This window comes from Flavobacterium cryoconiti (assembly GCF_048158645.1).
GTDB lineage: Bacteria > Bacteroidota > Bacteroidia > Flavobacteriales > Flavobacteriaceae > Flavobacterium > Flavobacterium cryoconiti.
In genome coordinates this window covers 346029-403699 of sequence record NZ_JBLNKW010000001.1, presented here as the reverse complement: position 1 = coordinate 403699, position 57671 = coordinate 346029, and the positions used below count along the sequence as shown (strand labels likewise).

The following is a 57671-nucleotide window of genomic DNA, read 5'->3' as shown; positions in this document are numbered from 1 at the left end:
CTTTACCTGGAAAGGAGAAAGAGACACTATCATGACGCCATTGGATTCCATTCGTTATTACAAACATTTTTTACAATCTGGATTAATGGCCATGGAGCCACAAACGGGTAATATCAAAGCTTGGGTTGGCGGTATCAACTACAAATATTTTCAATACGATCACGTAGGACAAGGGGCGAGACAAGTAGGTTCTACCTTCAAACCATTTGTTTATGCCACTGCCATAGAACAATTGAATATGTCTCCTTGTGACTCAATTATTGATGGTCCGTTTATGATTCACAAAGGACGCCATCACGTTACCGAAGACTGGGAACCAAAAAACTCTGACAACAGATACCGCGGAATGGTAACTTTAAAACAAGGTTTAGCAAACTCTATAAATACAGTATCAGCAAAACTAATGGACAAAGTAGGTCCTGAAGCTGTTGTTGATTTAGCCCATAAATTAGGTATAAAATCCGAAATTCCGGTACAACCGTCAATTGCTCTTGGAGCTGTAGAGATTACCGTTCAAGATATGGTTGCCGCTTACAGCACATTTGCCAATCAAGGTGTTTACATGAAACCGCAATTTATAACTAGAATTGAAGACAAAAGTGGCGTAGTAATCTATGAACCAATACCTGAGTCACATGATGTCTTGAATAAAGATATTGCTTTTGCAGTAATTAAATTACTGGAAGGAGTAACCGAAGGTGGTTCTGGAGAGCGTTTACGAACAACTGGTGGAGGAAACGGAGACAATCGTTGGACAGGTTATCCATACTCATTCAGAAACCCAATAGCAGGCAAAACGGGTACGACTCAAAATCAATCTGATGGTTGGTTCATGGGAATGGTTCCTAATCTTGTAACTGGAGTTTGGGTAGGATGTGAAGACCGTTCGGCCAGATTCAAAACCATAACTTACGGTCAAGGAGCGACTGCGGCATTACCGGTTTGGGGTTATTTTATGAAACTTTGCTATGATGACCCAGGTCTTCATGTATCTAAAAGTGATTTTGACAGACCCGCAAATCTTTCTATAAAAGTAGATTGTTACACGCCAAGAGCTGTAGTAAAAGACACTACAAATATCCAACAAGATACCGAAGAATTCGAATTGTAAATTTTTTATTAGGAGCTATTTCCAGCTGTACACTGTATCTTTCTAGTCCTGAATTTATTTCAGAATACTGAAACAAATTCAGGACTAGAAAGGATGCCGTTCCCATCTGGGCTAAAAAACACACTATGATCAACAAAAAAGTAAATACCGTTCAAGATGCACTTCAAGGCATTGAAAACGGAATGACAATAATGTTAGGCGGTTTTGGACTATGTGGAATCCCAGAAAACTCCATAGCCGAATTAGTAAAAAAAGAAAACAAGGACTTAACCTGTATTTCCAATAATGCGGGTGTAGATGATTTTGGTCTTGGATTGCTTTTACAAAAACGTCAAATCAAAAAAATGATTTCTTCCTATGTAGGAGAAAATGCCGAATTTGAACGTCAAATGCTTTCTGGAGAACTTGAAGTGGATCTTATTCCTCAAGGAACTTTAGCAGAACGTTGTCGTGCTGCACAAGCAGGAATTCCAGCTTTTTTCACACCTGCCGGTTATGGAACTGAAGTAGCCGAAGGTAAAGAAACACGTGAATTCAATGGAAAAATGCACGTTATGGAACATGCTTTCAAAGCTGATTTTGCCATTGTAAAAGCGTGGAAAGGTGACGAAGCCGGAAACTTAATATTCAGAGGAACTGCAAGAAACTTCAATCCTTGTATGGCTGGAGCAGCAAAAATCACCATTGCCGAAGTAGAAGAATTATTGCCTGCAGGAAGTTTAGATCCAAATGAAATTCATATTCCAGGGATACTTGTAAATAGAATTTTTCAAGGTGTAAATTATGAAAAAAGAATTGAACAAAGAACCGTGAGAAAAATTTTCTAATTATGGCTTTAGATAAAAATCAAATTGCAAAACGCATTGCCAAAGAATTAAAACACAACTATTACGTGAATCTCGGAATCGGAATTCCAACATTAGTGGCTAATTATATTCCAGAAGGAATTGACGTTGAATTTCAAAGTGAAAATGGCGTTCTGGGAATGGGTCCATTCCCTTTCGAAGGCGATGAAGATGCTGATTTAATCAATGCAGGAAAACAAACCATAACTACTTTGCCCGGAGCAAGTTTCTTCGACTCAGCATTCAGTTTTGGAATGATTCGTGGACAACATGTTGACTTAACTATTCTTGGTGCAATGGAAGTTGCCGAAAATGGTGATATTGCTAACTGGAAGATTCCGGGTAAAATGGTCAAAGGAATGGGTGGTGCAATGGATTTAGTGGCTTCTGCCGAAAATATTATTGTTGCTATGATGCATGTCAACAAAGCCGGAGAATCAAAAATTCTTAAAAGATGTACCTTGCCATTAACTGGTGTAGGTTGCGTTAAAAAAGTGGTTACTGAACTAGCCGTTCTTGAAATAACACCACAAGGTTTCAAACTATTGGAACGCGCACCAGGTGTAACAGTAGAACATATTGTCGCTTCCACTGAAGCCGATTTGATTATTGAAGGTGATGTTCCTGAAATGGTGATTGATTAATATATCAAATTCTTTTTCCTTCCATTAATCTGTAATTTACAGCTAATATTTTTCTAATTTCTACTTTTTGCGAAGGCTTACCAAATAAGCCTTCGCAAAGATTTTATGCACTAATTTCCTTTTATTTTGATGAAATTAGATAAAATTATATGTTTTTTATAACATATTACGTGTTTTTTGTTAATTTTGAACAACCCTAAAATTCTTTTTTAATACCTAAAAAAGAAAATTAACAACTAACCAAATCACAAATGGAAAAAAAATTACTTGGAAAAATTGCGTTATTTATGACCGTTTCTTTATTAGCATTAGAAACTAACGCACAGGATGCATCAAAGAATGTAAAACAAAAATTCAATGACGAAAGAGGAAAACCCTCTCTAATTGTATTTAATGAGAAATCAACTTATAAAAACACCGATTCTCAAAAAGCATTCAAAGAACAGTTAGAATTAAAAGACAATTCCAACTTTACTAAAACAAAAACTGAAACAGACAAATTAGGATTTTCGCATGAAAAATTCCAATTGTTTCACCAAGGAGTCAAAGTAGAATTCTCAACCTACACATTACACTCCAAATCTGGAAAATTAGAGTCCATGAGCGGTGAATTTTATCAATTAGACAACGTAAATACACTACCAGTTTTATCAAAAGAACAAGCTTTTAGTAGTGCCTTAAGACAAATTGGTGCTTCTAAATATCTTTGGGAAACTCCTGCTGAAGCAAAAATCAATGAGTATCAAAAACCAACAGGTGAGTTAGTCTTATTGCCTCTTGTTGATGAAGATAATAATGGTAAGAAAACTGAGCAACTTCGTTTAGCTTACAAATTTGACATCTATGCAACAAGCCCAGTAAGTCGTGGTGATATCTATATTGATGCAGTAACCGGCGTTACTTTATTTTACAATGCAACAATCAAACATTTAGGTGAATATAGCAATGGTAACCAAAATCCGGTAAACAAAAAAGCTGAAAAACAAAATACAGCTGCATCGTTTGTTATTGCTAATGCTGACACTCGTTATAGCGGTTCTCAATCGATCCAATCTACATTAAGTGGAACATCTTATATATTAGCTGATGCTACCCGCGGAAGTGGAATCATGACGTATAACATGAAAAAAGGAACAAGTTATACTGCAGCTGTCAATTTTACAGATGTAGACAATAATTGGACAGCAGCTGAATACAATAATGTAAATAAAGACAACGGAGCCTTGGATGCGCACTGGGGAGCTGAAAAAACATATGATTATTGGTCTACTGTTCACGGAAGAAACAGTTACAATAATGCGGGAGCAGCCATTAAAAGCTACGTACATTACAGTAGTGCTTATAATAACGCCTATTGGAATGGAAGTGTAATGACCTATGGTGATGGTTCAGGAACAGGTGGTTTTGATATATTAACTTCAATAGATGTGGCAGGACATGAAATAGGACATGCTGTTTGTTCAAGTACCTCAAATTTAGCCTACCAAAAAGAATCTGGAGCCATGAATGAAGGCCTTTCAGATATTTGGGGAGCTTGTATCGAATATTATGCTGCACCAAACAAACAACGTTGGTTAATTGGTGAAGACATAGAAAGAAGAACGGGACATTTGTCTTTACGTTCTATGAGCAATCCAAAAACAGAAGGACAACCTGATACTTATGGAGGAACAAATTGGGTAAACATTACAAAATGTCGTCCAACTAATAATAATGATCAATGTGGAGTTCACACAAATAGCGGAGTTTTAAACCATTGGTTTTATATCCTTACTGAAGGAAAAACAGGAACAAATGACAAAGGAAGTTCGTACAGTGTAACCGGTATTGGAATTGATAAAGCAGCCAAAATTACCTACCGAATGGAAAGTATTTATATGACATCAAGCTCAACTTATGCTAATGCCAGAATATATGCAATACAAGCTGCTGCTGACCTTTATGGAGCAGGTTCTCCTGAGGTAATAGCAACTACTAATGCGTTCTATGCTGTAGGCGTGGGAGCTGTTTATGCAAGTGGAGTTGCTAAAACCAGCCTTACTAAAACAACTACTGTAGCAACTGCAAGTGATGCTTTTGTATTGTATCCAAATCCTGCAGTTGATGTTTTGACTGTTACCGTAAAAGAAAATAAAGAAGGTTCTTATAAAATTTACAACTCTCTTGGATTTGAAATTCAATCCGGAAAAACATCAGGAGGGCAAATTAATGTTAGCAGCCTAACCAAAGGAATCTATTTCTTCGAATTAAATAATGGTGAAAAAGCTACTGTTAAAACATTCATCAAGAAGTAACATACCAGATTAAGTCAAAAGAAAAGCCTCACAATGTTGTGGGGCTTTTTTTTATAATCATTTATTATTGAAAATTGAAAAAAGAATAAATCCTGCAACAATTATAATTATCAATCCTAAAATCGAATTGTCTTCTTTTGCAACTTCATCAATAGATTTTTTACCTAGATAATATATCCACATAGCAATATTCCCAACTAAATGATTTATTAGTTTATGGAATAAATTCATTTTTTATACTTTTTAAAAAAACCAGGTTGCTACAAAAATAGCCGTAATCACACAAATCAAATCGACTATAAGCATTGTTCCAAGGGCATAACGAGTGTTTTTAATATTTACGGAACCAAAATAAACTGCTATCACATAAAAAGTACTTTCGGCACTACATTGAAAAATACTACTCAATCTTGCCGTTAAGGAATCGGCTCCAAAAGTATTCATTGAGTCAATCAAAAAGCCTCTTGATCCAGCAGAACTAAAAGGTCTAAGCAATGCTACTGGCAAGGCATCGGTAATTTGTTTACTTACTCCCATATTCGAAAAAATGAAGGCAATCCAATTGCTAATAATTTCAAACAAGCCACTGTTTCTAAATAAAGAAATGGCAACTAACATTCCCAATACATAAGGAAAAATAGTCACTCCAGTTTTCACACCATTATTGGCTCCCACTACAAAACTTTCAAAAACTGTAGTAGATGCTTCAGTAAATTTCTTCTCATTTATAAATGAAAAAATCAAGGTAAAAGCAATAATTCCAATTAAGATTAAAGCAGAAAGATTAGAAGTGAAATAGTTTTTACCAATTAAATCCAAATGATTTACATACATCAACAGACCAACAATTCCAGCTATTAATGTCATCAATACGATAACCAAAGAAGCACTTTTGAAATTAATTTTTTGTTTGATTCCAACGATAAGAAAAGCAGCAATTGTACCAATAAAAGAAGTGATAATACAAGGCAACATGACATCAGCAGGATTGCTGGCATTAGCCGCAGCACGGTATCCTATAATAGAAGTAGCAATCAAAGTAAGACCCGAAGCATGCAAACACAGGAACATAATCTGTGCATCACTGGCCTTATCTTTTTCGGGGTTTAATTCTTGTAAACTTTCCATGGCTTTCAAACCAAATGGTGTGGCAGCAGAATCTAACCCTAAGAAATTAGCAGCAAAATTCAAAGTCATGTATGAAATAGAAGGATGATTTTCAGGAATACTTGGAAACACTTTTACAAAAACAGGACTCAATGCTTTAGCCAATTTTCCAGAGGCTCCAGAAATGATTAAAAGTTCCATCAATCCACAGAAAAAAGCCAAATAAGCAATAAGCGGAAGGATTAAATCTAGCAAACTACTTTTACACGTTGGCAATAAACCATCTGATTTTTGAACACCGCTGTAAATTTTTACAGTTTTGTTTTTATAAACATAAGTCGTATCCGCATTTAGCGTATCACGATTGATAATCATGGTTTGTTCTGGTGCTTTTTTGATGCTGTCTTTAATAAAGGTAGGAAGTTGTTCTGCGAATTTCTCCGAGACCAGAATCGGATCATCTTTCTTTCCGTTCAAAACGTGGTCAATGGTATAACTGTCTCCAGAAAACAAACTAAACACTACAAATACAATTGAAGAAATAAAAATGACCAACCAAAATCTACTCAATACCATAATCTATAATTTTTGTAAATGTAATTATTTATTAACAAATCAAATCAGGATTGCGAAACCTGATTGGGTTTCGACAATTTAAACATGAATAATTTCCTCCTCAATCAACAATTCTTCTCTACGTAATCGGAGGAAAATTTGCGCTACGGCAATGGTATCTTTTTCACAATACGTTACAATGCGGTCAATGTCTTTATCTACATAAAAAACATGTCCCACCTGACTGCCGTCGATATCACCTTTTGGAGAAGGAATTCCGAGTACTTTACACATTAACTTTAAAGAAGTGTAATGTTTATAATCTCCAAATTTCCATAATTCCAACGTATCCAAATGTGGAATTTCCCAAGGTTTTTTTCCAAATAGATTCAGTTTGTTGGGAATGGCAATTTGGTTGATAATCATGCGTCGGGCAATGAAAGGAATATCGAATTCTTTAGCATTATGACCACACAAAACGTGCTGCGGCTGATTGAAATGATTGTTTAGCAGATTGATAAAATCGTTTAGAATTTTCTTCTCTTCACCAAAAAAAGAAGTTACCCTAAAATTCCGAATGTCGCCTTTAATCGTAAAAAAGCCGACTGAAATACAGACAATTTTGCCAAACTCTGCCCAAATTCCGGCGCGGTCGTAAAAATCTTCCGGAGTGTATTCGTCTTTGCGCTGGTATTGGGTTTTGTGTTCCCAAAGATCTTTCATTTCGGCATCCAATTCGTTGAAGTCCGCAGCTTCTGGAACAGTTTCAATATCAAGAAATAAAATATTATTAAGGTGAATTTTATCTATCATAATTTAGATTTTGTTAGACTTCTCAGATTTTCAGACGTTTTAGATTATTAACTTATTAGACTTTCTTGACCTTTAAAATCTAAGAGGTCTATTTTAAAACAAACTTTGTTGCGTCGTTGGATTCTCATGTTCCAATAGCCATTTCTTTCGCCACAATCCGCCTGCATAGCCCGTTAATGAGCCATCAGTTCCAATAACTCTGTGGCACGGAACGACAATCCAAAGCGGATTTTTCCCGTTAGCAGAAGCCACAGCACGAATGGCTTTGACATCGCCTAACCTTTTAGATAAATCCATATAAGACATGGTTTTCCCAAATGGAATTTCCAATAGGCCTTTCCACACTTTTTGTTGAAAATCAGTTCCTTTTGGATTCAGTGCAAAATCAAAATCGGTTCTTTTCCCCTCGAAATAATCATTGAGTTGTGAGACTGCTTCTTGTAAAACAGTTGGGATTATTGCTGAAACAGTTCCTTCGTCAGTAACTGAAATTACCGAAATACCATTTTCATCGCCAATGATTGTTGCCATTCCTAAAGGAGTTTTGATGTAAGCTGTTTCCATATTTTAAAGATAAAAAATTTAACCACAATGTTCATGAAGAAGACACAAAGTTCGCAAAGAAATAAAAATTGAATCGTATTAGAAATAAAAAAACCATTCGATTACACGAATGGTTCTTGTTTTATAGCCCCGATTACTTCACTTAAAGTTTATATTCATTGGAGTTCAGTGAACTTCGTTTGAAGGGAAAATCCTTTCTAGTCCTGAACTTGTTTCAGGATCCTGAAATAAATTCAGGACTAGAAAGATTGGAATGATAGCGGGATTAGCTTCATATTTTAGACTAAATCTATTTCAGATTTGAATATACATAAGCTTCTAATCCTTTTAACTCTTCGTCAGTCATTGTTTTTGTAAGGACGATATTTGGTTGCATTAATGCATATTGAGCTGGATCAACAATAGGTTTGCTCTCCCCTTTCAAGAAAGTGATGATATTGCCATTTTTCTCTTTGTACATTTTAGCAATGTCTTGTAAACTTGGTCCTATTAATTTCGAATCCGTTTTATGGCAAGAAACGCAAGTTCCTTTTCCTTTAAAAATTGATTCTCCTAATTGTTCCGGTGTTTGAACCTCTACTGGCATTCCTTCAGAAGGTGCAGCTTCTGTTGTAGTTGGTTCCGCTTGTTTTTCAGCTGGTACAGCTTCTTGCTTTTTACAAGAGAAAGCTAAAAATGCGATTGCAATTATTAATACTCTTTTCATTTTAGTTTTTTTAGTTTTCTCAAAAATAATTTATTTTTTGAAATTAAAATCAAAAAAAAGAATTAAAATTGTTAGAATAAAAAAAATCTAAATTTATTTGTTCAAAAGTATGGCTGCTTCTTTAGCAAAATAGGTCGAAATCAAGCTTGCTCCTGCTCTTTTGATACACATTAATTGTTCCATCATAATTTTATCATGATCTAGCCAACCTCTTTCGGCAGCGGCTTTAATCATCGCATATTCGCCCGAAACATGATAGACCGTTACGGGAACATTTACCGCATTTTTGACCTCGCGAACGATGTCTAAATAGGCAATTCCAGGTTTTACCATAACCATATCAGCACCTTCTTCTACATCCCACAACGCTTCTTTGATGGCTTCAATGCGATTGGCATAATCCATTTGGTATGTTTTTTTATCTTTTGGGATTTCAGTGGCATCAACAGGAGCGCTGTCTAATGCATCACGAAATGGTCCGTAAAAAGCTGATGCGTATTTTGCTGAATAACTCATGATGCCTACATTATGGAAACCGGCAGCGTCAAGACCTTCGCGCAAACGCAGCACGCGTCCGTCCATCATATCGGAGGGTGCAACAAAATCGGCACCCGCTTGTGCATGAGAGACCGCCATTTTAACCAAGGCATCCACAGTCGAATCATTTTCTACATCGCCATCTGCAATAATCCCGTCATGACCATAAATAGAATAAGGATCCAAAGCCACATCAGGCATTACAATCATTTCCGGACAAGCGGCTTTAATGGCACGAATGGCATTTTGCATTAATCCGTTTGGATTCCACGCTTCCAGTCCCGTATTGTCTTTTAAATTTTCACTGACTTTTACATAAATATTGACCGCACGAATGCCTAAATCGAATAATTCACGGATTTCTTTTACCGTTAAATCGATAGAACGACGAAATATACCTGGCATGGACGCAATTTCCACTTGTACATTTTCGCCTTCAGCAACAAACATGGGAAACATAAAATCCGCTGGACTTAAACTGGTTTCACGAACTAAACTTCTAATGGATTCGTTCGTTCTTAATCTTCTGCCTCTGTGTAATGGGAACATATGATTTATGATTTTAGATTAGCGATTGCTGATTTATGATTTAAAACTAATTGGTGATGACAGAAAATCTGCAATCAAAAATCGTTAATCATCAATCTGCAATCCAACTTTTTGGATTTTCTAATACGTTTACTAATTTTTCTTCTTCGCTTCCGGCTTCTGCGTGATGGTCATACACCCATTGCACATGTGGTGGCAAACTCATCAGGATACTTTCGATTCTTCCGTTGGTTTTTAAACCAAATAAAGTGCCTTTGTCGTGTACCAAATTAAACTCTACATAACGACCACGGCGAATTTCCTGCCACGTTCTTTGTTCAGGAGTATACGGTAAGTCTTTTCTTTTTTCTACAATTGGAACATACGCTTCGAGGAAACTATTTCCAACTTCGGTTACAAAATTGTACCAATCTTGCATCGACATTGCATCTGTTGCTTTGCAATAATCGAAAAACAACCCGCCAATTCCTCGGGCTTCATTTCTGTGAGCATTCCAGAAATAGGCATCACATTGTTTCTTATATTTTGGATAAAAATCCGGATTGTGTTTGTCACAAGCGGTTTTACAAGTTTGATGAAAATGAATGGCATCTTCTTCAAACAGATAATACGGTGTTAGATCTTGTCCTCCGCCAAACCATTGCTGAATCACATTTCCGTTATCATCGTACATTTCGAAATAACGCCAATTGGCGTGAACTGTAGGTACCATCGGACTTTTTGGGTGCAAAACCAAACTCAATCCACAGGCAAAAAAATCAGCTTCACCCACATTGAACATCTTTTGCATGGCTTCCGGTAATTTCCCGTGAACTGCCGAAATATTGACACCGCCTTTTTCAAAAACGGATCCGTTTTCAATCACGCGGGTTCTTCCGCCGCCACCTTCCGGACGTTCCCAAAGGTCTTCACGAAATTTGGCCTGACCTTCAACTGCTTCCAAACCTTTGCAGATTTGGTCTTGAAGGGTTTGTATGTATTGGTAAAATTGTTGTTTCATTATCTAAAGAAAAGCATAATAAATAAAAAAATGACTGGAATAAAAACATAATACATATCCGTATATATTTTATGTTTAATATAAATATTGGCTATTAAAATATAAATCAGTGAAATGAAAAAAATGAAAAAAGATACTACCACTGCTCCAAAAATAAGTGTACTAGCTCCTTCTGGTTTGTAATTTCCATATTCGGGCACTTGATGAAAAAATATATAACACAAAAAGACCAACCAAATTGCATTGAAAAAAATTGGAAGAAAATTTATCTTATTTATAATTTTTATTCTCATTTATAAATTTGCTTTTGCAGCAGCTATTTTACTATTGATTCCAAACGAAAACATTTTGCTTTCCTGCTGAATATAATTATAAATGGCAATCGCTTTTTCAGAAAAATCAAACGGATTGTCTTTCGAAGCAATCACTAAAAAATCAGCAAATTGCTCTAACTGATTCCAATCCAAATGACAACGTAACAAATGCGTAATTAAGTCCTTTTCACTACAATCGATCAGACTTTGAATGTTTAATCCAAAGTCTTTCAATTGATCTTCTATGTTTATTTTATCTTCTAAATTCCAAAATTTAGGCACAAAAACTATAGAAAGCAACGTCTTTAGCACATTGTCTATTCGAATACTTTCCTGGTCTCGTAATCCTTTGTTTAGCATTGTTTAAATTATTTATTATTCAACGGATTAAAATCCGTTGCTACAAGACACGCCGTTCCTATGGAACTTTTACGTACTTCTGAGAGCCATCGGCTCGGTACATTTTGTAAGGCTGGACTTTAGTCCAGTTTTCTGAACACTGTAAACTATTTTCCGTACTCCTTCACTGCATCAATAAAAGCTTTCGCGTGATCCACAGGAATATTTGGTAAAATACCATGACCTAAATTCACGATGTATTTGTCTTTTCCGAATTCGTCAATCATTTCATGAACCATTTTTTTGATGGTTGGAATCGGTGACAACAATCTTGACGGATCAAAATTTCCTTGCAAAGTGATGTTTCCTCCTGACAAGTATCTTGCATTTCTTGGAGAACAAGTCCAGTCAACACCTAATGCCGAAGCTCTACTTTTACCCATTTCGCCTAATGCAAACCAACATCCTTTTCCGAAAACAATTACCGGTGCATCATCAGCTAAAGCTTCAATAATTTGGTTGATATATTTCCAAGAGAATTCCTGATAATCAACAGGTGAAAGCATTCCGCCCCAAGAGTCAAAAATTTGTACAGCGTTTACTCCTGCTTTTACTTTTTCTTTTAGGTATAAAATAGTGGTGTCCGTGATTTTTTGCAATAAAACATGCGCTGCTTCTGGATGTTGGAAACAAAATCCTTTGGCCATATCAAAATTTTTAGAACCTTTCCCTTCCACAGCATAACACATAATTGTCCAAGGAGAACCTGCAAAACCAATTAATGGCACCTCATCATTCAACATTTCTTTGGTTAATTTGATAGCTTCAAAAACGTATCCTAATGTTTCATTTACATCCGGAACGATTACTTTTTCCACATCTTGAATGGTACGAATAGGATTTGGTAAAAACGGACCAAAATTTTCTTTCATCAACACCTCAATTCCCATGGCCTGTGGAATTACCAAAATATCCGAAAATAAAATCGCAGCATCCGGAGCAATTCTTCGTATTGGTTGTACGGTTATTTCAGCAGCTAATTCTGGAGTTTGACAACGGGTGAAAAAATCATATTTATCACGCAAAGCGATGAATTCCGGCAAATATCTTCCCGCTTGACGCATCATCCAAACTGGTGGACGTTGTACTGTTTCTCCTTTTAGTGCTCTTAAAAATAGGTCGTTCTTAATCATGTATTTAAATTTTAGCAGATTGCTAGATGCTTTCCGTTTTATAATATTCAATAACTTCCAAAATCACCTCTTCGATAGTTGGTGTTTCGGCAATTACTATGTTTTTAATTTTCTTTGTTTCTAATGCTGATGCAGTAGTAGTGCCTACGCAAAAACAAACTTCATTCTTGATTTTATTATTTGTCAAATAACTTTCAACAGCAGATGGGCTAAAAAATAGAATTCCGTCAAAATTTTCTTGGTCTGATATTTTAAAAGGCGCAAGTGTTGTTTGATAAACTTCGATTTCGTTAAAAATTATTCCTGCGTTTTTTAATGCTTCAGGCAACGTTTCTTTACGCAAATTTCCGCTCAAAAAAGTATAGCTTTCCTTATTGTAAATTAAAGTGATTATTTCGGCTAATTCAGATGCGTAATCCAAATAAACATCAACTGTAAAGCCATGCAATTCAAGTAATTCCTTGGTTTTAATACCTACACAAAAGACAGGTTTAGTCTTTAAAACTTCCCAACCGTTTTGTTCTATCAAACTTAAAACAGCATTTTGGCTACTAAAAATTAAGTTGTTGTTGATTGTATTCAGTTCAAAAAGGTTGTTTTTAATTTCGATGAAATCTTGTTCTAAAAGATCAAAATTAGCATCAATAAATACTTGCCTTTGTTCTGCCGACAATGTTTTGGTGGATAAAATGCTTGTTTGGCTCATTATTTCTTCAAATTAATTTTAATTTCTGTCATCAATTCTATCCCGCCATTCTCTAAAATTTCTTTGGCACAATAAAAACCTAATTTTTTCCATTCTTGCATCGGTACCGTTTTTTCGATTTCTATTTTTTGTTTACCATCGATAGAAAAAAGGACTCCTTTAAACCAAATATCATCTTCAACAAAAGTAGCTAAAGCACCGATTGGTGCAGTACATCCACCTTCGAGTGTTTTTAGGAATTGTCTTTCGATATGCGTACATACTTCGGTATCAATATCATTCAATTCAGAAACGGCTTCTCTACAAAAATCATCATTTGCCATAGCAACAACAACCATAGCACCTTGAGCCGGCGCTGGAATCATCCAATCCAAATCAATATAATTGGAAGGTTTCAAGTTGATTCTTTCCAATCCAGCAGCTGCAAAAACAGCTCCATTCCAATCGCTTTCCTGTAATTTTTGCATTCTGGTATTGACGTTTCCACGTAAATCAACTACGTTGTGATTTGGATATTTATTTAACCATTGTGCCTGACGGCGCAAACTTCCTGTTGCAATTGTTCCTTCTCCGTTAAGAAAATCTAAGTTTCCTTTGTGTACCAAAATATCCAAAGTATTCGCTCTTTCCAGAACAGCCGCTTGCACAATTCCTATTGGCAAAGCCGTAGGAACATCTTTCATGGAATGCACAGCAATATCGACCTGACCATTAATCATAGCGATATCTAGCGTTTTGGTGAAAATTCCTGTGATTCCTAATTCGTAAAGTGGTTTGTCGAGAAGAATATCTCCTTGTGATTTTACCGCTACAATTTCGGTTTTATACCCTAAATCGTTTAGTTTTTTTTCGACTGTGTGGGCTTGCCAAAGCGCGAGTTCACTATCGCGGGTTCCTATTCGTATCGTTTTATTCATTATTTTGTATTCGCTCCAATTTTAAAAACTTTTTCAATCCATTCGATACTTTCGTCTACCATGGTATCGTCATCTTTTAAATGGTTGGCAAAATGTGTGGTTATTTTTTGGATAATTCTGTTACTGATAATCTCTGCTTGTTCTTCATTGAAATTTGAAATTTTCTTACTTTGAAAATCCAATTCGGATGTTTTTATCGCATTCAATTTTGCTTTCAAAGCATTGATTGTTGGAGCAAATTTTCTGCCTTTGGTCCAAGTAATAAATTCTTCTTTTATTTCTTCAATGATAGCTTCGGCAGCAGGAATGTGTTTTTTTCTATTTTCTAAAGTCTCGTCTGTAATTTGAGACAAATAATCCATATGAATTAGCGTAACGCCTTCCATTTCTTCCACATCTTCATTCACGTTTTTAGGAATGGATAAATCCAAAATCAATAACGGTTTCTTCAGATTTAGAATGGCTTTGTCAACCGTAGGATTTTGAGCGCCGGTGGCGACCACAACAACATCCGCTTTTTGAAGTTCAAGATGCAATTCAGAATAATCTTTTACGATTAAATTCAATTTTCCGGCTAGCTCCTCTGCTTTCGCTTTCGTTCTGTTGATTAAAGTAATATGCTCATTTTTAGTATGTTTTACTAAATTTTCACAAGTGTTTCTACCAATTTTTCCTGTACCAAATAATAGGATATTTTTGTTCCCAATGTCTTCTACATTCTTAATAATATATTGAACAGCGGCAAATGAAACCGAAGTAGCGCCAGAGCTAATCTCCGTATCGGTTTTTATCTTTTTACTGGCTTGTATAACAGCATTTACCAATCTTTCCATAAAAGTATTGGCTAAACCAAAAACTTTTGATTGTGAAAAACTGGATTTTATTTGAGCAATAATTTCGAAATCTCCAAGTATTTGACTGTCCAAACCAGTTCCTACACGAAACAAATGACTTATTGCTTCTTGGTTTTTATAAACAAAACCAACTTTTTGAAATGCTTCGACTGAACCTTGACTGTTTTCGCAAATTAATTTGATTAATTGAAAAGGGTGCTCTGCGAAACCATAAATTTCTGTACGATTGCAGGTTGAAGTAACTATCAAACTCTCTATTCCTTCCGTTTTGGCTTGTTCCAGTAAACGCGTTTTTGCAGCGGCATCTAAACTAAACTTACCTCTAATCTCAGCATCTGCTTTTTTATAACTCAGTCCAACGGAGTAAAAATAGTGATGCTTTGATGTGTTATTGTTTTCCATATTTGCACTTTTCAAGAAAGTGAAACAAAATTATGACTATAGTATTTATAAAAGTAACGCTAGAAGTTCTTTTTGTATCGTTAAATGTTTTTTTGATTCTATTTGCTTATTTTATTGTAAAAAATTCTATTTTTGTAGTGAAATCAAGTAGTTTTAAATCACTTATTTAGAGTAGTTCTAAACAAATTCTACTGATAAATATCATATTTTTAATTTAAAAATGTCGCTATGGGGTCACAAGAAATTATTAAAATTGAAGATGATTTCACGCTTATTCGTTTTCAAAATGACAGTTCTGAGGCTTTTAATGCCCAACGCGAAGTCAGTAGTGGGCTGATTCAGTTTCATTTTGGATTAAAAGGAAGTGCCAAGTTCATCTTCAATCAAGGGAATTATGCTTTGGAATTAAAAGAAGAAAAATCGTTGCTCTTATACAATCCTCAGAAAGAATTGCCTTTGAATCTGGAGTTAGCGCCAAATTCCTGGGTGATTTCTGTGATTATTTCCATCAAAAAGTTCCACGCTTTGTTTTCGACAGAAGCTGATTATATCACCTTTTTAAGTGCGGATAATAAGGACAAAAAATATTATAACGAAGGAAATATCAGTCCGTCGATGGCAATTGTTTTATCTCAATTGTTTCATTACAGTTTGCATCCATCTATAAAAAACCTCTATTATAAAGGAAAAGGATATGAATTATTGAGTTTGTATTTTAACAGAACCGAAGATCCAAATGCGGAACAATGTCCGTTTTTAATAGATGAGGATAATGTAATGAAAATTAAAAAAGCCAAAGAAATCATCATTGCAAATATGGCCGAACCACCCGGATTACAGGAATTGGCAGATGAAATAGGTTTGAATCTAAAGAAACTAAAAATGGGTTTCAAACAAATTTATGGCGATACCGTTTATGGATTTCTATTTGACTACAAAATGGATTTTGCCCGAAAATTACTGGACAGTGGTTCCTATAATGTAAACGAAGTAGGATTGAAAATTGGCTACAGCACCGGAAGTCATTTTATAGCAGCGTTCAAAAAGAAATTTGCAACCACGCCAAAGAAATATTTGATGTCAATCAACCCAAATATGCAGTAAATAAAAAACTAAACTCCACTGATTTTATGAAAAAATCATTTTTATTAATCTTAGTAATTTTTATTAGTTGTAAATCAAGAAACCTTGAATTATCATTAGAATATAAAAATCAAGCCTTACACGATATTGAAGTAGATAGTGTAAAAGTATTTACTTTCGGTCTGCCATTTATTTCTCCTGTAGAATCTGAGAGAATAGTACAAGAAACAAGGAATGATAAAATCAGTGATATTTATAAGAAATATGGATTATACCGATTGAATTTAGGCTGCGTTATAGATACAAAAGAAGGAAAATCTAGGAAAAATTATCATAAAATCACCCAAGCTTATCTTGAAAAAAGAAATAAAAAAGGCTGGAAAGTAAAATTAGAAAAAGAAATTGATGACATAATCTATAATTGAATAATAGTAAATTTGCCACTACGACAAAGAAATATTTGATGTCAATCAACCAAAATACGCAGTAAAGAATTGATTTTTCATATTAAACAATAAATAAAAAATAGTTAATCGCAATTTATAAAAAAGTAAGTTTATTTACTTTTGTACCAACAAAAAAAGATAACATGAAAGGTGTATTATTAGTTAATTTAGGTTCTCCGGAAAGTCCAACTCCTAAAGATGTAAAACCGTATTTAGATGAATTTTTAATGGACAAGTACGTAATTGACGTTCCGTTTTTGTTGCGAGCATTACTTGTTCGTGGAATAATTTTACAAACAAGACCAAAAAAATCAGCTGCCGCTTACGCAAAAATATGGTGGGATGAAGGTTCTCCGCTTGTGGTTATTTCCAAAAGAATGCACGCCAAAGTAAAACAATTAGTTGATGTTCCTGTTTCCTTAGCGATGCGTTATGGGAATCCATCTTTATTATCTGGTTTACAAGAACTGCACGATAAAGGCGTAAATGAAGTATTGCTTTTTCCATTGTACCCACAACATGCGATGGCATCTACGACTACCATTCTGGAATTAGCCGAAGACTTGCGTAAAAAGCACTTTCCGGAAATGAAATTTACCATAGTCCCTGCATTTTATAACAAACCGGACTATCTAAAAAACCTGGCTGATTCTATCAAAGGTCACTTAGAAGGTTTTGATTACGATCACTTACTATTCTCATACCACGGAATCCCGGAGCGTCACATTCGCAAGACGGATATCACCAAATCACATTGTAAAATTGACGGTTCTTGTTGCAACACGCCTTCACCGGCACATGAATTTTGTTACCGCCACCAATGTTATGAAACTACAAAACAAGTCGTAAAATTACTGGGAATCCCAGAAGGAAAATACAGCCAGACCTTTCAATCCCGATTGGCAGGAGACAAATGGTTGACGCCTTACACGGATGTAGAAGTGAATAAAATGCCCGAAAAAGGAATCAAAAAACTTGCCGTCGTAACACCCGCATTCGTGTCCGATTGTTTGGAGACTTTGGAAGAAATTGCCATGGAAGCCAATCATCAGTTTAAAGAACACGGAGGTGAAGATTTTTTAGCAATTCCTTGTTTGAATGACAGCGACGATTGGTGTAAAACCGTGAGTAACTGGATTACAAATTGGTCCAATGCATCTACGTCAGTCAAAGTTGACTCAGAAAAAATAAACGCTTAAATGGCTGTTACTGCCGATGAACTAGGAACACAAGACATCAAAAAACTCTTGATAAAACAAGCAGTTCCGTCCTCTATTGGAATTTTATTCATGTCAGTCAACATTTTGATTGACACTATTTTTGTTGGACAATGGATTGGTTCTTTAGCTATAGCGGCAGTAACGGTTGTATTGCCAATTACTTTCTTAATTTCATCATTGGGAATGGCAATTGGAGTTGGCGGAGGTTCAGTTCTTTCGAGAGCTTTGGGATCCAATCACAAAGAAAAAGCATTGTACACTTTTGGCAATCAAATCATGATGACGTTTTTATTATCATGCGTTTTTGTGCTTTTTGGCGTTTTTTTTAGTGATGAGATGTTGTTGCTTTTTGGCGCCAAGGGAGAAATAATGAAACCCGCCAAGGATTTTTTCTTCCCTATTATTCTTTCCGTTCCATTTTTGGCACTTTGCATGATGGGCAACAATATTATCCGAGCAGAAGGCAAAGCTAAATTTGCCATGATTGCCATGATTATTCCTGCTTTTGTAAATATTGCACTCGATATTCTTTTTATAAAAGTGATGAATTTAGGCATGTTTGGATCCGCATTGGCATCAGCAATATCCTATTTCATGTGTTTTACATTTGTACTATGGTTTTTTATTTTTAAAAGTGAATTAAATCTAAAAGCAAGACATTTTAAATTTAAAATTCCCATAGTAAAAGAAATCACAGAACTGAGTTTTGTGACTTTTTCGAGACAAGGTGTAGTCAGCATTTTGGCTATAATCCTGAATCATACTTTATACATTTATGGAGGCGAACAATCTATAGCAATCTATGGTATTGTAAGTAGAATGTTGATGTTTGCTTTGTTTCCAATACTTGGAATCACGCAAGGTTTCCTTCCCATTGCCGGATTTAACTATGGCGCAATGAATTATGAAAGAGTCAAGGAAAGTGTCTTGCTTTCCATAAAATATGCTGCTTTTTTAGCCACACTTATATTTGTTGTTATTCTGGTTTTTGCCAAACCAATAGTAGCCGTTTTTACCACAGATACACTCGTAATTGCCCAAACCCCCGAAGCTTTGCGTTGGGTTTTTGCAGCTTCACCCGTTATAGCAATTCAGTTAATTGGAGCGGCTTATTTTCAAGCGGCGGGAAAGGCAAAAAAAGCATTGCTTTTGACCTTAAGCAAACAAGGATTTTTCCTAATTCCGTTAGTGCTCATTCTACCAAATTTTTTAGGTATTTTTGGAGTGTGGATTGCATTCCCAATTGCTGATATTTTATCAACGATACTTACAGGATATTTTCTAAAAAAAGAAATGAATACAAAATTGATTCAAACTACTGATGGACTATTATAATTACCTTAAATCTTTACACCTCATCTTTGTAATCACATGGTTTGCAGGATTATTCTATATTGTTCGCTTGTTTGTTTACCAAATTGAAGCAGCACAAAAACCATCTCCAGAGAAAGAAATTCTTCAAAAACAATACAAAATAATGACCTATCGCCTGTGGTATATCATCACTTGGCCTTCGGCAGTTTTGGCGAGTATATTTGCTTTTTGGATGTTGTTATTTACTGATTTAGGTCATGCTTGGTTGCAAATGCCTTGGATGCAAGTAAAACTTGGCTTTGTATTTGTATTGTATTTATATCATGGTAAATGCCATCAAATATTCAAACAATTGCAGAACGACGAAATAAAATACACGACAAATTTCATGCGTTTATGGAATGAAGGGGCAACCATAATACTTTTTTCGGTGGTTTTTTTGGTTGTATTAAAAAATGCCGTGAACTGGATTTATGGTGTAATAGGAATTATTCTATTCTCTGTATTAATCATGCTTGGATTTAGATTTTACAAACGAATTCGGGAGCGAAATCAATCTTAATATGCTAAAAAACTTCAAAATATCGATGCTTTCTTTACGAATCAGGATTTTCCTTTCGATGATTGTATTGATAGTTATGGCATCTATATTATTGGCCTCAATTTCTATTATTCAATTTAAAAATGAAGCTAAAGAATACCATCAAGAACGTTTAGAACGCAAAGAAGATGCTATAAAAGAACATATCAATTATGTGCTTTCCACTACAACTTACCCTTTAACAACGAAGAATTTAGGCTTAATTTTCAAAGATAAAATTCACGAATTAGCGCAAATTCACAATATTGAAATTAACATATACAGTCTCGACGGAAAACTGTTGAAATCCTCAAAAGAATCATTTTCAGTAGACAAAGTATCTCCTCCAATACCAAAATACATTCTCAAGCTGGTTCGTTCTTCCATTGAAAAAAGATATGTTGATATTAAAACAATCAATGGAGTCAAAAATCGTTCGTCCTACAGCCAGATAAAAGACGACAAATTTAAACCACTTGGTATTTTAAATTTGCCTTATGTAGAAGATGACGGCTTTTATGAAAACGAATTAAACAGTTTTCTCATCCGCTTGGGACAAGTATATTCGTTTATGCTGATAGTTGCATTTGCATTAGCCTATTTCCTTTCGACTTATATCACTAAATCATTAAAAACAATTTCAGATAAGTTAAGCGAAACCAGTTTAAATCAAAAAAACGAAAAAATCGTATTAGAAGCCAGCAGCAAAGAAATTAATTTATTGATAAAAGCGTACAACGGAATGGTGGACGAATTAGAGAAAAGCGCCATAAAACTAGCCCAAAGCGAACGAGAAGAAGCTTGGCGCGAAATGGCAAAACAAGTTGCACATGAAATCAAGAATCCGCTTACGCCAATGCGACTGACAGTGCAGAGTTTTCAAAGAAAATTTGATCCTAATGATGCCGATGTAAAACAAAAAATGAAGGATTACTCCGAAACTTTGATACAACAAATCGATACAATGAGTGCCGTTGCATCGGCTTTTTCTAATTTTGCATCTATGCCGGCACAACAAAACGAAACCTTGAATGTGGTGGAGGTTGTGGAACTTGCCATGGATATTTTCAACGAAGAATATATTGAATTCCAAAGTGATTCTCCTGAAATTATTTCGAAAATTGACCGAACACAACTCATTCGAATCATCACGAATTTAGCAAAAAACGCCATCCAGTCCATTCCTGAAAATCAGGAAAAAAAATCAATACTTGTTACTATAAAAAAAGTATCCGACAATGTTTTGATTACTGTTGCCGATAATGGAATAGGAATTCAACCTAAAGACATCAGCCGCATATTCGAACCTAAATTCACCACCAAAAGTAGCGGAATGGGACTTGGTCTTGGTATTATTAAAAACATTATCGAAAATTATAAAGGAACGATTACCTTTGATACTGAATTTGGAAAAGGAACCACTTTCACGGTTTCACTTCCAATAATTAACTCCTAAAATTACAATCATGAATTACTCAACTATTTTAATTACAACAGAGAATAATACTGCAACGATTACCGTTAATCGCCCTACAAAACTAAATGCCTTAAATAAAGCTACCATTACTGATTTGTATAAGGCATTCAAAACATTGGGAAAAAACAATGAAATTCGTGCTATTATTCTAACTGGAAGTGGTGAAAAAGCGTTTGTTGCAGGAGCTGATATTGCTGAATTTGCTAATTTTTCTATTGAAGAAGGAATGCAATTAGCTGCTGAAGGACAAGAAAAATTATTTGATTTTATAGAAAATCTCAAAACTCCGGTAATCGCAGCAATCAATGGTTTTGCATTGGGTGGTGGATTAGAACTTGCTATGGCGTGTCATTTCAGAGTCGCTTCGGAAAATGCAAAAATGGGCTTGCCTGAAGTTTCCCTTGGACTTATTCCTGGCTATGGCGGAACGCAACGGTTACCACAATTGATAGGAAAAGGACGTGCCATGGAAATGATCATGACCGCAGGAATGGTAACTGCTCAAGATGCTTACAGAACTGGATTGGTAAATCACGTCGTACCTGAAGCAGAACTTTTAGATTACTGTAGCAGTCTTGCACAAAGAATAATAAAAAACTCCCCTTACGCAATTGGTAAAGCTATAAAAGCAATCAATGCCAATTTCAAAGAAGGCAAAAATGGCTATGAAACTGAAATTAAAGCTTTTGGAAAATGTTTTGGGACTACGGATTTTAAAGAAGGAACAACGGCATTTCTAGAGAAAAGAAAAGCAGTGTTTACAGGAAAATAGTAACAAAAGAGAGCCAAAATGGCTCTCTTTGCATTTGACACCAATGTGAAATCATTTATAATAATCTTTCTTCAAAAAATGGATTGTTTGATTTACAAAACTTAATTTTGCAAACCCGTTTCGGAATATAATCCACCATCAAAAAATTCAACATATGTCCTTCCAACCAGTATTTGCTCAATTTTGGGAAAAAGTAAAAGAAAGTATCGAAAACCATACCTACGCCAAACTAACGCTTGCCAAAACTATTGGTGATACAGAACTGAAAAATATTTATGTGCGTCCCGTTTTGAACGATGACGTTTTTAGTCTTTCGGTTACGGCGCGGTATAAAACCGAAGAAGTAGAAAGTTTCCACACACTCGATGAAGCTTTTATTATATTGGCTCCGTATATGAATAACCCATTTTTAACGGCTTTGTTGTTTACAACGGAGAATGATATCACCTTTAAACTCAATAAAAAAAGAGTGGGAAGCATTATTGAGCAAGCGCCAACTTTTAAAAATGCTTCGGATGTAATTATAGAAATGAAATCCAAAGGGATTTCGATTTAAGATATTTGATTAATCCCGAAGCTATCGGGACTGATTTTTGATTTAAAAACCAGCAATCGAAAAAACATCTAAAATTTAAAATCGTTAATCCGTAATCAAAAATCCTATTTCTCCCCTTCCCATTCCGCATAAAACTGCGAAATGAAACCTTCCATATAGCGGTGTCTTTCCTTTGCAATTTGTTTTCCGGTTTCGGTATTCATTTTATCTTTTAGGAGCAATAACTTTTCATAAAAATGATTGATTGTCGGAGAATCACTGTTCTTATATTCTTCCTTTGTCATCCTAGTGTTTGGTGCTATTTTAGGATCATAGAGCGTTCTATTTTTAAATCCGCCATAATTGAATGCTCTTGCAATTCCAATGGCGCCAATAGCGTCTAATCGATCCGCATCCTGAACAACATCCAATTCAATTGAAGAGAATTTCTTTTCGAAATTGCCTCCTTTATAAGAAATGTTAGCAATAATATTCACCACATGAACAATAATCTCTTCGGAAACATTTTCTGATTCCAGGAATTCACGGGCTATTTTAGGGCCAATAGTTTCATCTCCATCATGGAATTTACTGTCAGCAATATCATGAAGCAAGGCGCCAAGTTGCACAACTGTGGTGTCACAAGCTTCGTTTTTAGAAATCAAAATAGCATTTCTATACACTCTTTCTATATGAAACCAATCGTGTCCACCTTCGGCATTTTCTAATTTTGTTTTTACAAAAAGAATTGTTTTACTAATTAAATCGGGGTTATTCATCGTTATGTTTTGTAAAAAAAATGTTGATTTTTTAAGTTCGAAAACTTCAAAAATCAACATTTGTTAATCAATTTTAAAACTTTATTGCAATTACAATGTCAAATATCAAATCTTGATACTTAATACTAAAATCTCAATACTTCAAATTACAATCTCGCTGGTTCTACCCATTTGAAAATATGTGACTCTTGTGGAATCACTAATCTTTCGGATATTTTTGCCATTCTGCCCGGTAATTTCATCAAATAATCACGCGCTTTCTCTGCTTCATCAGTCAAACCGGTAATTTTATCAATTTCCCATTTGTCAATTAATTTTTGCATAATATCTACATAATCTGCTGCTGTATAAACGCCAATTCTTTGTGCCGAATCAGAAAACTGTTCGAAAGCAGTGCTTATTTTTTCACCTGATTCTCTCAAGAAATGCGCTGGCATAACGATTTTTGCTTTCATCATATATTGAAAAGCAAGCATCATTTCGCTAGGATCTACCTGAAAAATACGGTTTACAAATTCGCTGTAGGCATGATGATGACGCATTTCGTCACCAGCAATCATTTTGCACATTTTAGACAATTTGTTATCTCCATATTTCTTAGCCATTTGTGCTACTCTGTTGTGAGAAACATAAGTTGCCAACTCTTGAAAACTGGTATATACAAAGTTTTTATATGGATCTCTTCCGGTTCCAATATCAAAACCATCGTTGATAAGGTGTTGCGTTGTCATTTCTACTTCGCGCATGTTGACACGACCAGACAAATACAAATATTTACTCAGTAAATCACCGTGACGATTTTCCTCTCCAGTCCACTGTCTGATCCATTTAGACCAACCGTTTCGCTCTACATTATCAATACCGTCTACGTCCATTAACCAGGATTCGTATGTAGGTAATGCTTCCTCAGTAATAGTATCCCCTACTAAAGTCACCCAGAAATCATATGGTAATTCTTTTGCAATTTCACGTAATTCTTTGACCTCATCAAAAAAAGTATCACTTTGAGAATTAGGCAAAAAATCTGTTGGTTGCCATATTTTTTCTACTGGAATTAGATACTGATCGACAAAGCTATCTACGTTTTTTTCTAAAAACTGCATTACTTCTAATCGAATGTTTTTTATTGACATTATATATAAATTAAATTTTTATTCCTTGAACAACTGCTGTTTCTGTTTTTTCCATCAATTCAGCAAAACTATATTCTTTAACCGCTAATGGTTTGTGTACTACAAAGGTAAGATGATTTCCTAAACCTAAAGGGAAAAATCCGTATTTAACCATTTTCCAAGAATTGTTTATGCTTATTGGAACCACGTATGCCGATGGCGCATATTTACACAAAATTTTAAGTCCGCTTTGAGCAAACTCCTTCGGTTTCCCTGTTTTACTTCTTGTTCCTTCCGGAAAAATAACTGCCGTACGGTTGTATTTTTCTATATATTCCGACAATCCTTTAATGGCTGGAATGGCTTGTTTAGGATCTTTTCTATCAATAAGAACAGAACCACCATGACGTAAATTAAAAGATACGCTTGGAATGCCGCTGCCCAGTTCTTTCTTACTGACAAATTTACAATGAAATCGTCGAAAAAACCAAATCATCGCAATAATATCGTACATACTTTGATGATTGGAGACAAAAATCAAAGGAACATTTTTAGGAATACTTTCTATATTTTCAAATTTATAGGTTGTTCCTAAAAGATTCGTACATTTTAATAAGAAAAAATTCAGGTAATCAACACTTTTTTTATGGGCTTGATAGCCAAAAACATGGAAGCAAACCCACTGAATTGGGTGAAAAATAACCAAGGTAAGACCAAAACATAAATAATAAATTATGGATATGGGATACGAAATTAGTTTTTGCATGCTTTAAAAATTTGCCACAAAAGTAAGAAATATATTTTTAGCCCGATTTAAATCGGAAACAATATACAGGCTCAACGTTTAATTGTAACTTTGTCAGTCAAAATCAATGTACTTTTTCTATTAAAATGAACTTCACTTACCCAAAAAACGAAAAGCTAAAAAGTAAAATTACCATTGGATTATTGTTTTCTGAAGGGAAATCAGTTTCTAAATATCCATTGCGATTGGTTTATTATTCAGGCGCTTTGGGTAACCCGGAAAAATCAGATGAAATAATTAAAATGGGCGTTTCGGTTTCTAAAAAACACTTTAAGAAAGCTGTTGACCGCAACTATTTCAAACGGGTGTTGCGCGAAACCTATCGTCTCAACAAGCATTTATTAATTGATAATCTGGACCAGCCTCACGCTTTTATGTTTTTTTACCAAAGCAAGGACCGATTGAGTTATGAAGAAATCAATACCAAAACTATTCAATTGTTTGAGAAGTTTATTGCTCAAAACAATAAAAAACCTTTACCAGAAAGCGATACAACTTTAGAAAATAAATAATTCTTATTTTACTAAATACCGTAGAATTGCGTTTACACTTTATCCCGTATAATTATTGGTGATTTATTCTTAATTTAGTAATCTCAAATTTAGTCCAAAAGCCATGAATTCTTTTTTCCAAAAAAAAATCATAATTCCTATTGTCGCATCGGCATTTCTATATGTTGGCGTGAGTTTCAAAGACGATTTTTTTGAAATCGCCAAACAAATAGAGATTTTCACCACCCTTTTCAAGGAATTGAACAAAAACTATGTCGATGAAACCAATCCTGGTGACTTAATGGACAAAGCCATCAAAGGCATGTTAGCCAGTTTAGATCCGTACACTGTTTATTTTAATGAGCAAGATGTGGTTAGTTTTAAAATAAACAATACTGGAGAATATACTGGAATAGGCGCTTTATTAACTAGAAAAGACGGCAAACTCATCGTAAAAGAGCAATACAAAAACTTTCCGGCAGATAAAGCGGGACTTAAAGCAGGTGATGAAATCACTCAAGTTGGAGATATTCTTTTATCTGATTTTAAAGATGATGCATCAGAATTATTCAAAGGATCAAAAAATACTAAAATTGACATCAAATATATCCGTCAGGGAAAACCCTACACTACCCAAATTGTTCGTGATGAAGTGGAAATAAAATCGGTTCCTTTCTTTGGTAAAATAGATGCCGAAACCGGTTATATTGTTTTATCCCATTTCAACAACAAGGCTTCTGTAGAAACCAAAATGGCATTGGAACAATTAAAAAACGAAGGTGCTAAGAGAATTGTTTTAGACTTAAGAGGCAATCCTGGAGGACTTTTAAACGAAGCCGTAAATATTTGCAACCTTTTTGTTCCAAAAAATGAAATTATAGTCACTACAAAATCAAAGATTGAAAAATACAACAATACCTATAAAACGACTAAAGAACCCGTTGACACTGAAATTCCTTTGATCATTATTGTAAATGGAAAAAGTGCTTCGGCTTCAGAAATTGTTTCGGGAGCTTTGCAGGATTTAGATCGTGCTGTGGTTTTGGGAAGCAGAAGTTTTGGAAAAGGATTGGTGCAAAGACCGGTTGATTTAACGTACGGAACCCAACTAAAAGTGACCATTTCTCGCTATTATACACCTTCTGGCAGATGCATTCAAGCTTTGGATTATGCCCATAAAGACAAAAATGGTTTGGCTATAAAAACCGAAGAGAAGAATTACAATGCTTTTAAAACCCGAAAAGGAAGAACGGTTTATGACGGTGGAGGAATTCAGCCGGACGTGGAACTTGAAGAAACAAAACTGAGTCCAATTACAAATGCATTGGTGAAAAATGATGGGATTTTTAATTATGTGACGAGTTATTATTACAAAAACCCAACTTTAGGCAATACCATACCAACGATTTCTGATGCGGACTACTTAGACTTTAAACAGTTTTTAAAAGCACAAAAATTCTCTTTTGACACGGATACGGAATTAGCATTGAAAAACACTTTGGCTGTAGCCAAAAAAGAAAAAATAGACGGATCAATCACTGCTGAATACCAACAATTGCTTTCCGCTTTACAAAAAAGCGAAGATGTATTATTGGATAAAAATCAAAAAGAAATCAAGAATTTAATTTTAGAAGAAATCATTAAACGCTACCAATATCAAGAAGGTTTGTATCAATATTACATAAAAAATAATTCGGAAATTAAGAAAGCCGTCAGTATTTTGAACAATACCCCAGAATACAAATCTATTTTAAAATTGTAATGAAAAACTATTTTAAAATTGTTCTTTTTTTATTTTTCGGATACCTTTCAGCTCAAGAGAAACCAGTACAAACTGTCTATTTTGATTTTGACAAACATGCCCTTGATGATCAACAGATTAAAACCATAATCGATTTTGCAAAAAAATCAGATACTACACAAATTGAATCGATTCAAATTTATGGCTATTGTGACGACAGAGGTGACAATGATTATAACTATGAATTATCAAAAAATCGTGTAAAAACAGTTCAGGATATCCTTACTGCAAACGGTTTCAGCAAAAATAAAATTGTAATTATCGAAGGGAAGGGACGCGTTATTTTGAGCAAAGAGAACGAAGAAAACATAACCGAAATACGTTCTAAAAACAGGCGTGTCGATTTATTTATTGTTGCCAAAAATAGTTTTGGAAACGGCATTTACAATTCGTTTCAGGACAAGCATAAAGTTGGCGATCGCATTTATCTAGAAAACATCTTCTTTGCATTAGGAAGCAGTGCCTTGCCATTAGCATCTAAAAACGAACTAGACAAAATTGCAGTAATTCTCCAAAAAAATCAAAAGTTGGAATTTGAAATTAGAGGTCACGTATGCTGTACCCCAAGTTATTATGAGGATGCAATAGATGAAGCTACCCATGAAAGAAAACTTTCGCTGAATCGTGCCCGAAACGTCTATAGATACCTAATATCAAAAAAAATTAATCCGCAACGAATGTCTTACAAAGGTTGCGGAAATAGATTTCCTTTAGGAAAAGGCGATGCGCTGGATCGAAGAGTTGAGTTTCTTATTTTGAAAATATAATTATACTTTCTGCATCTCTATATGCGGAATATCATCTTCTAAATACATTTCGCTGGTTTGAACAAAACCTTGGCTTTCGTAGAATTTTTTTAAATATAATTGGGCTCCAATGGTAATTTTGCTTTCGCCAAAATGAGACAAAATCCCTGCAATAGCTTCACGCATTAAGTCATGTCCCCATTTCCTGTCGCGGTAATTTGCAGCAACGGTTACTCTTCCAATAGAAGCATTATCAAAACTGATTCCTGATTTGAAAAGTCGGGCATGAGCCACAATTGCACCTTCAAATTCTCCAAAGAGATGCAACGCGACTTTGTCTTTACCGTCAAGATCAAGGTAAACACAGTTTTGTTCTACTACAAAGATCTCGCTTCTTAGTTTGAGTATATCATATAGTTCATGTACCGTAAGCGCCTCAAAAGGCTTTATTTTCCATTCTAATGCCATGGATTATTTCTTTTTAATATTAATTTTTAATTTAAAGTAATTAGACATTACCTTTTTTCAATTGCAACTGATTTTATGATAGATTCCAATTCATGCATCAGGTCTCGTTTTTCCTTTGACGGTGCATAACAAAAACCTTCCAAAACCAAAATTCTACTGTATTCCTTGTCTATAATCGCATAATTGATAAATGGACCCGCCATAAAATCATTTTTTAATTCCCAAGTCCCTTTGGTCTCATAAGCATCTTTTCCGTCAAGAGTAATCTTTGAAAGATAGGGCGCATAGGCTTCTTCAGTAATCATATTCGTTTTGGGTTCTGTCCCGCTAATATATAAATTACCTATTGAATCCCGCATTTTTATAATATTGGAAATCAGATTTGGATTTTTTTTGATGTAATTTAAAGGAACCTGATAAATCAACAAACTTGTATTTCCGCCGTTGATTTCCTTTTTCAACCACATAAAATTACTTTTGTGAAGTACATATGTATAACCGGTAGGAATCTTTATGGAGATATGAAATTTATTGTCAATTACTTGTGGATTCAGTAATGATTGGTTGTTAATTTTCTGGCTTTCGGCAATTTCCGTCTGCTTGATTAATTGAATCATTTGTGGTGCATTTTTTTCCAGACTGGCTATAATATCGGCACCGGTCTTTCCTGAAATATGAAACACATTTTGAGGTGATGCGTATTGATTTTTCTTTATTTCAAATTTATTTTGCGGTTCTTTCTTTACCACAATAATTGCTCGGGTATCAGTCATGAAACCTTCCAGAAGCTTAACCGGATATTGATTTATGGTAAAAAGCGGCTCTTCCTGTGGTAATCCAATGACGGGTGATGCAAACTTATTTCGAATGCTGTCCCCTATTTCACCATTCCACAACTGATCATCAATAATAACTGAAATAGTATTGATTTTTCCAGTCGTTTTACGATGCAAATCATCATTCTTCTTTGCACAAGAAAAAAAGAACAGGGAAACAAGAAGCAATAAAAAATGGGTTTTATTCATTATAATTTAATTCTGAAATAAAACCCAAATTTATAGAAGTTTGTCGGATTATCCGTTTATTTTTAACTTCATTCCGGGTTTAATACCTTCACCGCGAATATCGTTCCATTTTTTAATATCTGAAATAGTTACTCCAGGATATTTTTTGGCAATACTAAATAAGGAGTCGCCTTTTTTTACATAATACTCTGCAGCCTCTTTTTTAGAAACTGAAGCTATATTTTTTTTCTTGAAAGAACTAAACGAAGCTTTATCAGTAGTAATTGCAATTTCGTTTTTGGCAACAATCAAAGTAGCTCCTAGAGCAATATTATGGTCTGATAAATTATTCCATTGTTGTAAATCCGTTAAAGTTGCTCCAAACTTTTTAGCGATATTCCCTAGATTATCCCCTTTTTGAACGACATATTCTATGTCTTTTCGTTCTGGATTAGAAGCCAATTCTTCTTCTTTATTAACTTTAACCTCAGAAGTTGCTACTCTTTGATTTTCCGAAACAGTTTCTAAAGGAACTGTTTCCTCTTTTGGTTCTTTCTTAACCGTTCTTACAATACTTTGTTCAGTAATGATTTTTAAACTTTTACCATATGGAACTGAATTGCTTCGGAGTTTGTTCCATTTCTTCAAATCAGAAACGGCAACATCATATTTATCAGCAATTTCACTCAGATTATCTCCGCGTCGCACTTTGTAATAGGCTGTTTTAGGGAGTTTTATTTGTTGCAAAGCATAATTAACTGTATCTCTTTTAAAAATAGGTTTTGTAACCTGAAACGGTTTTTCCCTAAGATTTAATTCGTGTTCAGCGTAAGCATAAATTCGGTCTTCATTTGAAACAAAAACAGCTATTTTTTCCTGTGGTAATCTCAAGAAATGATTTTCATCATGATAAAACGGAATCACATTTAGCTTATACGATGGATTTAATAACTGCAATTGTGCCATTGGAACATCCAGCAAATCAGATATTTGTTTGAATGTCATTTGCTTTTTAATCAGAATTGTATCCGTAGCAAAATGCTTAATTATCGCTCTATCCGGTTTGATACCGTGGGCTGTATGGTATTCATAAATGTACATTGTTGCCAAAAAAGCAGGCACATATCCTTGCGTTTCTTTTGGGAGATTTTTTCTAATGTTCCAATAATTTTGTTGACCACCAGAGCGTCTGATTGCTTTAGAAACATTTCCTGGTCCAGAATTATAAGAAGCTAAAACCAAATCCCAATCGCCAAATATCTTGTACATATTAGACATGTATTGTGCTGCGGATTCAGAAGCTTTCAGAGCATCGCTTCGTTCATCAATATAGGAATCAATTTTCAAACCATATTGCTTTCCGGTTTGATACATAAATTGCCAAAGTCCTGTAGCGCCAACTCTTGAAACTGCTTTTGGGTTTAAAGCGGATTCTACAACTGCTAAATATTTTATTTCTAAAGGAACATTTTGTTTGGCAAGTGCTTCTTCAAAAAGCGGGAAATAATACTCCGAAATCGCCATCAATCGTTCAAAAGATTTCTTTCTGTATTTTAGGAATGATTTGATGATATTTTCCAGACCTTGATTATACTCAATATTGAAAGGTGATTTTGCATCCATCGCCGCCAGTCTTTCTTTCAAAAGTGCTGTAGGCAATTCATAATCCACTTTTTCGTCAATATTGATATTTTTTATATCGTCGGTTATATTGTTGTATAAATCTAAATTAGTCAATTCTTTCATCCACAAGCTATCAACACAAGTTGCCATGTCATCTTTCACGAAGGTTTTCTTGATAGAATCTAAATAGGATAATTTTGGTTCTATTTTTACAATGTCTTTATTTTCAACAAGTTCTTGTGAAAAAACCGTTACTGACAACAATAGAAAAAACGATAGGGTGGTATTTTTTATATTCATATTTTTATGATCAATGACCTATATTACAAATGATTACAAATCTAATTTTTACAAACTTAATAGGTTGAAACTAAAAATTTCTTTAAATATTGTTAAAAATGCAACATTTCGTTCAATTATGAAGAATTTTCCTTGATTCTATTGTAAAAACTTCTTTTAAAATACAATTCATCAAATTTTAAAACTAAAAAAACCTTAGCGACAAATAGTTCTTCGCTAAGGTTTCTTATTATTATAATTAGGTTTTTTTTAATCTGGATTACAGTTTAAAATCAAACCATTTTGAATCAATCAATTAGTCCAGTATCGCTGCAATTCCTGGCAATACTCTTCCTTCAAGCATTTCAAGCATAGCACCTCCACCAGTTGAAACATAACTCATTTTGTCTTCTAGTCCAAATTGTTTTACAGCTGCTACTGAATCTCCTCCACCTACAAGTGAGAAAGCTCCGTTTGCAGTTGATTCAGCAATGAAGTTACCAAGAGCAATTGTTCCGTTAGCAAAACTTTCCATTTCAAAAACGCCTAATGGACCATTCCAAAGAATAGTTTTAGAATCCATAATTACTTTTTTGAAGTTTTCCAATGATTTTGGTCCAGCATCAAGTCCTTGCCATCCATCAGGAATTGCTTCTACATCAACAATTTGAGTATCGGCAGTATTTGAAAATGCATTTGCTGCAACAACATCAACCGGAATGTGAATTTGTACTCCTTTTTCTTTAGCCAATCTCAAGATTTCCAATGCCAATTCTTGTTTGTCATCTTCACAAATAGAATCTCCAATTTTACCTCCTAATGCTTTCACAAAAGTAAATGTCATTCCACCACCAATAATCATGTGGTCTACTTTATCCAAAATATTCTCGATAACCGTAATTTTAGAAGAAACTTTAGATCCACCAAGAACTGCTGTTACTGGTTTTTCACTGTTTTTCAAAACTTTGTTCAAGCTTTCGATTTCTTTAGCCAATAATAATCCGAAGCATTTTTCAGTTGGGAAGAACTGAGCAATAATTGTAGTCGAAGCGTGTGCTCTGTGTGCTGTTCCAAAAGCATCATTTACATAAATATCACCAAGTGACGCTAATTCTTTTGCAAAAGCAACATCTCCAGCTTCTTCTTCGCTATGAAAACGTAAATTTTCCAATAATAAAACTTCTCCAGCTTGTAATTTTTCAGCAGCAGTTGTAGCTTCCACACCAACACAGTTTGAAGCAAACTGAACGGGCACTCCTAACACTTCTGAGGTTGTTTTTAGTATGTGTTTCAAAGAATATTTTTCTTCAACACCTGATGGTCTGCCTAAATGTGACATCAAAATAACACTTCCGCCTTGAGCAAGAATAGCATCAATTGTAGGTTTTGCCGCTTCGATACGAGTCGCATCTGTTACGTTGAAATTTTCGTCCAAAGGCACATTAAAATCAACACGTATTATTGCTTTCTTATTTTTAAAATTAAAATCGTTTAAAGTTTTCATTAAGTATATTTTTAGTTTGTTTTTTTTGAAAGAATAACAAATATAGAACTTTTCAGGAACTAAAAAATAAGAATAGTTTGAAAATTAGGGAAATCCACTAACGAAAACGTTGTAATAATCTAAAATTACTTATTTTTTGGAATTGATTTTAAAGAGCATTCGTCTCTAAAATGGTTACTTTATGGAATTTCCAAAACGATAAGGAGCGCATTTTCGGATAGCGCTTCCCATTCTAAATAGTCAATTCCGGATAAACTTAATCCGTCTTTTGATTCTAACAACCGATTTTCGATTTCAAAAGCACCGTTAATTACAAAAATAAAAACACCGTTCGAATTGTTTTTTAGCGAATAAAACCCCTCTTTTCTTGCGTCATACATTCCTATAAAACCAAATGCATTTGAAATTTCGAATAAAGGAATTAATTGATTTTTATTGGTTAAACCAAAATCAAACTGTTGAAAATTGCTTTCGAAATCTTGACTTTTGGCATTGAATCCTATTTGTAAATAACTGACATTTTCTTCCTCGTAAGAATTAGTAAGCTCAAAAGACATTCTTTTTTTGGTAGAAACAATTCGGATTTGTTCTACTCCTATAAAACTCTCATTCCCCAAACTGTCTTTGTAATCTACTCCGCCAAACAGCGGTAAAATAAGCACTGCAGCATTGGCTTCCAAAACCGTTTTCGTCGAATGTTGAGGCGCCAGTATTTCTTCATTTAAAACGTGTAAGGAACCAAATGGTTTTCTACTTTCTTCGAAATAACTTCCAAAATTGAATGTAGAAAAACAGTTGTGTCCTTTTGATTCCAACTGTCCTCTCGATTCAGATTTGAATATTTGTGCAGGATTTTGTTGTATCATAAAATGGCTTTTGCAATTAAAAAATAAACCTGCAAAACTGAACATTTTACAGGTTTTCGGTATTTTTTTCTTTACTAATTCAAAAAAAATTAACCCGCAACATTTATGGTATGTTCCAAGACAAATCCTTCCGCAATGCTTCCAGTAATCGTTGACAATTCATTGGCCACGCCATCTGAAAACACATTATCACTGGCATTATAAGTATAACCATTCATTCCTTTAGAATATCCATTAGCTGTGGAGGCATTTACCAATACAACGGCACTATTTGAACCTTCAGGAAATGCAATTTGAGTAACCAATAACGAGGTTCCCGAGGCATTATAAACATGGACATGAATGTGTGTTGCTCTACCACTATACCATCCCGGAAAAATAGATTTGAAACTAACTATTCCATCGGCATTTGTAGTTTGTCTTCCTCTTAAAAAATGAACTGCCGTGAAATCTGCTGATTGCATTCCAGTTCCGCCATATTCGGAATAATAACCATCCTTATCACAATGCCAAATATCTACAATGGCACCCGCTAAGGCTGCACAACTAGCATTGGTGTTTTTTATCGCAACATTAATGGCAAATGCTACTCCAGTTCTATCGCTCACAATGTTAGTCGTTACAAGTGACGCAGGTGTTTTGGTAGGAAACGGTCCGGCAGTTTCTGATGAAGTGACAGTACAATTTCCTGATGTAGCAGTAGAACCTGTAGTTGTAGTTCCTGTTGAAGAAGTAGCATCATCACTGTTACAGGCCTTAATTATAGGAATGACCAAAGATCCTAATCCTAATAATCCCAATCCTTTTAAAAAATCTTTTCTTTCCATAGCAAATACCATTTTAATATTACAATGATAAAAGTATTTAAATGTAAATAAGTGCTAAAATTTATGAGGTAACCGAAAGATTTTATGAGGTAAACAAATAAAAATCAGACAAAATTTGTAATTTTTTAACAATAAAACAAAACACTTATTCTTTATTTATTACAGCAAAAAAAGCACTTTCATAACTTGCACTCACCGGAATTTCTTCTTGATTGATGTAAATTATTTTATTTCGCACTTTTTCAATTTTAGAAATGGGAACAATAAAAGAACGGTGTACTCTTATAAATTCAGCAACAGGTAACTTTTGAAGGATTACTTTCAAAGTCATTCTGGCGACAATAGTTTTTTGATTTTGTATGTGAATTTTAAGGTAATCGTCTAACCCTTCAATATATAAAATATCCGAGAACAGGATTTTTATCAAACTATAATCGGCGCGAATAAAGAGATAGAGTTGCTCCGGATCTTGGTTTTGTAATTTCCATTGCGAAAAGGCTTTTTCCACCGCTTGTTGAAATCGGGAAAATGAGAATGGTTTCAAAATATAATCGGTGGCGCTCAAAGTAAATCCTTCAACTGCATATTCAGAATAAGCGGTAGTGAAAATCACCATTGTTTTATGCGGCAAATTTTTAAAAAAATCAATTCCGGAAATGGATGGCATATTAATATCCAAAAACAATAAATCGACAGGATATTTCTTCAGGTATTTGAATGCTTCCTCCGATTTGGTAAATGTTTTTTGTAAATCGACATATTCGATTTTATCACAAAAACTTTGCAAAATATCCAATGCTGGCGGTTCATCATCAAGAGCAATCGCTTTTATCATCCTACTTTTATCGTTAAGATTACTGTATAATTTTCCTGATTATCATCAATTTTCAACACATGGTTGTTGGGATACAAAAGAGACAATCTCTCGATTGTATTTTGCAATCCAATTCCACTATCTGATTGAATGGATTGCACTTTATAATTAGAAACAAATAAAGTTAAATAATCTCCAACAATTGTAATCCGAATAGCGATATCAGAATTCTGATTTGGATTTACACCGTGCTTGAATGCATTTTCGATAAATGAAATTAAAATAAGTGGCGTGATGTATTTGCCAAAAGTATTCCCTTCTACAACATAATCAACTTTTACGGTGTTGCCCAAACGGGTTTTTTGAAGCTGAACAAAATTATTGATGTAATTAATTTCTTTATCCAAAGCAATAACATCATCATTGGCATTTGTTATGATATAACGCATTAATTCGGATAATTGAACCACTGCATCTGCGGTTTTATCATCTTTTTTTATGGCTAAAGAATAAATGCTATTCAAGGTATTAAACAGAAAATGAGGATTAATTTGTGCTTTCAAAAAAGACAATTCCGATTTCATTTTGTCCTTCTCCACTTTTTGTAACCGAATATTAATGGCAAAAAACAAACTGGAAACAACCCCAATTAAATAGACCAAAGTAGTGTGCCCGTATTGCGTTGGTGGTCCGCCCATTGGTCTTAAAACCATAGGCTTTGGCGGAAGCATTCTTCCCTTTGGTGGGTTTCCGTGTCCAAAATCCAGAAAATTACGTTCCGGATGATCCATAAAAGTAGAAATCCATAGAAAAAACAACAAAAACAGCACAATGATACTAAAATATAGAATCAGTTTTTTTGAAAAATAAACCTTCGGAATTAGATAATAATAATTGAAGTAAAAGAAAAGCAGTAACAGAAAATAGATCAGAAAATAAATTCTATCGTGACCATTAGTTGCTAAATTCGGCAAACTAAAAACACTTCCTGACGAAGTAAATGCATAGGGCAAAAGCATAAATGCTAAGCACAAACAAAAATGCAACACATAAAAGGAAATATCTTTTTTCATAAATCAAACTTAACGATTCAAATTTAAGATTCTACGCTGTAGCATTCAAATTATTACGGTGAAAACGTTAATTATTGAGGTAATTACAAATTATCTTAAACGAATGCGGTATTTGATTATGAAATTCAATCCCTTTTTAAGAATCATTTTGCAAACTTCCTAACGTGAAACTTTGCATCCTAAAATTTTAGACTAAACCATTTTCTGCTATCTTTGCTTCATGCAATTTTCAGAAATTTTAGGACAAGAACACATTAAAAGTCATTTGACAAAAAGTGCTGATTTGGGTAGAATTCCCCATGCACAATTATTTGTTGGTCCAGAAGGAAGTGGTACTTTGCCCATGGCGATTGCTTATGCACAATACATTATCTGCAGCAATCAAAGCTCAGAAAACTCGGGTTCAAACGAAGCTTGCAATATCAAATTCCAAAAAACATCCCATCCGGATTTGCATTTTATTTACCCAACCGTAAGTACCGAAGATGTAAAAACGAAACCTAAAAGCATTGATTTTATCACGGAATGGCGGGAGTTTTTAAACCAAAATCCGTACGGAAGTTTGTTCGATTGGTATCAAATGTTAGGCGTTAAAAACAAACAAGGAGAAATAAGGGTTGACGATGCCCAGGAAATTTTGAAATCGCTCGCTTTAAAATCCTACGAAGGCGGATACAAAATAATGATTATTTGGATGGCCGATAAATTGAATATTGCCGCTTCCAATAAATTATTGAAACTATTGGAAGAACCAACGGACAAAACGGTTTTCATCTTAATTTCAGAAAACGAAGAAGATATCATTCAAACCATCCGTTCCCGATGCCAAGTATTGCATTTTAATGGTTTAAGCGAGAAAGTCATCTCAGAAGCCTTAATTTCAAGAGAAAATATAGAATCTAAAACGGCTATAAAAATAGCACATCAAGCGCAGGGAAATTATAACAAAGCATTGCAATTATTGCAACCGGACAGTGAATCTGTTTTTTTTGAAAAATGGTTTGTTGACTGGGTTCGTGCGGCTTTTAGAGCCAAAGGAAATGCAGCAGCCATTCAGGATTTGATTCAATGGAGCGAACAAATTGCCAGTTTAGGAAGAGAAACCCAAAAGAAATTTTTACACTTTTGTATCGATATGTTCCGTCAGGCCTTGTTGCTGAATTATCAAACAGCAAGTTTGGTTTACATGGAACCACAAGTAGAGAAATTCAAACTGGAGAATTTTGCGCCTTTTGTAAATGGCAACAATATAAATGATATTTTTAAAGAACTTTCGGATGCCATGTATCATATTGAACGCAACGGAAATGCAAAAATTATTTTAACCGATTTATCTATAAAACTAACCCGTTTAATTCACAAAAAATAAAAACATGAACAACATTACTTCTATTTTAATTTTGATTTTTCTGGCAATTACTTTTCTGCAATCCGGTTACGACAAGCTCTTTTATTGGAAAGATAATGTAGACTGGTTAAAAGGACATTTTGCTAAAACACCATTAAAAAATCAAGTGCCTTTGGCCTTACTGAATATTTTAGTTTTAGAATTAATCTCCGGTATTTTATGCATTGTTGGTTGCATCGAATTATTGATAAACAATGGAAGAGTATTTGGCTTTTATGGAGCTGTTTTCTCCTGTATCACTTTATTGATGTTACTTTTTGGACAACGATTAGCCAAAGATTATGATGGTGCCAGAACAATTGTTATCTATTTTATTCCTGCTATAATGGCCGTTTATTGGTTAAACTAAAACCATACTATTTTAAAAAAAAACATTTACTTTTTATACAAAAAAATGACTCCAAAACATCCTTCAGAATCCCTGACGATATTAACCGATTTAGTTTTACCGAGCGAAACTAATCCTTTGAATAATCTTTTTGGTGGCGAATTGTTAGCCAGAATGGATCGCGCAGCGAGTATTGCAGCCGGAAGACATTCTCGAAGAATAACCGTAACCGCATCCGTAAATCACGTAGCGTTTAACAGAGCCATTCCGCTGGGAAGTGTGGTAAATGTGGAGGCGAAAGTTTCCAGAGCTTTCAAAAGTTCAATGGAAATATATATCGACGTTTGGGTAGAAGACCGACAATCAGGAAACCGTACGAAAGCCAATGAAGCCATTTATACTTTTGTAGCTGTTGATGATACCGGAAGACCTGTAGAAGTGCCACAAATAGTTCCAGAAACAGAATTGGAAAAGCAACGTTTTGATGCTGCCCTAAGACGCAAACAGCTCAGTTTAGTTTTAGCAGGAAAAATGAACCCTCATGACGCTACTGAATTGAAGGCATTGTTCGCGTAACAATCTGATATTAGCTTGTTATTTCTTATTGAAATTTAGATTTGAAAATATTCTTGAAAGAGAAAATTTACATCAAAAAAAGAAGTATTTTTACGAAAATAAATGTTCTCACATAAACGAAATTTTCAGGATAATTAGTCATTCTGTCAGTTTCTTACAGTTATAAAATAATACAAATAGATGAAAGAAAAGGTAAAAGAGAAGATGAGTACAGAGAAAGAATCCAAATTAAAAGCGCTACAGCTTACGCTTGACAAACTAGACAAAACGTACGGAAAAGGAACCGTAATGAAAATGGGGGATAAAGCCATTGAGGAAGTAGAAACTATTTCTTCCGGGTCTTTAGGAATCGATTTAGCATTAGGGGTTGGAGGATATCCAAGAGGAAGAATCATTGAAATATACGGTCCAGAATCTTCTGGAAAAACAACTTTGACGCTTCATGCCATTGCTGAGGCTCAAAAAGCGGGTGGAATTGCTGCTTTTATTGATGCAGAACACGCTTTCGATAGAAATTATGCAGAGAAATTAGGCGTAGATATTGAAAACCTAATCATTTCTCAACCAGATAATGGGGAACAAGCACTAGAAATTGCTGAAAACTTGATTCGTTCAGGAGCAATTGACATTGTTGTAATTGACTCGGTTGCTGCTTTGACTCCAAAAAGCGAAATCGAAGGTGAAATGGGAGATTCTAAAATGGGTCTTCACGCTCGTTTGATGTCTCAAGCATTGCGTAAATTAACAGGAACCATCAGCAAAACGCATTGTACTGTTTTCTTTATTAACCAATTGAGAGAGAAAATTGGAGTAATGTTTGGTAATCCGGAAACTACAACAGGTGGAAATGCATTGAAATTTTACGCTTCGGTTCGTTTAGACATTCGTCGTTCTACTCAAATAAAAGATGGCGATAACGTACTTGGAAACAGAACCAAAGTAAAAGTGGTGAAAAACAAAGTCGCTCCGCCATTTAAAATCGCTGAATTTGATATCATGTATGGTGAAGGAATTTCAAAAACAGGAGAAATTTTAGATCTTGCAGTAGAATTTGAAATCATCAAAAAAGCGGGATCTTGGTTCAGTTACGGTGAAACCAAATTAGGGCAAGGTCGTGATGCTGTTAAGTCTTTAATAAAAGACAATCCGGAATTAGCGGATGAATTAGAAGAAAAAATTAAAGCCAGAATAAAAGAAATAGCAGAAGCATAAAAACTAAAACCCGAAATTTATTCGGGTTTTTTTATTTTTACACGCAACCTTTTTCAAAAAATTATATCTATTAAAAAACAGCTTCACCGTCATTTAAAGAAGCTGAATAGTATAAATTTAAAAAATGAAAAAAATGAAAAAATTTGCTCTGTTTATTCTGTTCGTTACTACCCTGACAGGATGCTCTCTTGATAATGGCAATCAAGATACTTACACTTATGAAGTACTTCCTGTAGATAGTTATACCTTACCTGAAAAATTTACATTGGGAAATACCTATGAAATAAAATTAAAATATACAAAACCTTCTTCATGTCATTTTTTTCAAGGCATTTATTACAGTAAAGAACTAAATACACGAACTATAGCTATTCAAGCTGCGGTAAAGAATGGTCAAGTTTGTACGCAATCAATCCCAACACCGTCAGAAGCGTCTTTTAATTTTTATGTAACCAATACTGGTTCGTACATTTTTAAGTTTTATAAAGGGAAAGATGCCACTGGTAAAGAGATTTTCGAAGAAGTAGAAGTTCCTGTAGTCAACTAACAAATAGAATAAATTCTGTGGGATTAGATCAAATAATTAATGACTGTAAAAAAAGTTGCTCCAAAGCTCAAGAACAATTGTATCAATTGTTTGCTAAAAAGTTTTTTGGAGTATGCTTGAAGTATTCCAGTAATTATGCTGATGCCCAAGACAATTTACAAGATGGGTTCCTAATTATCTTCAAAAAAATAGAACAGTTTAGCGGCAAAGGCTCTTTTGAAGGCTGGGCCAAAAGAATAATGATAAACAATGCGCTCCAAAAATACAAAGGCGTCCGATACATGGAGGTTATCAATGAAAATATTCCTGACGAGGAAGTTGAAATTGATGATGAGAATATCCCGATTGAATATTTAATGCGAATCATTCAAGAATTACCTGATCAATATAGATTAGTATTCAGCCTCTACGTTCTCGATGGTTATTCTCATAAAGAGGTCGCAGAAATGCTTAAAATAACTACAGGAACCACAAAATCGAATCTTGCCAGAGCACGGTTGATTTTAAAAGAGAAAATAGAAGCATATACAAGAATTGAAATAAAGTCATTGGCAAAATGAACGACAAAAAAAACATAGACCGACTGTTTCAAGAAAAATTCAAAGATTTTGAAGCAGAACCAGACGATCAAGTTTGGATAAACATAGAGGAGGCTTTAAAGGAAAAAGAAAAAGAGCGAAAAATAATTCCGTTTTGGATGCGATTTTCAGGAATTGCCGCTGCTTTTATTTTAGGCTTATTTGCGTTAAACATAGTCTTCAAAACGAATACTGAAATTAAAAACAGTATCGTTTTAGACCCGAAAACTTTGGATAAAAAATCGGAAAAGAAGGAATCCATTCCAAATAAAACTGAAAAAGAGAACAGCCCATTCGAAATAAAAAATAGTCAACAAGTAGTAATAACTAACCCAAAAACCGTTAGAAACCATGAAAAAGAAATTACAACTTTTACTCCATCAAAATCCATTGCTGACAAAAAGAAAAATCAAAATAATACTAACCTTTATTTCTCAAAAAATAATTCACCGCTAAAACAAGCAGCTACAGGAAGAGGCATCATTAATTACAGCCCGTTAATTGCGGATAAAAACAGAGCACAAAATCCAAATTCGTTTGAGAACATTCAAAATCAAACGCAGGAAAAAAAGGCGCTCCAAGAAAAAGAGGAATCTAAAATTGCTGGTATAGAATCTAAAAAAGAACCGGCAATTACTCCGGAATCCCCAAACGAATTAGAGGAAATTCTAAAAACGAAACAAGCCGAAAAACAAACTGTTGTTCTTAGTAACAAAAACAAATGGCAAATTATACCCAATGTTGCCGCGGTGTATCTGAATTCAAATTCGGGCGGATCTCCTATTGACCCTCAATTTTCGAAAAACGAAAAAACGGCCGATAATAGCCTAAGTTTTGGTATTGGAGTAAATTATGCCGTTTCTAAAAAAATAGCCATACGGACAGGTATTAATAAGCTTACGTTAGGATACAACACCAATAACGTTGTTTATTCATCGGGGTTATCAAACAATAATTTGGCAAATATCAATTATAGTTCAAACCAATTAATTGAGATTAAAAACGAATCTGCCCTTAATACGCTAATCACTTTTGAAAAAGACTTGCAAAAAACTAATACCGGCGCATTAAATCAAAAAATGGGTTATTACGAAGTGCCGTTGGAACTTTCGTATGCCGTTTTAAACAAGAGATTTGGCATTAACATAATTGGAGGAATAAGTACATTATTTCTAAATCAGAATAAAATATCATTGGTTTCCTCTGATACCAATGTTAAATTAGGAGAAGCAAAAAATTTGAACGACATTCATTTTAGTACTAATGTTGGATTGGGATTTAAATACCAATTGGTAAAATCATTTCAAATTAATTTTGAGCCTATGGTTAAGTATCAATTGAATACCTATTCCAAAAACTCCGGAGATTATAAACCCGTTTTTATTGGCCTGTATTCGGGAATTATTTATAATTTTTAATAGAATCGAAAGCAATTAATTGGGTATAAATTGTTTCACGTACTTCTTCGCGAATTTCTTTTCTATCCAATCCGGTTTTGCCTAAAGTGTCAACATGGGAATGAATTTTTACTCGCATAAGTCCTGGGCTTCCACTGAAAAAGGAATATGAAAATCTTTTTTTATTGTCTGCAAAAGTAATAGGGACAATGGGAATTTCATGATCAATTGCTAATCTAAAAGCACCATCTTTAAAAGAATCCAATAAAACCGATTCATCATCCGGAACGCCTCCTTCGGGGAAAATACAGATACTCAGTCCTTGATTTATTCTTTTTTGTGCCCGATTAAAAACTTCCATTTTACTTTTGGAACAACTTCTATCCACCAAAATACAGGTTCTTTTGTAGAAAAATCCAAACAAAGGAATTTTTGATAATTCTTTTTTGCCTACAAAAACAAATGGATTTTTAATTGTGGCAAGCATCAGCATAATATCGGCCATTGAGGTATGATTAGCAACAATCATATAGCTTTTATGCGACTCCAGTTCTTGATTTTTATCTATTTTATAATAAAAACCCATTCCAAAAAGAATACATTTTGCCCAAATACGAGCCATCTTAAAAAAATACGGATAACCTCTTTCCGTCAGGATTGATAGTACTAAGAAAGGAAACATTACTAATATAGGAATGGCCATCAAAATATAAAACCACACACGCCATAACGTCCAAAAAATAATTTTTATTCCTCTCATGACGTCAAAAATAAGGAATCATATGTTAATATTATTAAAAGAATTAAATTTGAAAATTATTTATAACATAAAAACTAGAAAAACCTTGCGAACTTTGCGAAAAACTTTGCAACCTTTGCGGTAAATAAAATTATAATGGCAAAAATACTTACTGGTGTTCAAAGCACAGGAACGCCACATTTAGGCAACTTACTTGGCGCAATCATTCCCGCAATAGCATTATCTGATAATCCTGAAAACGAATCGTTCCTTTTCATTGCCGATTTACATTCGATAACACAAATAAAAAACGGAGAAACCTTAAGAGCAAATACCTACAGCACGGCTGCCGCTTGGTTGGCTTGTGGATTAAATGTAGATAAAGTAGTTTTCTATAGACAATCTGATGTGCCCCAAACAGCCGAGTTATCATGGTATTTGAGTTGTTTTTTCCCTTTTCAACGCTTAACATTAGCACATTCTTTCAAAGATAAAGCCGACAGACTCGAAGATGTAAATGCTGGTTTGTTTTCCTATCCAATGTTGATGGCTGCCGATATTTTATTATACGATGCCGAGTTTGTTCCCGTAGGAAAAGACCAATTGCAACACCTTGAAATTACACGCGATGTAGCGTCTCGTTTCAACCACCAAATGGGAGAAACTTTTGTACTTCCTGAAGCCAAAATTCAAGAAGACAGCATGCTTATTCCTGGAACCAATGGAGGGAAAATGAGTAAATCTGCCAATAATATTATCAATATTTTCCTGGATGACAAAGCGTTGCGTAAACAAGTCATGAGTATTGAAACCGATAGCACGCCGCTTGAAGAACCTAAGAATCCAGATACATGTAATGCTTTTGCTATTTATTCTTTATTGGCAAATGAAGAACAACTAGCCATTATGAGAGCTAATTATTTGGGTGGAAATTATGGTTACGGTCACGCCAAACAAGCTTTATTTGAATTGATAACAGAAACATTCAAAACTGAAAGAGAAAAATACAATTACTACATGAACAATCTTCCTGAAGTAGACGCTTTACTCAAAAAAGGAGCCGAAAAAGCGACAGTTGTTGCCAATGGCGTTTTGAATAGAGTGAGAGTAAAATTAGGGTTTGAGGTTTAAAAAATCATTATTTATTAAAAAAAGGCCTAATGCAATTGCATTATATTTGTAATTCACCACTTAATTTGTCACGCTGGAAGCGTCTCAATTAATTTTCTCTCGTGCATTGAGACGCTCCAGCGTGACAAACATAAGTAGAGCGTGTTTGTTGCTTATAAATATTGTACCAACAATTTTTTTCTTAACTATTTGTCACGCTGGAAGCGTCTCTAGATTAAACAATTAAAATAAATCGTTTAAAAAATTCCAATCTGGATTAATCGTATTAATTAATATTTCTTTTTTATCTCGTTTCAAATCTTTAATTTCTTTCTCACGAGCAATAGCAAGCTGTATCCAAGTAAAATGCTCATAATAAAGCAAAAATTCAACATTATATCGTGCAGTAAAACTATTTGGATTTGTTTTTTCTTTATGTTCTTGCAAACGTCGTTTTAGGTCATTTGTGACGCCTGTATATAGCACCGTTTTATTTTTATTAGTCAATATGTAAACATAAAAATTGTAAATGCCTTCTGTGTATTCTATCATAATGTACTCTTAAAATCTATTGTTATTGCTCTCATAAATTTGAGACGCTTCCAGCGTGACAAACTAAGTAGAGTGTGTTTGTTGCGCATCAATATATTACCAACCCATTTTTTCTTGCTATTTGTCACGCTGGAAGCATCTACATTTTATGTTTTTTATTTTCGCTAAATCGCCTCAAACAATTTCCCCGGCAAAGGTCGAATCACACCTTTGAGTTCCATATTCAAAAGCATTCCTGAGATTTTATAAATAGGAAAATCACAACGCAAAGCAATAATATCCATTACTTCTTTTCCCGTTTTTAAAAGGTAATCATAAACTTTTTGTTCCTCTTCTTCCAAAGTCACAAACAATTGTTTTTGTACTGTTTTTACTTCTTTCTCCAAATCCCAATTCAAGATATAAATTAAATCGGCGGCGCTGGTGAGCACATTTGCTTTTTGGGTTTTAATCAGGTTGTTGCAACCTTGGCTGTATTTGTCCGTAACACGTCCCGGAACGGCAAAAACATCACGATTGTAATCATTGGCCATGTTGGCCGTAATCAACGAACCACCTCTATCGGCTGATTCAATTACGATAGTGGCTTCGGTCATTCCTGCAACGATTCTGTTTCTGCGAACAAAATTTTCTTTATCTGGATTCGAGCTGCTCCAAAACTCGGTCATAAAACCACCATTTTGTTCTACTTTGGCGACATACTTTTTATGCGTTTTAGGGTAAATTTGGTTTAAACCATGTGCTACAACCCCTATCGTTTGCAAATTATTTTCCATTGCCAGTTGATGTGCCACAATATCCACACCGTAGGCAAAACCACTTACGATTATTGGATCCAGCGGTGCCAAATCTTCAATCAACTTTCTACAGAATTCCATTCCGTAAGACGTGATTTGACGCGTGCCTACGATACTGATTATTTTTTTGTTTTTTAAATTGATATTACCCGAGGTAAATAATAAAAGTGGTCCGTCGATACAATGTTTCAAACGTTCGGGATATCCTTCATCTTGAAAATAGACGGCATTAATATCATTCGATTTTATGTATTGAAGCTCTTGATTCGCTTTTTCGAACACTGATTTGTCTTTTAAATTTTTCAGTAACATAGAACCTACGCCATCAATGGCGGCGAGTTGTCCTGTTTTTGTATGGAAGACTTCTTCGGCACTTCCGCAATGCGTAATCAGTTTTTTAGCCATAATATCACCCACACCCTCTACTCTTTGCAGGGCCAATAAATAAAATAAATCTTGTTCTTTCATGCTAATCATTTGTGAGTGAAATGTATAAAATTTAAAGCGGATTGTTAATAAAAATTGTGAATAAAATTTTGATAACTATTTTCGTTGTATAACTTTGTAAGTATGAAAATCGAACTATACATCGCGCAGCTTTTATACCGTTATCAATGTGTAACCGTTCCGGGATTCGGAGCTTTTTTGACCGAAACTCAGTCGGCTCAGTTGAATGAAAGCACAAATTCATTTTCTCCACCAAAAAAAATGATTTCTTTCAATGCTAATCTAAAGAATAATGATGGATTATTAGCCAATCATATTGCTCAAGCTGAAAAAACATCTTATGAATATGCCGTAAGCGCTATTCAGTATGAAGTTTTTACTTGGAAAAAAGCATTAGAAGAAAACAACTTATTTTCTATAAAAAACATAGGCGATCTTTCTTTGAATGCCGATAATAATTTGGTTTTCAAAGCTTACGATCAAACCAATTATTTGGCAAGTTCTTTTGGTTTAGCTCCTTTTGTTTCTCCACTTGTAAAAAGAGAAATCTTCGAAAAACAAATTGAAACAATTGAAGAAAAAGAAACAATTCAATTGGTTCCTGAAACAAGAACCGCAAGTCCTTATTTAAAATATGCAGCGATTTTCGTATTAGGATTAGGCCTTACAGGAAGTGTTGGTTATTCTATTTACCAAAACCAAATTGCCTCAGAAACAATGCTTGTTGAAACTGCTGTTCAAAAACAAGTGCAAAATAAAATTCAGGAAGCTACTTTCTTTATCAAAAGTCCAGTTCCAGCTGTAACATTATCAGTTAAATCAGCCGTTAAGGAAGTAAAAATGTCCTATCATATTATGGCTGGTGTTTATAGAGAAGAAAAAAATGCAACTAAGACATTTAATCAATTAATTCATTTAGGATACAAAGCCCGTCGTATTGCTCCTAATAAACATGGATTATTTCCTGTCCTTTACGGAAGCTATTCTACTTTTGCAGAAGCGCAAAAAGCACAATCTGAAATTCAGAAAAACCACAATCCTGAAGCTTGGATATTGATTGAATCACTATAATAAAAAAACCTATTTTTAACCGAATAGGTTTTTTTGGAGCTATTTCCTGTTATCCACTACAATCTTGTGGTGGCAAAAGCCAAGCCTCCACAAGGATTTTCGTTTCTACCAGGGCTAGGGCATTTTGTCTCCAAAAGAAAACTAATTGTTTAGAAATTACAACTCTTGATTGATTCGTCTCTGTTAAAATTAAAATCACTAAAACAGATTTGTTCCGATATAATTCCTATTTTACCATACTATTAAATTCCAAATATAAAAAAATCATCCTTTAATGAATTTAGTGTTATATGGAAACCTATAACAAGAACTAAAAAGTCTGGGGAAGAATTGACCATTGATTTAGAAGTACACAAAAAACTGTTCAACTTATTTCAAGTTGGAGATTTTTACTATATGATTCTAAATGTTCCTGAAGCAAATTTAGAATTTGTAAGTGAACATTTTGAAAAAATGCTGGGTGTTAGCGCAAAAGACTTATCGCTTGCCGATTTTTTTGACAGAATTCATCCTGAAGACCAACCCATTGTTTTGAGTTTTGAAAATTTTATTGGCACTTTTTTCGCTAATTTACCGATAGAAAAAATCCCTTTTTATAAAATCAGATACGATTTTAGAATAAGAAAAGCCAATGGCGACTACTTACGTATTTTACAACAAGTAGTGGTGATTGATTATGATGATGATGGCTTTTTCTATAAAACCTTAGGCGTTCATACCGATATTTCGGATCTCAAAACCGAGGGTAAACCTTTACTTTCCTTAATAGGTATTGATGGAGAACCGTCTTATATAAACATTGATGTAGAGCAAAAATATACTGCTACTTCCTTTTTGTCAAAACGGGAAAAACAAATTATCAATTTGATGATTGCAGGAAAAATAAGCAAGGAAATTGCTAACGAGTTGTCTTTATCCCAACATACTATTGATACCTACAGAAAGAAATTACTCAAAAAAACAGCAACCTCCACTACCGCTGAACTCATTGGAAAAGTAATCCGGGAAGGTTGGGTCTAAGTAAAAGAGTTCAACTTATGACAGTTGAACCCTAATTATTCAATTAACCCAATCAGATCTTGAAATCACTGATTAAGCTATTTATGGTTCTTATTTTTAATTCAAACTCGCCTTAAACATTTTCAGTTCGTCCCAAGTAAACTTCTCGCCTACTTGTTCCTTCAAATTATTCAAAGATTCCTCTTTGTAGCCTCTAAAAGCTTCCGCTAGTTCGCGTAACTTATCTTCTGGTAAAACATCTGTAATAGCAATCGTTCCTGCTTGAATAAGCCGTACTAAATGCCCGTCGATGGTTTGTATGGTTAATTTTCTGATTGCAGCGATTTCGGCAATTGAATTCTTCTCCAGCCACAATTCATAGGTTTCCTGCACGGTAGATTTCTTAGATTCTTTTTTATCTGATTTCCTTTTTGAAGTATAACGCTCAATATCTTTATCATCATCAATCAAAGTGATATTCAATTTCTTGAATTGATTTTGAATCGCTTCCGTTTTTCGGCTGATGTAGTTTTTAATTTCTGACGAAGTCAATTTCTCTTTCGAAATAGTTTCACCAGCAACAACCGTTTCTATCAATAGTTTGGCTTTCATTAATCGCAAAACGGCTTTAGACTGCATTTCTTCCAAAACGATTAATTCATCATAAAAGGCTTTTACTTTCTTGATTCGTTTTACTTCTTCCAGTTTCCAAAGGATTTCAAAAACCAAATCATCCATTGGCTCCAGAAAATAACCAAATGCCGCTTGGATTCTTTCCGAAATATGGTTTAAATCGGCGGTTTCTTGGCTGAATAATTTATTCAATTGAGATATAAATTTTTTGGATGGATCCAAAAGTTGTTCGATGACTTCCGTTTGCTTTTTGGCCCAAACCGCATGTTTGGATTTCTCTGAACTTTCTGATTTTTCCGAATAGCTGAATCTATGATTGCGCCATTCCTGAGCCAAATCAGCCCAATCGAAGCTGTTAATCAAATAATTGTGAATGAAATTTTTGGTTTCAAAGTGCAGTGCATTTTCTAAAAATGAATCCGAAGCTTTATTGAGTGAATAATCCATCACATCCTGATCATTAGAAATTCCATTCATTCGCAGCGGAGAAAGTAAAATAAGCCCTTCTAACGAGCGCAAACGTGATAATGCTACATACGCTTGTCCCGGAAGAAAAACTTGCGAAACATCGAGCGCAGCTTTGTCAAAGGTCAATCCCTGGCTTTTATGAACCGTTATTGCCCAAGCTAATTTTATCGGATAATGAACAAAAGTTCCTAAAACCTCTTCTTCAATTTCTTTGGTCATTTCGTCTACTTTGTAACGAATATTTTGCCATTCGTATTTTTCGACTTCAATGGTTTTGTTTTCTTCAGGAAAATAAACCAAAATTTCATGGCTCGAAAGCGATTTGATAACGCCCATTTTTCCGTTGAAATAATTTTTATCAAAAGACAAATCATTTTTGACAAACATGATTTGCGCTCCCACTTTCAACTGCAACTTTTCTTCTACCGGGAAAATTTTCTCTGGAAAGTCACCCACAATTTCCGGTTTATAAACCACCAACTTTCCCTCTAAATCTTCCAAAGCCTGCGCATTCATTGAATCCGCTTTGTTGTTATGTGTAGTTAAAGTGATGTACCCTTTATTGGCTTTTAAATCAAAATCCGGTTTTACATATTGATTTAAAGTTTGAATATCTTCTTGAGAAATCTGGTTGTTACGCAGGTTGTTTAAAACTGCAATAAAAGTATCATCGGTCTGACGAAAAATCTTGGATAATTCAATATACAACGGTGGATTTTGCTGCACGACATGCGAATGGAAAAAGAATTTCCCTTTGTAATATGTTTTTAACGTTCTCCATTCTTCATCCCGAATTACAGGAGGCAATTGCAACAAGTCCCCAATAAACAATACTTGAACGCCACCAAAAGGGGTACTTTTTTTACGGACGGTTTGCATCATATAATCCATAGCGTCCAATAAATCAGCGCGAAGCATACTGACTTCATCAATTATCAATAATTCCATATTCCGAATTACGGATTTCTTCAAACCGCTCATTTTGAAATGCCTGCGCAAAGTAGCTTTGGTTTCAAATTTGGTGCTTTCAGAAAATTGAAGGGAAGAATTATCAGGAATAAATCCTCCAAACGGCAACTGAAACATGGAATGTATCGTTACGCCGCCCGCATTTAACGCGGCAATTCCCGTAGGAGCAACAACAACGGTATTCTTGTGCGTAGTTTGGATAATTTCGCGTAAAAGTGTGGTTTTTCCAGTTCCTGCTTTTCCGGTAAGGAAAACAGATCGATGGGTTTGATTGATGAATCGTAAGGTGTAGACAGCGGCTTCAGAAATTGTTTGCATTAGGCGTGTATATATAAAGCTAAAGTATTGAAAATAGGATTCATATTTTAATTTTTGGAAGACAATTTATGTCTTGATTTCACAATTTTTCAGCCCCGATAGCAGCGAAAATCCTCGAGATTTAGAAAGTGATTTTTTCTAGCCTGAAAAGAGCGACCGCAGGAAGCTCCTTTTATGGGTAAGAAAAAAACGCTTTCTAAACGAGAGATTAAAGCGAATAGCGGGAAATTGCTTCAAAAAAAATGCCTCCAATCTAAATTTTAGACGAAGGCATTCATTTGAATTAATATAAAAAATTATTTTTTAGCTTCTTCTTTTGGAGTTGCAGATTTGTATTTATCGTTCAATTCTTTAATGATCTCTTTTGTTATATCATATTTGTCTTCAGCATACAAAATTGAAGCTGCGTCGCCTGTTCCGTAGATATAAGAGTATCCTTTTTCTTTACCGTAAGTTTTGATGAATTTTTTTACACCGCTAACCAACGAATCCATTTCTTTTCCGCTTTCTTGTTGCAACTCTTGTGCTAATTGTTGTTGTGCAGCACCTAATTGTTGCTCTCTTTTTTGCAATTCAGCTCCTTTTTGTTGTGCCCAAGCTTGACCGTTAGCCTGCGCTTGTGCTTGAAAACCTGCTGCTTCTTGTTTGAAACGATTAATTTCAGCTTCTAACTGTCTTCCTTTCTCTTCTGATTTTGCTTTATATTTTGCTTCTAGATCTTTTGCTTCTGTATATTCTTTCATCAACACTGAAGTATCTACGTAAGCTGTTTTTACTTCCTTAACTTCTGCAACTGGTTTGTTACAAGATACAAGTGAAATTGAAAGTGCGATAATTACTAATGCTTTTTTACTCATATTTTTAATATTTCTTTTTTGGTATTCGTGAATCTTCGATTTCATTTTGATGAATTTCTAGTTTTAAGTATTGGTGACAAAAATATAAAAAAATAGATAGCATTGACATAAAGTTTGAAAAATGCAAAATATTTATGATATAAGATTTGATTATTATAATTGATAAATGCATAATTTATGACTATTAAAAACAAGCTTCATATCTTTTAAATAAACGAATTAGTTTAAAAATCCGACAAAGACTTCAATTCGCCCAAAAAACGTCGTTTAAATGCGCTTAAAATGCTTTTTAGTTGTTTTTTAGGATGTAAATGTGCGAGGAATACTCCAAATCACTCGTCGCCTCCCAATTGGATTGTAATCCGACGAAAAAGGCCTTGATGAAATTCATTTTCCCTGTTTTGTATTTTTCTGAAAGCAAGCTCACATAAAAAGAATCAAATTTCATAGGAAGTACTTTTACCAATTGCATTTCCTCTTTTTCAAAAAGCATTTTTATTGCCTTTTTTGAAAAATGCCAAAAATGAATTGGCACATCATAAGCCGCCCAAAATTTTCCGTAATGTTTTGCGTCAAATGATTTGAAGTTTGGAACCGCAATTATTAAAGTTCCGTGTGGTTTTAATAATCGTTTTAATTCTTTTAATTGCTCGTCTAAATCTGGAACATGTTCCAGAACATGCCACATCGAAATAACGTCAAAAGAATGACTTTCTAATTCGCTTGTTTCATTAACAAAGGAAACACCTTTCTGTTTTGCAATCGCTTTAGCTTTATCACTTGGCTCCACTCCTATGGTATGCCAGCCGTTTTCTTTAGCCACTGATAAAAAATCACCAGTTCCTGCGCCAATATCTAAAATACTTCCTTTATTAGGTTGTAACGAATTAATTAAATTCAGTTTGTTTTTTAGTGCAATGCTTTTTACAAAATGATATGCTTTTTCAAACAAGGATCGCTTACTGTCTGTATGGGAAATGTAATCCACGCTTTCGTAATACTTTCCTAAATTTTCTAAACTGGGTTGCGGATGTGTGATTAACATATCCAACTCTTCGTCGTGATATAAATCAAATGTTTCTTGAGAAACGGAATAATCTTTAACGGTTAAAAAATGCTTTTTATTTGAAATATCCATATTGTTAATTTTCAGTTTTCAGTCGCAGTTTACAACTGAATCCCTTTATATATAATGCAAATTTGATTTTGTTTCACGTGGAACGTATTGATTTTCGATTGTAGATTAACGATTTTTGATTGCAGATTTAAATCAAAAATCGTTAATCACAGATCTTATCGTCCCATATAAATCAACAACACCGAAACATCACTTGGCGAAACGCCACTAATCCTTGATGCTTGAGAAATGGTTACCGGGCGAATCTTGCTTAATTTTTGTTTTGCTTCAATTGACATTGATTTGATTTTATTATAATCAAAATTCTCAGGAATTTTCACATCTTCTAAGCGCGTCAGTTTATCTGCGTTATTTCTTTCCTTTTCGATATAACCCGAATACTTCACCTGAATTTCGGCTTGTTCTAAAATTTCCTGATCCAAATCATTCTCCGCAACATAAGCAGCCACTTTCTCAAACTTCATGATGTCTTCCAAATCAATTTGCGGACGAGAAAAAACTTTAAACATTTTGTCTCCCTGAGTAATCAGAGCGGTATCTTTTGATTCCAAAATAGGATTTGCTTCCGTAATAGAAACACTCGTTTCTTTGAAGAAAGCCACCATTTTTTCAGATTCATTTAATTTGTGTTCCATTCTGCGCAAACGTGCTTCAGAAGCCAAACCAATTTCATGCGACATTGGTGTCAATCTAAAATCAGCATTATCCTGACGAAGTAACGTTCTGTATTCCGCACGAGAAGTAAACATTCTGTATGGCTCTTCCGTTCCTTTGGTAATTAAATCGTCAATTAAAACTCCAATATATGCTTCGTCTCTTTTTAAAATTAATGGCGCTTTTTCATGCACTTTCAAATGCGCATTGATTCCGGCCATCAATCCTTGAGACGCTGCTTCTTCATATCCGGTTGTTCCGTTTATTTGCCCTGCAAAATACAATCCTTCAACAAGCTTTGTTTCCAAAGTATGTTTCAATTGTGTCGGCGGGAAATAATCGTATTCGATTGCATAACCCGGTCGAAAGAATTTCACTTTTTCAAATCCGACAACAGAACGTAACGCTTTGAATTGAATATCCTCAGGAAGCGAAGTTGAAAAACCATTTACATAAACCTCACAGGTATTCCATCCTTCTGGCTCGACAAATAACTGGTGTCTTTCTTTATCAGCAAAACGATTAATTTTATCTTCAATTGACGGACAATATCTTGGTCCAAGACTTTTTATTCTCCCGTTAAACATTGGAGAACGATCAAAACCTTCTCTCAAAATATCATGTACCTCAAGGGACGTATACGTCATGTGACATGATTTCTGAATAACCAACGGCGAAGTCACATCTGAATACGAAAACTTATCTGGCTTAGCATCCCCTTTTTCCTCATTCATTTTAGAATAATCCAAAGAACGTCCATCCACTCTTGGAGGCGTTCCTGTTTTCATTCTTCCTGCTTGAAAACCGGCATTCACTAAATCTTCAGTAATTCCATAAGCAGCACTCTCTCCTGCTCTTCCACCACCAAATTGTTTTTCGCCAATATGAATCAATCCATTTAAGAAAGTTCCATTGGTCAACACAACCGATTTAGATCGAATCTCAACTCCTAACGAAGTGCGAATTCCTTTTATTTTTCCGTTTTCAATAATCAACCCTTTCACCATCTCCTGATAAAAATCAAGATTTGGAGTTCCTTCCAACATCATTCTCCATTCTTCGGCAAAACGCATACGATCACTTTGAACGCGCGGCGACCACATTGCGGGTCCTTTGGACTTGTTCAGCATCTTGAACTGAATCGCAGTTCTGTCAGAAACAATTCCGGAGTATCCGCCCAATGCATCAATCTCGCGCACAATTTGCCCTTTGGCAATTCCACCCATCGCAGGATTGCATGACATCTGGGCAATGTTCTGCAAACTCATTGTCACCAATAAGGTTTTCGAACCCAAATTTGCAGCAGCAGCAGCAGCCTCAGAACCGGCATGTCCTGCGCCAACAACTATCACATCATATTCATCTAGAAACATTTTTTCGTATGATTTAATCCTTCAATTGTATTCCGGATTGTAATTTTGAAATCTATTTTTTGTTTTGTTCCACGTGAAACATTGCATCATCAATTCTGCCGAATATAAAAATGTTCCACGTGAAACACTTCGGATTTAGAAGTTAAAGACAAGCTTACTGTTCCACGTGGAACAGCGCTAATTTTTCATCTTCTTTACTGCGCATTAAAAGCTCATCAGCTTCACCTTTGTCTTTATATCCGCAATAGTGTAAAACTCCATGAACCAAAACACGTCTTAATTCATCTTCAAAAGGAACGTTAAAATCAACAGCATTGTCTTTTACTCTTTCGATAGAAACAAAAACATCACCACTTAACTCATTCCCCATCGTATAGTCAAAACTAATTATATCAGTTAATGTGTCGTGATTAAGGTATTCTAAATTGATTTTATGTAAATACTCATCATCGCAAAAGATGTAGTTTATCTCTCCCTCTTTCTTGTTTTCGGAAGTAATGACATTAGTTAACCAAGCAGTAACTGCTTCTTCGTTCTCTAAAGTAAAGTCGGTTTCGTAATTAAAATTGATCATTTTTTATTAAAATATTCTTGAACCTTTTGATTAAAATTCGAGCGCAAAGGTAAGGATTGTCTATTTAATATTTCTATGCTATTCAAATAATCTAATAAAGCAGCTGGCAGTGCATTAGATTGATTATTAAACTCCTTTTTATTGGTTTCAGATTGGCGTTTATTTTCTTCACCTTGTTGTTGCAAAGCAGTATTCAATTTTAATAATTCCTGCTTCACATTTAGAATCTTTTGAAGTGTTTCATTTTTAAATCCTTTGTTTAATAGCTGCTTTTCAATTTGCTTCATTTGTTCCAAAGCACTTTGCCCATTCCCACCTAAACCTTTTTTATTAAGTTCGTTTTGCAAAGACTCTCGTAATTGCTTTTGCTCTTTATAGATTTCCATTATAGCTTGGGCATCACCTTCTCCATCACCATCCTGACTTTCTCCTTTACCAGATTTTCCATCTTTTCCGTTTTCCCCCTTTTGACCAGGGTCAGGTTTAGGACCTTTTTTAATTCCTTCTTTCATCTCCTCTCCCAAGGCATCTTGTTTTATTATAATATCCGGTAACTGCATGCCCTGACCTTGACCCGGTTTTGGTTTACCAGAACCCATTCCAGACAATGACATTTGCATCGAGTTGAGCATATCACTAAGCATGTCTGCCAATTTATTCGCAGCAGCAATCGAATATTGCTGATGGGATAATCCTTTAGGGACTAAAGCATCGGATAAACTCTCTAACGATTTGTCAATGTTGTAATGCACGTTGCCAATTTCTTTAGTAACCTCTTCAGCAATTATAGGATTTCTTAGAGACATCGCAAACAAACTATCATCTACATGTTTGAACTGTTGTTTTAAATCCTGTTGAATTTTAATGTTTTTATTATAACCAGGAGAACCCGCTTTATGCCCTTTAAACTGATTCATTAAATCCTCCTGCGACAAAGAAAACGCTAATAAATTATCTAGAATTTGTCGCAACATAACGACATCTTCTTGTAGTTGTTCCTTTTCATTACCTTCCAAAGTTTGTGCCATTTTTGCCGCCATCTCCTTCATCTTTTTGGAAGCACTTTTTTGGCTTGGCTTTGCTTTGGCTTTATTGTCTTTCTTCAATTCCTCAGAAGCTTTCTTTAAATCTTCGTCAATGCTTTTTTCTTTAGCGGCATCTTTAGGAAGATCCATCGGCGATTTCAACTCCTTATTTTCCTTTTCTAAGTCTTTTAAATCCTCTTGAATCTTGTCAAAGTCTGAATTGATATTTTCTTGTTTATCTAGTTTATTTTCCTTTTCATCTTCAGATAATTTATCTTGCTTTTCCGAAAGCTTATCGAGTTTATCACCTAACTGCTCCGCTTTCTTTTCGACATAATACTTCTTTGTTAACTCGACTAATTGCGCTAAATTTTTAATTTGGTTTTTACTGTTTTGTTTAAATTTATCTAACTTGGAAAGTAGCTCTTCGTTTATAATTTTATCATTCAGTTCTTTTAATTCATCCAATAACTTTTGGTTTTTATCCAAATCTTTATCGGCATTATCCATTCGTTTTTGCAACTCTTCTTTTAGCTTGTCCTTTTCATCACTTTTGAATTTATCTAAATTATCTTTCATTTTCTCTGCAAACTGTTTCATCATTTCATCTTGTTGCTTTTGGCGCTTGATGAAATCATTTACTTTCTGTTGGTCTTTAAATTCAAGATTATCTTTTTCTTTTCCTGTTTTTTGCAGTTTTTCAATTTCGGCTATTTGCTTGTCTTGATTTTTTAAGGACTTCTCTAAACCGTTGATGTTATCATTTTGCTGCTGCAAAATTTCATCTTCTTTCTCTTCATCCGTCGAAACACGATTCGAGAAAACAGAAGAT

General features: G+C 34.5%; 57 protein-coding genes (2 of these 57 cut by a window edge). 25 read left to right on the top strand and 32 right to left on the bottom strand.

The features are described from left to right. From ACM55H_RS01715 to ACM55H_RS01700, 4 genes are all read left to right on the top strand, one after another. On the top strand, nucleotides 1-1111 hold the final stretch of the coding sequence (locus tag ACM55H_RS01715; RefSeq protein WP_416834861.1) for a penicillin-binding protein 1A. The gene continues 1202 nt to the left of window position 1, outside the view; 1111 of the gene's 2313 nt are visible here — the last part of the coding sequence; its start codon lies beyond the left edge, outside the window; its stop codon occupies nucleotides 1109-1111. 125 nt (nucleotides 1112-1236) lie between these two features. After that, the gene (locus tag ACM55H_RS01710) at nucleotides 1237-1938 is read left to right on the top strand and encodes a CoA transferase subunit A (protein WP_416834860.1); all 702 of its coding nucleotides are present in this window, start codon (nucleotides 1237-1239) and stop codon (nucleotides 1936-1938) included. A gap of 2 nt (nucleotides 1939-1940) precedes the next feature. Further along, nucleotides 1941-2600: a CoA transferase subunit B gene (locus ACM55H_RS01705; protein WP_416834859.1), complete on the top strand. Its 660-nt coding sequence runs from the start codon at nucleotides 1941-1943 to the stop codon at nucleotides 2598-2600. Between the two features lie 251 nt (nucleotides 2601-2851). Then, a complete protein-coding gene (locus ACM55H_RS01700; RefSeq protein ID WP_416834857.1) occupies nucleotides 2852-4894 on the top strand; it encodes a M4 family metallopeptidase in 2043 nt (680 codons plus the stop codon). A 57-nt stretch (nucleotides 4895-4951) separates the two neighbouring features. On the opposite strand, the gene ACM55H_RS01695 is transcribed toward ACM55H_RS01700, so the two are convergent. The 12 genes from ACM55H_RS01695 to hemA all read right to left on the bottom strand — a co-directional run bounded on the left by ACM55H_RS01695 (nucleotide 4952) and on the right by hemA (nucleotide 15450). Beyond that, nucleotides 4952-5125 (bottom strand): hypothetical protein, encoded by a 174-nt coding sequence (locus ACM55H_RS01695; protein ID WP_416834856.1) that lies wholly within the window; start codon nucleotides 5123-5125, stop codon nucleotides 4952-4954. A 12-nt stretch (nucleotides 5126-5137) separates the two neighbouring features. Continuing rightward, complete coding sequence (locus tag ACM55H_RS01690) at nucleotides 5138-6577, bottom strand: nucleoside recognition domain-containing protein (RefSeq protein ID WP_416834855.1); 1440 nt, start codon at nucleotides 6575-6577, stop codon at nucleotides 5138-5140. Nucleotides 6578-6655: 78 nt separating this feature from the next. Beyond that, nucleotides 6656-7369, bottom strand: coding sequence for a 3'-5' exonuclease (locus ACM55H_RS01685; protein WP_416834854.1), 714 nt, complete (start codon nucleotides 7367-7369; stop codon nucleotides 6656-6658). 93 nt (nucleotides 7370-7462) lie between these two features. Then, nucleotides 7463-7933, bottom strand: a complete 471-nt coding sequence (locus ACM55H_RS01680; RefSeq protein WP_416834853.1) for a methylated-DNA--[protein]-cysteine S-methyltransferase — start codon at nucleotides 7931-7933, stop codon at nucleotides 7463-7465. A gap of 289 nt (nucleotides 7934-8222) precedes the next feature. Next, complete coding sequence (locus tag ACM55H_RS01675) at nucleotides 8223-8639, bottom strand: c-type cytochrome (RefSeq protein ID WP_416834852.1); 417 nt, start codon at nucleotides 8637-8639, stop codon at nucleotides 8223-8225. 93 nt (nucleotides 8640-8732) lie between these two features. Then, nucleotides 8733-9725, bottom strand: a complete 993-nt coding sequence (gene hemB / locus ACM55H_RS01670; protein WP_416834851.1) for a porphobilinogen synthase — start codon at nucleotides 9723-9725, stop codon at nucleotides 8733-8735. A gap of 91 nt (nucleotides 9726-9816) precedes the next feature. Further along, complete coding sequence (gene hemF / locus ACM55H_RS01665) at nucleotides 9817-10725, bottom strand: oxygen-dependent coproporphyrinogen oxidase (protein WP_416834850.1); 909 nt, start codon at nucleotides 10723-10725, stop codon at nucleotides 9817-9819. Between the two features lie 293 nt (nucleotides 10726-11018). Next, entirely contained in the window at nucleotides 11019-11399 is a 381-nt protein-coding gene (locus ACM55H_RS01660; RefSeq protein WP_416834849.1) for a hypothetical protein, read from the bottom strand. A gap of 146 nt (nucleotides 11400-11545) precedes the next feature. Continuing rightward, nucleotides 11546-12571, bottom strand: a complete 1026-nt coding sequence (gene hemE, locus ACM55H_RS01655; RefSeq protein WP_416834848.1) for a uroporphyrinogen decarboxylase — start codon at nucleotides 12569-12571, stop codon at nucleotides 11546-11548. Between the two features lie 22 nt (nucleotides 12572-12593). Beyond that, a complete protein-coding gene (locus tag ACM55H_RS01650; protein ID WP_416834847.1) occupies nucleotides 12594-13277 on the bottom strand; it encodes a uroporphyrinogen-III synthase in 684 nt (227 codons plus the stop codon). Continuing rightward, the gene (hemC, locus tag ACM55H_RS01645) at nucleotides 13277-14197 is read right to left on the bottom strand and encodes a hydroxymethylbilane synthase (RefSeq protein WP_156129412.1); all 921 of its coding nucleotides are present in this window, start codon (nucleotides 14195-14197) and stop codon (nucleotides 13277-13279) included. The genes ACM55H_RS01650 and hemC overlap by 1 nt, the downstream gene beginning before the upstream one ends. Further along, the gene (hemA, locus tag ACM55H_RS01640; protein WP_416834846.1) at nucleotides 14194-15450 is read right to left on the bottom strand and encodes a glutamyl-tRNA reductase; all 1257 of its coding nucleotides are present in this window, start codon (nucleotides 15448-15450) and stop codon (nucleotides 14194-14196) included. Before hemA ends, hemC begins: the two co-directional genes overlap by 4 nt. Before the next feature lie 228 nt (nucleotides 15451-15678). On the opposite strand from hemA, the gene ACM55H_RS01635 reads away from it, so the two are divergent. The 8 genes from ACM55H_RS01635 to ACM55H_RS01600 all read left to right on the top strand — a co-directional run bounded on the left by ACM55H_RS01635 (nucleotide 15679) and on the right by ACM55H_RS01600 (nucleotide 22898). After that, entirely contained in the window at nucleotides 15679-16554 is an 876-nt protein-coding gene (locus ACM55H_RS01635) for a helix-turn-helix domain-containing protein (protein ID WP_416834845.1), read from the top strand. Nucleotides 16555-16580: 26 nt separating this feature from the next. Beyond that, nucleotides 16581-16958 (top strand): FEKKY domain-containing protein, encoded by a 378-nt coding sequence (locus ACM55H_RS01630; RefSeq protein ID WP_416834844.1) that lies wholly within the window; start codon nucleotides 16581-16583, stop codon nucleotides 16956-16958. Nucleotides 16959-17122: 164 nt separating this feature from the next. After that, nucleotides 17123-18178 (top strand): ferrochelatase, encoded by a 1056-nt coding sequence (hemH, locus tag ACM55H_RS01625; protein ID WP_416834843.1) that lies wholly within the window; start codon nucleotides 17123-17125, stop codon nucleotides 18176-18178. Next, nucleotides 18179-19534 (top strand): MATE family efflux transporter, encoded by a 1356-nt coding sequence (locus ACM55H_RS01620; RefSeq protein ID WP_416834842.1) that lies wholly within the window; start codon nucleotides 18179-18181, stop codon nucleotides 19532-19534. Beyond that, on the top strand, nucleotides 19521-20075 hold the full coding sequence (locus ACM55H_RS01615) for a CopD family protein (protein WP_416834841.1): 555 nt from the start codon (nucleotides 19521-19523) through the stop codon (nucleotides 20073-20075). The genes ACM55H_RS01620 and ACM55H_RS01615 overlap by 14 nt, the downstream gene beginning before the upstream one ends. A gap of 58 nt (nucleotides 20076-20133) precedes the next feature. Next, nucleotides 20134-21549 carry a sensor histidine kinase gene (locus tag ACM55H_RS01610; RefSeq protein WP_416835090.1) on the top strand — a complete coding sequence of 472 codons (1416 nt, stop codon included), beginning with the start codon at nucleotides 20134-20136 and terminating at the stop codon, nucleotides 21547-21549. A 10-nt stretch (nucleotides 21550-21559) separates the two neighbouring features. Then, a complete protein-coding gene (locus ACM55H_RS01605; RefSeq protein ID WP_416834840.1) occupies nucleotides 21560-22342 on the top strand; it encodes an enoyl-CoA hydratase/isomerase family protein in 783 nt (260 codons plus the stop codon). A gap of 154 nt (nucleotides 22343-22496) precedes the next feature. Continuing rightward, complete coding sequence (locus tag ACM55H_RS01600; protein ID WP_416834838.1) at nucleotides 22497-22898, top strand: hypothetical protein; 402 nt, start codon at nucleotides 22497-22499, stop codon at nucleotides 22896-22898. Between the two features lie 104 nt (nucleotides 22899-23002). Here ACM55H_RS01600 and ACM55H_RS01595 read toward each other — a convergent pair whose 3' ends face one another. The 3 genes from ACM55H_RS01595 to ACM55H_RS01585 form a co-directional block, all read right to left on the bottom strand. Then, nucleotides 23003-23656, bottom strand: a complete 654-nt coding sequence (locus tag ACM55H_RS01595) for an HD domain-containing protein (protein ID WP_416834837.1) — start codon at nucleotides 23654-23656, stop codon at nucleotides 23003-23005. Between the two features lie 146 nt (nucleotides 23657-23802). Then, complete coding sequence (locus tag ACM55H_RS01590; RefSeq protein ID WP_416834836.1) at nucleotides 23803-24789, bottom strand: acyl-ACP desaturase; 987 nt, start codon at nucleotides 24787-24789, stop codon at nucleotides 23803-23805. Between the two features lie 10 nt (nucleotides 24790-24799). Next, nucleotides 24800-25534: a lysophospholipid acyltransferase family protein gene (locus ACM55H_RS01585; protein WP_416834835.1), complete on the bottom strand. Its 735-nt coding sequence runs from the start codon at nucleotides 25532-25534 to the stop codon at nucleotides 24800-24802. Nucleotides 25535-25659: 125 nt separating this feature from the next. Here ACM55H_RS01585 and rnpA point away from each other — a divergent pair, with 125 nt between their 5' ends. The 3 genes from rnpA to ACM55H_RS01570 all read left to right on the top strand — a co-directional run bounded on the left by rnpA (nucleotide 25660) and on the right by ACM55H_RS01570 (nucleotide 28632). Next, nucleotides 25660-26085, top strand: coding sequence for a ribonuclease P protein component (gene rnpA / locus ACM55H_RS01580; protein WP_416834834.1), 426 nt, complete (start codon nucleotides 25660-25662; stop codon nucleotides 26083-26085). Between the two features lie 103 nt (nucleotides 26086-26188). Next, nucleotides 26189-27826, top strand: a complete 1638-nt coding sequence (locus ACM55H_RS01575) for a S41 family peptidase (protein WP_416834833.1) — start codon at nucleotides 26189-26191, stop codon at nucleotides 27824-27826. After that, nucleotides 27826-28632 carry an OmpA family protein gene (locus ACM55H_RS01570; RefSeq protein WP_416834832.1) on the top strand — a complete coding sequence of 269 codons (807 nt, stop codon included), beginning with the start codon at nucleotides 27826-27828 and terminating at the stop codon, nucleotides 28630-28632. The genes ACM55H_RS01575 and ACM55H_RS01570 overlap by 1 nt, the downstream gene beginning before the upstream one ends. Here ACM55H_RS01570 and ACM55H_RS01565 read toward each other — a convergent pair whose 3' ends face one another. From ACM55H_RS01565 to ACM55H_RS01530, 8 genes are all read right to left on the bottom strand, one after another. Beyond that, nucleotides 28633-29079: a GNAT family N-acetyltransferase gene (locus ACM55H_RS01565; RefSeq protein ID WP_416834831.1), complete on the bottom strand. Its 447-nt coding sequence runs from the start codon at nucleotides 29077-29079 to the stop codon at nucleotides 28633-28635. A 47-nt stretch (nucleotides 29080-29126) separates the two neighbouring features. After that, nucleotides 29127-30104, bottom strand: a complete 978-nt coding sequence (locus tag ACM55H_RS01560) for a DUF4837 family protein (protein WP_416834830.1) — start codon at nucleotides 30102-30104, stop codon at nucleotides 29127-29129. 48 nt (nucleotides 30105-30152) lie between these two features. Next, on the bottom strand, nucleotides 30153-32006 hold the full coding sequence (locus tag ACM55H_RS01555) for a LysM peptidoglycan-binding domain-containing protein (RefSeq protein ID WP_416834829.1): 1854 nt from the start codon (nucleotides 32004-32006) through the stop codon (nucleotides 30153-30155). Between the two features lie 295 nt (nucleotides 32007-32301). Continuing rightward, on the bottom strand, nucleotides 32302-33489 hold the full coding sequence (locus ACM55H_RS01550; RefSeq protein ID WP_416834828.1) for a phosphoglycerate kinase: 1188 nt from the start codon (nucleotides 33487-33489) through the stop codon (nucleotides 32302-32304). A gap of 179 nt (nucleotides 33490-33668) precedes the next feature. Then, nucleotides 33669-34355, bottom strand: coding sequence for a pirin family protein (locus tag ACM55H_RS01545; RefSeq protein WP_416834827.1), 687 nt, complete (start codon nucleotides 34353-34355; stop codon nucleotides 33669-33671). A gap of 89 nt (nucleotides 34356-34444) precedes the next feature. Continuing rightward, entirely contained in the window at nucleotides 34445-35182 is a 738-nt protein-coding gene (locus tag ACM55H_RS01540; RefSeq protein WP_416834826.1) for a dioxygenase family protein, read from the bottom strand. A 145-nt stretch (nucleotides 35183-35327) separates the two neighbouring features. Then, on the bottom strand, nucleotides 35328-36017 hold the full coding sequence (locus ACM55H_RS01535; protein WP_416834825.1) for a LytR/AlgR family response regulator transcription factor: 690 nt from the start codon (nucleotides 36015-36017) through the stop codon (nucleotides 35328-35330). Further along, complete coding sequence (locus ACM55H_RS01530; protein ID WP_416834824.1) at nucleotides 36014-37069, bottom strand: sensor histidine kinase; 1056 nt, start codon at nucleotides 37067-37069, stop codon at nucleotides 36014-36016. The genes ACM55H_RS01535 and ACM55H_RS01530 overlap by 4 nt, the downstream gene beginning before the upstream one ends. A gap of 220 nt (nucleotides 37070-37289) precedes the next feature. Here ACM55H_RS01530 and ACM55H_RS01525 point away from each other — a divergent pair, with 220 nt between their 5' ends. The 7 genes from ACM55H_RS01525 (at nucleotide 37290) to ACM55H_RS01495 (ending at nucleotide 43136) form a co-directional block, all read left to right on the top strand. After that, on the top strand, nucleotides 37290-38438 hold the full coding sequence (locus ACM55H_RS01525) for a DNA polymerase III subunit (protein ID WP_416834823.1): 1149 nt from the start codon (nucleotides 37290-37292) through the stop codon (nucleotides 38436-38438). A 4-nt stretch (nucleotides 38439-38442) separates the two neighbouring features. Beyond that, nucleotides 38443-38826 carry a DoxX family membrane protein gene (locus tag ACM55H_RS01520; RefSeq protein WP_416834822.1) on the top strand — a complete coding sequence of 128 codons (384 nt, stop codon included), beginning with the start codon at nucleotides 38443-38445 and terminating at the stop codon, nucleotides 38824-38826. 45 nt (nucleotides 38827-38871) lie between these two features. Next, nucleotides 38872-39381 (top strand): acyl-CoA thioesterase, encoded by a 510-nt coding sequence (locus tag ACM55H_RS01515; RefSeq protein ID WP_039108330.1) that lies wholly within the window; start codon nucleotides 38872-38874, stop codon nucleotides 39379-39381. 204 nt (nucleotides 39382-39585) lie between these two features. Next, on the top strand, nucleotides 39586-40593 hold the full coding sequence (gene recA, locus ACM55H_RS01510) for a recombinase RecA (RefSeq protein WP_416835089.1): 1008 nt from the start codon (nucleotides 39586-39588) through the stop codon (nucleotides 40591-40593). Nucleotides 40594-40726: 133 nt separating this feature from the next. After that, on the top strand, nucleotides 40727-41140 hold the full coding sequence (locus ACM55H_RS01505) for a hypothetical protein (RefSeq protein ID WP_416834821.1): 414 nt from the start codon (nucleotides 40727-40729) through the stop codon (nucleotides 41138-41140). A gap of 17 nt (nucleotides 41141-41157) precedes the next feature. Beyond that, nucleotides 41158-41700, top strand: a complete 543-nt coding sequence (locus ACM55H_RS01500; RefSeq protein ID WP_416834820.1) for an RNA polymerase sigma factor — start codon at nucleotides 41158-41160, stop codon at nucleotides 41698-41700. Beyond that, entirely contained in the window at nucleotides 41697-43136 is a 1440-nt protein-coding gene (locus ACM55H_RS01495) for a hypothetical protein (RefSeq protein WP_416834819.1), read from the top strand. Before ACM55H_RS01500 ends, ACM55H_RS01495 begins: the two co-directional genes overlap by 4 nt. Here ACM55H_RS01495 and ACM55H_RS01490 read toward each other — a convergent pair. Next, the gene (locus ACM55H_RS01490) at nucleotides 43120-43875 is read right to left on the bottom strand and encodes a lysophospholipid acyltransferase family protein (protein WP_416834818.1); all 756 of its coding nucleotides are present in this window, start codon (nucleotides 43873-43875) and stop codon (nucleotides 43120-43122) included. The two genes, ACM55H_RS01495 and ACM55H_RS01490, sit on opposite strands and share 17 nt — an antisense overlap. Nucleotides 43876-44010: 135 nt before the next feature. On the opposite strand from ACM55H_RS01490, the gene trpS reads away from it, so the two are divergent. Continuing rightward, nucleotides 44011-44985, top strand: coding sequence for a tryptophan--tRNA ligase (gene trpS / locus ACM55H_RS01485; RefSeq protein WP_416834817.1), 975 nt, complete (start codon nucleotides 44011-44013; stop codon nucleotides 44983-44985). 222 nt (nucleotides 44986-45207) lie between these two features. Here trpS and ACM55H_RS01480 read toward each other — a convergent pair whose 3' ends face one another. Further along, nucleotides 45208-45516, bottom strand: coding sequence for a GIY-YIG nuclease family protein (locus ACM55H_RS01480; protein WP_416834816.1), 309 nt, complete (start codon nucleotides 45514-45516; stop codon nucleotides 45208-45210). Between the two features lie 164 nt (nucleotides 45517-45680). After that, complete coding sequence (gene dprA / locus ACM55H_RS01475; RefSeq protein WP_416834815.1) at nucleotides 45681-46781, bottom strand: DNA-processing protein DprA; 1101 nt, start codon at nucleotides 46779-46781, stop codon at nucleotides 45681-45683. A 102-nt stretch (nucleotides 46782-46883) separates the two neighbouring features. On the opposite strand from dprA, the gene ACM55H_RS01470 reads away from it, so the two are divergent. Both ACM55H_RS01470 and ACM55H_RS01465 read left to right on the top strand, forming a co-directional pair. Next, nucleotides 46884-47831, top strand: a complete 948-nt coding sequence (locus ACM55H_RS01470; RefSeq protein ID WP_416834814.1) for an HU domain-containing protein — start codon at nucleotides 46884-46886, stop codon at nucleotides 47829-47831. Nucleotides 47832-48161: 330 nt separating this feature from the next. Then, complete coding sequence (locus tag ACM55H_RS01465) at nucleotides 48162-48851, top strand: LuxR C-terminal-related transcriptional regulator (protein WP_416834813.1); 690 nt, start codon at nucleotides 48162-48164, stop codon at nucleotides 48849-48851. 96 nt (nucleotides 48852-48947) lie between these two features. On the opposite strand, the gene ACM55H_RS01460 is transcribed toward ACM55H_RS01465, so the two are convergent. The 6 genes from ACM55H_RS01460 to ACM55H_RS01435 form a co-directional block, all read right to left on the bottom strand. Further along, nucleotides 48948-51218, bottom strand: a complete 2271-nt coding sequence (locus ACM55H_RS01460; protein WP_416834812.1) for a helix-turn-helix domain-containing protein — start codon at nucleotides 51216-51218, stop codon at nucleotides 48948-48950. A gap of 296 nt (nucleotides 51219-51514) precedes the next feature. Then, nucleotides 51515-52120: an OmpH/Skp family outer membrane protein gene (locus ACM55H_RS01455; RefSeq protein WP_416834811.1), complete on the bottom strand. Its 606-nt coding sequence runs from the start codon at nucleotides 52118-52120 to the stop codon at nucleotides 51515-51517. A 244-nt stretch (nucleotides 52121-52364) separates the two neighbouring features. After that, on the bottom strand, nucleotides 52365-53213 hold the full coding sequence (locus tag ACM55H_RS01450) for a class I SAM-dependent methyltransferase (RefSeq protein WP_416834810.1): 849 nt from the start codon (nucleotides 53211-53213) through the stop codon (nucleotides 52365-52367). A 155-nt stretch (nucleotides 53214-53368) separates the two neighbouring features. Then, on the bottom strand, nucleotides 53369-55240 hold the full coding sequence (gene mnmG / locus ACM55H_RS01445) for a tRNA uridine-5-carboxymethylaminomethyl(34) synthesis enzyme MnmG (protein WP_416834809.1): 1872 nt from the start codon (nucleotides 55238-55240) through the stop codon (nucleotides 53369-53371). Nucleotides 55241-55394: 154 nt separating this feature from the next. Next, the gene (gene ybeY / locus ACM55H_RS01440) at nucleotides 55395-55814 is read right to left on the bottom strand and encodes an rRNA maturation RNase YbeY (protein WP_416834808.1); all 420 of its coding nucleotides are present in this window, start codon (nucleotides 55812-55814) and stop codon (nucleotides 55395-55397) included. Beyond that, on the bottom strand, nucleotides 55811-57671 hold the 3' portion of the coding sequence (locus ACM55H_RS01435) for a hypothetical protein (protein ID WP_416834807.1). It continues 1442 nt past the right edge of the window; 1861 of the gene's 3303 nt are visible here — the last part of the coding sequence; the start codon falls outside the window, past its right edge; it ends in the stop codon at nucleotides 55811-55813. Before ACM55H_RS01435 ends, ybeY begins: the two co-directional genes overlap by 4 nt.

Coding starts and splice junctions, on each gene's coding strand:
- ACM55H_RS01710 (WP_416834860.1), top strand. CDS start 1,237: ATGATCAACAAAAAAGTAAATACCGTTCAAGATGCACTTCAAGGCATT.
- ACM55H_RS01705 (WP_416834859.1), top strand. CDS start 1,941: ATGGCTTTAGATAAAAATCAAATTGCAAAACGCATTGCCAAAGAATTA.
- ACM55H_RS01700 (WP_416834857.1), top strand. CDS start 2,852: ATGGAAAAAAAATTACTTGGAAAAATTGCGTTATTTATGACCGTTTCT.
- ACM55H_RS01695 (WP_416834856.1), bottom strand. CDS start 5,125: ATGAATTTATTCCATAAACTAATAAATCATTTAGTTGGGAATATTGCT.
- ACM55H_RS01690 (WP_416834855.1), bottom strand. CDS start 6,577: ATGGTATTGAGTAGATTTTGGTTGGTCATTTTTATTTCTTCAATTGTA.
- ACM55H_RS01685 (WP_416834854.1), bottom strand. CDS start 7,369: ATGATAGATAAAATTCACCTTAATAATATTTTATTTCTTGATATTGAA.
- ACM55H_RS01680 (WP_416834853.1), bottom strand. CDS start 7,933: ATGGAAACAGCTTACATCAAAACTCCTTTAGGAATGGCAACAATCATT.
- ACM55H_RS01675 (WP_416834852.1), bottom strand. CDS start 8,639: ATGAAAAGAGTATTAATAATTGCAATCGCATTTTTAGCTTTCTCTTGT.
- hemB (WP_416834851.1), bottom strand. CDS start 9,725: ATGTTCCCATTACACAGAGGCAGAAGATTAAGAACGAACGAATCCATT.
- hemF (WP_416834850.1), bottom strand. CDS start 10,725: ATGAAACAACAATTTTACCAATACATACAAACCCTTCAAGACCAAATC.
- ACM55H_RS01660 (WP_416834849.1), bottom strand. CDS start 11,399: ATGCTAAACAAAGGATTACGAGACCAGGAAAGTATTCGAATAGACAAT.
- hemE (WP_416834848.1), bottom strand. CDS start 12,571: ATGATTAAGAACGACCTATTTTTAAGAGCACTAAAAGGAGAAACAGTA.
- ACM55H_RS01650 (WP_416834847.1), bottom strand. CDS start 13,277: ATGAGCCAAACAAGCATTTTATCCACCAAAACATTGTCGGCAGAACAA.
- hemA (WP_416834846.1), bottom strand. CDS start 15,450: ATGGAAAACAATAACACATCAAAGCATCACTATTTTTACTCCGTTGGA.
- ACM55H_RS01635 (WP_416834845.1), top strand. CDS start 15,679: ATGGGGTCACAAGAAATTATTAAAATTGAAGATGATTTCACGCTTATT.
- ACM55H_RS01630 (WP_416834844.1), top strand. CDS start 16,581: ATGAAAAAATCATTTTTATTAATCTTAGTAATTTTTATTAGTTGTAAA.
- hemH (WP_416834843.1), top strand. CDS start 17,123: ATGAAAGGTGTATTATTAGTTAATTTAGGTTCTCCGGAAAGTCCAACT.
- ACM55H_RS01620 (WP_416834842.1), top strand. CDS start 18,179: ATGGCTGTTACTGCCGATGAACTAGGAACACAAGACATCAAAAAACTC.
- ACM55H_RS01615 (WP_416834841.1), top strand. CDS start 19,521: ATGGACTATTATAATTACCTTAAATCTTTACACCTCATCTTTGTAATC.
- ACM55H_RS01610 (WP_416835090.1), top strand. CDS start 20,134: ATGATTGTATTGATAGTTATGGCATCTATATTATTGGCCTCAATTTCT.
- ACM55H_RS01605 (WP_416834840.1), top strand. CDS start 21,560: ATGAATTACTCAACTATTTTAATTACAACAGAGAATAATACTGCAACG.
- ACM55H_RS01600 (WP_416834838.1), top strand. CDS start 22,497: ATGTCCTTCCAACCAGTATTTGCTCAATTTTGGGAAAAAGTAAAAGAA.
- ACM55H_RS01595 (WP_416834837.1), bottom strand. CDS start 23,656: ATGAATAACCCCGATTTAATTAGTAAAACAATTCTTTTTGTAAAAACA.
- ACM55H_RS01590 (WP_416834836.1), bottom strand. CDS start 24,789: ATGTCAATAAAAAACATTCGATTAGAAGTAATGCAGTTTTTAGAAAAA.
- ACM55H_RS01585 (WP_416834835.1), bottom strand. CDS start 25,534: ATGCAAAAACTAATTTCGTATCCCATATCCATAATTTATTATTTATGT.
- rnpA (WP_416834834.1), top strand. CDS start 25,660: ATGAACTTCACTTACCCAAAAAACGAAAAGCTAAAAAGTAAAATTACC.
- ACM55H_RS01575 (WP_416834833.1), top strand. CDS start 26,189: ATGAATTCTTTTTTCCAAAAAAAAATCATAATTCCTATTGTCGCATCG.
- ACM55H_RS01570 (WP_416834832.1), top strand. CDS start 27,826: ATGAAAAACTATTTTAAAATTGTTCTTTTTTTATTTTTCGGATACCTT.
- ACM55H_RS01565 (WP_416834831.1), bottom strand. CDS start 29,079: ATGGCATTAGAATGGAAAATAAAGCCTTTTGAGGCGCTTACGGTACAT.
- ACM55H_RS01560 (WP_416834830.1), bottom strand. CDS start 30,104: ATGAATAAAACCCATTTTTTATTGCTTCTTGTTTCCCTGTTCTTTTTT.
- ACM55H_RS01555 (WP_416834829.1), bottom strand. CDS start 32,006: ATGAATATAAAAAATACCACCCTATCGTTTTTTCTATTGTTGTCAGTA.
- ACM55H_RS01550 (WP_416834828.1), bottom strand. CDS start 33,489: ATGAAAACTTTAAACGATTTTAATTTTAAAAATAAGAAAGCAATAATA.
- ACM55H_RS01545 (WP_416834827.1), bottom strand. CDS start 34,355: ATGATACAACAAAATCCTGCACAAATATTCAAATCTGAATCGAGAGGA.
- ACM55H_RS01540 (WP_416834826.1), bottom strand. CDS start 35,182: ATGGAAAGAAAAGATTTTTTAAAAGGATTGGGATTATTAGGATTAGGA.
- ACM55H_RS01535 (WP_416834825.1), bottom strand. CDS start 36,017: ATGATAAAAGCGATTGCTCTTGATGATGAACCGCCAGCATTGGATATT.
- ACM55H_RS01530 (WP_416834824.1), bottom strand. CDS start 37,069: ATGAAAAAAGATATTTCCTTTTATGTGTTGCATTTTTGTTTGTGCTTA.
- ACM55H_RS01525 (WP_416834823.1), top strand. CDS start 37,290: ATGCAATTTTCAGAAATTTTAGGACAAGAACACATTAAAAGTCATTTG.
- ACM55H_RS01520 (WP_416834822.1), top strand. CDS start 38,443: ATGAACAACATTACTTCTATTTTAATTTTGATTTTTCTGGCAATTACT.
- ACM55H_RS01515 (WP_039108330.1), top strand. CDS start 38,872: ATGACTCCAAAACATCCTTCAGAATCCCTGACGATATTAACCGATTTA.
- recA (WP_416835089.1), top strand. CDS start 39,586: ATGAGTACAGAGAAAGAATCCAAATTAAAAGCGCTACAGCTTACGCTT.
- ACM55H_RS01505 (WP_416834821.1), top strand. CDS start 40,727: ATGAAAAAATTTGCTCTGTTTATTCTGTTCGTTACTACCCTGACAGGA.
- ACM55H_RS01495 (WP_416834819.1), top strand. CDS start 41,697: ATGAACGACAAAAAAAACATAGACCGACTGTTTCAAGAAAAATTCAAA.
- ACM55H_RS01490 (WP_416834818.1), bottom strand. CDS start 43,875: ATGAGAGGAATAAAAATTATTTTTTGGACGTTATGGCGTGTGTGGTTT.
- trpS (WP_416834817.1), top strand. CDS start 44,011: ATGGCAAAAATACTTACTGGTGTTCAAAGCACAGGAACGCCACATTTA.
- ACM55H_RS01480 (WP_416834816.1), bottom strand. CDS start 45,516: ATGATAGAATACACAGAAGGCATTTACAATTTTTATGTTTACATATTG.
- dprA (WP_416834815.1), bottom strand. CDS start 46,781: ATGAAAGAACAAGATTTATTTTATTTATTGGCCCTGCAAAGAGTAGAG.
- ACM55H_RS01470 (WP_416834814.1), top strand. CDS start 46,884: ATGAAAATCGAACTATACATCGCGCAGCTTTTATACCGTTATCAATGT.
- ACM55H_RS01460 (WP_416834812.1), bottom strand. CDS start 51,218: ATGCAAACAATTTCTGAAGCCGCTGTCTACACCTTACGATTCATCAAT.
- ACM55H_RS01455 (WP_416834811.1), bottom strand. CDS start 52,120: ATGAAATCGAAGATTCACGAATACCAAAAAAGAAATATTAAAAATATG.
- ACM55H_RS01450 (WP_416834810.1), bottom strand. CDS start 53,213: ATGGATATTTCAAATAAAAAGCATTTTTTAACCGTTAAAGATTATTCC.
- mnmG (WP_416834809.1), bottom strand. CDS start 55,240: ATGTTTCTAGATGAATATGATGTGATAGTTGTTGGCGCAGGACATGCC.
- ybeY (WP_416834808.1), bottom strand. CDS start 55,814: ATGATCAATTTTAATTACGAAACCGACTTTACTTTAGAGAACGAAGAA.